Genomic DNA, 57,671 nt, shown 5'->3' with positions numbered 1-57,671 from the left:
CACTGCCAATATGGATGTTTTTATGCCGATTTCAAAAGCTCACAGGCGGAAAATCGCCTGAAATTGGACTATGAGGCTCCACGTTAGGCAATGCGCTCCGCAACCTCTGCCAATACCCGCCGAAACAAGGATTCAGCTGCAGATAACTGCCCATCCGTACGCGCCATCAACCCAACCGGCCCTTTTGTAAGCGACGTATCAAACGGCAGGCGGACCAGCGCCCCGCTTTCTAGCTCTTTAGCCACCACACCGTTGGAAATGATCCAGACCGCATCATTGGACAGCGCATAATTGCGCCCAAACGCACCGGACACACTTTCTACCTTGGTGTCGACCTCCCCAACGCCCTGAGCCACAAGAGCCCGTTCGACCAAAGGTCGGATAACCGAAGCCTTCGGCGGGAAAATCACTGGCCAGTCGCTCAAGCGATGAATGTCTGGACGCGCTAACAAAGGGTGCCCTTTGCGTACGACAAACTCGACATGCTCATCATAGAGCTGTGTAAAGGCGATGCCCTTCATTATCTCCGGTGCCCCCATGCGCCCAATCACCACGTCCAGCCGCCCCTGACGCAACTCCTCAATCAGATAGCCATATGGCCCGTCGTGAATGTGCAACGTCACGTCCGGTGCCAGATCCGAAAACGCCTGTGCGACCTCAGGCATCAACCGGGCAGCCACGCTGGGCAATGCGCCGACTAAAAGACTGATCTTGCCAGCCTTCTGTAGCTGTGCCACGCCATTCAGCCCCTGTTGCAAGGCTGCCAGGCTCATCTGGGCAAAGTGCAAAAACACCTCACCCTGTTTGGTCAGGCTGACCCCGCCGCGATTGCGCACCAGCAGATCCGACCCGACAACCTCCTCAAGCTCCTTCAGTGTTTTGGAGATCGCCGGTTGTGTCAGATGCAGATGCTGCGCCGCCGATTTTAAGCTGTTGTGCCGCACAATCTCAGAAAAACACTGGATGTGACGGAACTTAATGCGCCGATCGATCATGACTTGATGCTCGCTTTTGACAACTAAATCAAACAAATGCTCATTTTACTTTTCACTTTAGCGAAGTCAAACTGTCAACAGGAGGACTTTTATGCGTACTCAGGTTTGCATCATTGGCGGCGGGCCGTCCGGGCTCCTGCTCTCACAACTGCTGCACCGCAAGGGCATCGACAGCATCGTGTTGGAGCGCAAAACGCGCGACTACGTGCTAGGCCGCATCCGCGCGGGCATTTTGGAAACCGGCTTTGTCGATTTGATGCGCGAAGCAGGCGTTGGTGCGCGTATGGACGCCGAAGGCTTCACACACACCGGCACCGTGATTGCATATGGCGAGGAGGAGTTTGGCATCTCCTTTCATGACCATACCGGCAAAGACGTCATGGTGTACGGTCAGACCGAGCTGACCCGTGATCTTTATGATGCGCGCGCGGCGGAGGGCGGCAATCTGGTGTTCAACGTAGACTACGTGGTGATCCACGACGCCAAGACAGACGCGCCATTTGTGACCTACCATGTGGATGGCACCGAACACCGGATCGACTGCGATTACATTGCCGGCTGTGACGGCTTCCATGGGGTCAGTCGCCAGACCATTCCCACGTCCGTGCGCCGCGAATATGAAAAGGTCTACCCCTTTGGCTGGCTGGGGGTGCTGTCCGAAACGCCCCCCGTGCATGACGAATTGATCTACAGCTGGTCAGAGCGCGGCTTTGCCCTCTGCTCCATGCGCAATGCCAACCTCAGCCGATACTACATCCAATGCTCGCTCAGCGACTCGCCCGACGATTGGAGCGACGGCGCGTTCTGGAGCGAACTCAAACGCCGCATTCCCAGCCGCCACGCAGACGCGCTGGTGACGGGCCCGTCGATTGAGAAGTCTATCGCCCCACTGCGCAGCTTTGTGACCGAGCCGATGTGTTGGGGTCGGCTGTTTCTTTGTGGGGATGCGGCGCACATCGTGCCGCCCACTGGGGCCAAGGGGCTCAACACCGCAGCCTCCGACATCCACTACCTCTACCACGGGTTGGTGCAGGTTTATGAGGACAAGGACACCGCGGGCCTCGATGCCTATTCCGAACGAGCGCTGGCGCGCATCTGGAAAGCCGAGCGGTTCAGCTGGTCCACCACCAACTTGCTGCACCGCTACCCGGATCAATCCGCGTTTGATCTGAAGATGCAGCGCGCCGAGATTGATTTCCTGCGCAGCAACGATGCCGCTCAAAAGGTGTTTGCCCAAAATTACGTGGGCCTACCCTACTAGGGGGCCGGACAAAGGAGACACACCATGTCTGACAAATTTTCCACCGGTATGGAGGTGCGCCGCAAGGTGCTGGGTGACAAACATGTCGACCGGGCGGAGGCCAACAAAACCGCGCTGGACACACCGTTTCAAACCCTGATCACCGAGGGGGCTTGGGGCACAGTTTGGGCCAGTGACGCGATCAGCCTGCGGGAACGCTCCATGCTGACGCTTGCCTTGCTTGCGGCCACCGGCAACTTTGAGGAAATCCCAATGCACATCCGCGCCACCGCCAACACCGGAGCCAGCCAGGAAGACGTGATGGAAGTATTTCAGCACGTCGCGATTTACTGTGGTGTGCCCAAAGCCAACCACGCCATCAAACTGGCAAAACAGACCTTTGCAGAGATGGGCTGATCGCGCATTCTAAGCGCGCAGGGGAGGAGCACCAACATGAGCAAACCCGCCGAGTTTTATCAACGTGATCGGGAGTGGCACCCGCCGGCTTCCTCGCAGGACTACAAAACATCCGTGGCGCGGTCCCCGCAAAACGCGCTGATCAGTCTGGAGCAAACCGTCAGCGAAATCACCGGCCCGCGTTTTGGTCATGGAGACGTGACCGAGATGGACCGCGACCTGATCCACAACTACGCCAAACCGGGCGAAAGCGCGATTGGCGAACGCATCATTGTGCACGGCCGCGTGCTGGATGAAAACGCCCGCCCTGTGCCCAACACCTTGGTGGAGATTTGGCAGGCCAACGCTGGGGGCCGCTATCGCCACAAAAAAGACGCCTATCTGGCCCCTATTGACCCCAACTTCGGCGGCTGCGGGCGCACCATAACGGACGAGAACGGCTACTACTATTTCCGCACCGTGAAACCCGGTGCCTATCCATGGCGCAACTGGGTCAACAACTGGCGGCCGGCGCATATTCACGTGTCTGTCTTTGGCACCGCTTTTGCCCAGCGCCTGATCACACAGCTTTACTTTGAAGGCGACCCGCTGATCGCAAAATGCCCGATTGTGAACACCATCCCGGATCAGGCCGCGCGCGGACAACTGATTGCCGCACTCGACATGAACGCTTCAGTGCCGCTGGATAGCATTGCCTACAAATTTGACATCGTACTGCGCGGTCGGCGCTCCACCCTGTTTGAAAACCGCATGGAGGGGAATTGAGCATGGTACAGAAACTCGACTACCTCAAAGAAACACCCTCCCAAACTGCTGGTCCTTATGTGCACATCGGCCTTGCCCCCGGCGCGGCGGGGTTTGACATCTATGAGCGGGAACTTGGCTGGGACATCGCCGGGCCAAACGCCAAAGGTGAGCGCATTCGCATCGAGGGTCTGGTGATCGACGGCACCGGCAGCCCGGTGAAAGACGTTATGTTGGAGGCGTGGCAGGCCAATGCAGACGGGATTTACCCGCATCCAGAACAGGCGGGCGAGACCGAAGAAGGCTTCAAAGGCTGGGGCCGCGTGATTACCAACTTTGACACCGGCGAGTGGGGCTTTGACACCATCAAACCGGGTCAGGCCATGGGCCGCAACGGGCAACTGATGGCGCCACATATCTCGCTCTGGATTGTGGCCCGGGGCATCAACGTCGGCCTTAACACCCGTCTCTATTTTGACGACGAGGCGGAGGCCAACGCCACGGACCCTGTGCTCAACGTCATCGAATTGGAAAATCGCCGTGCCACATTGATTGCCAAGCGCGAGATGCGCGACGATGTGCCCGTCTACCGTTTTGACATCACGCTTCAGGGCGACAACGAAACCGTCTTCTTTGACATCTGACGACCACCCTTGTCTTTTGGACGGGGCCAATCAAACGAGATCACTATGAGCAAACCCTGCATCCTGTGCTGCGCCATCACCGGTTCTGTACCCACCAAAGCGGACAACCCTGCCGTGCCCACCACGGTCAGCGAACAGATCGAAAGCAGCCACGCCGCTGTCGAGGCAGGCGCCTCAATCATCCACGCCCATGTGCGCAACGGTGATGAAACGCCGTCCAGCGATCCGGAAAAGTTTGCTTTGCTCAAAGAGGGATTGGAAAAACACTGCCCCGGCGTGATCATCCAATTCTCCACCGGCGGACGCTCTGGCGCAGGTCAGGCGCGCGGCGGCATGTTGCCTCTGCGCCCCGATATGGCCTCGCTCTCTGTGGGTTCCAACAACTTCCCCACGCGGGTCTATGAAAACCCACCGGAACTGATCTCGTGGCTGTCGAGTGAGATGCAAGCTCACGAAATCACACCGGAAATCGAAGCCTTTGACCTGAGCCACATCCTGCAAGCCATCCGTCATCATAAGGCTGGCACGCTTTATGGCCAGCTTTACGTGCAGTTTGTCATGGGTGTGAAAAACGCCATGCCGGTGGACCGTGAGGTGTTTGAGTTCTACGTGAAGATCATGCAGGAACGCGCACCCAAAGCCGAATGGTGCGCAGCGGGCATTGGCGCGGCGCAGATCACCGTGAACGAATGGGCCATTGCCGCAGGCGGCCACACACGGGCGGGATTGGAAGACAACGTGCGTTTGGACCGCAACACATTGGCGCCCTCCAATGCGGCCTTGATCACACGCGCCGCAGAGCTGTGTGAGAAATACGAACGCCCCGTCGCCACGCCAGCGCAGGCGCGCGAAATCCTTGGCCTGCGCGCCGCAACCTGATCGGCACCTGTCATGAACCCACTAACCCGTTCCAACCACCTGTTTGGCCCGTTGTTCTCTGATCCTGACTCAGAGGCACTTTGGGGAACGGACCGCTTCATAAAAGGATTTGTGCAATTTGAGCGAGCCCTGGCGCTGGCCTTGGCCGATGCGAATATGGTGCCTCAATCTGTAGCGTCTGAGGCCGTGACAGACATCGACAGTTTTGTGCCAGAACGCCAAAAAATCGCCACCCATATGGTGCAGGACGGCATGCCCGTGCCGGAGTTTGTGCGCCAACTCAAAGCCCACACGCGACCTTCTGCACTGCCCGCCATCCACACCGGTGCCACCAGTCAGGACCTGATCGACACGACAATCTCGCTGATCTTGCAGGACGCCAATGTGCGGTTTGAGGCACAACTCGCGGAGTTGTTGACGGCGCTCGATGCCCTCAACGACACATGGGGCAACGCCACCATGATGGGCCGCACCCGAATGCAGGCCGCTTTGCCAATTTCCGTGTCAGACCGTATTGCCACATGGCGCAATCCGTTGATGGCCTACGCAGACCGCCTGAAAACGCTGCGCCCGCAAGTCGAGACACTGCAATTTGGCGGCCCGGTTGGCAATCGCGCCAGCCTCTCGCCACATGGCGATGCCGTCGCCGCCGCTTTAGCCAAAAACCTCGGCCTGACCAATCCAGTTCGCGCCTGGCACGCCACCCGCGAGAGTCTGGCCGAATGCGCCAACTGGCTCTCTCTGCTCTCCGGCAGCTTAGGCAAGTTGGGACAGGATTTGGCTCTGATGGCACAACAAGGCGTGGACGAAGTGAAATTCACCGGCGGCGGCACCAGCTCTGCGATGCCGCACAAACAGAACCCGGTGCGGGCCGAATTGCTGGTCACCTTGGCGCGCTACAACGCCACACAACTTCCCGCCATGCACCACGCTTTGGTACACGAACAGGAACGCTCCGGCAGCGCGTGGTCACTGGAATGGATGGTCTTGCCCGCAATGGTCACGGCCACGACCACCGCCCTACGCCACGCAGACGACCTCATACAAAGCATTGAGAGCATGGGGCAATCCGCGCCCTAAGACATTATTGCCTCAGAACTCAAACGCCAGTTGCAGGTGTTTGATCTTGCCGGTGATGTCTTCGATGGGACACTTCAACCGTTCCTCAGCCAACAGCACAACTTCCGCTGCCGCCCGCGCGTCTTCGCCTGCGTCGTGGTGATGAAACTCCAGCCCCAGCGCCTTTTTCAAATGGCCAAGCCCGTGCCCGCCGTTACCGCGAAACTCTGGCCAGGCTTTGCGGGCGATTTTCACGCTGTCGGCCCACTCCATTTTTGGCCCGTTCAATCCGGCCGCACGACACGCCGCCGTGATGGCCGTCAAGTCAAAGTTACTGTGCTGTACCATCAAATGACGTGACAACAGCGGCAACATCCGCCGCCAAGCCTGCGCAAAACTTGGCGCTTCCCGCACCGTTCGGGCATCAATGCCAGTTAGCTCGGTGTTGAACGACGCAAAGTCCTGATCCGGGTTGATGTAGGTCGAAAACGTCTCAATCCCGCCATCGCGACGTACGCAAGCCAGACCAATCTGGCTGATCGAAGCCGCATCACGGTTGGCAGTCTCGACATCCAACGCAATGAAACGGAACAGACCATCGGGCAAAGGCGCATCAGGCAGAAACACAGCGTGCCTCCTGCGTGGTCTTTGGAATGAATGTCAAACCGTCGCGATACATGTCTTTGTCTTATGCCTATGCCCACTCGTGGGCGGGGACCGCCCCTATGCCAGCTTAGCGCAAAAAACAAAAGGCCGCCCGATTGGGGCGGCCTCTCTATTTTCGTGACGTTGCGCGTTACGCGGGTGCCGCCGCTTTCTTCTCGCGCCGTTCTTCTTTGCCAAAGAACACCAGATAAAACACCGGCGCAGCGATCAACGTCAAAACAGTGGCAAAGGCCAAACCGCCCATGATGGTGATCGCCATCGACACAAAGAACGCATCGGTCAACAACGGCGCCATGCCAAGGATGGTTGTGACCGCCGCCAGCATCACAGGCCGCAAACGCGACACGCTGGCTTTCACAATCGCTTCCCGCATCGGCAGGCCTTCCTCGCGCACAAAGTCGATCTCTTCGACCAGCACAATGCCGTTTTTGATCAACATGCCGGACAAGCTCAAAAGCCCCAGCAACGCGGTGAAGGTAAACGGCATATCCGTGCCCAGAAGGCCAATCACCACACCATTCACCGACATTGGCACCAACAGCCAGATGATGATCGGTTGGCGGATGGCATTGAACAACAGCACCGAAATCAGCACCATGATCAGCAAGCTCATTGGCAGCTGTTTTCCAAGGCTCTCCTGTGCCTCCGAGCTGTTCTCCAACTCACCGCCCCATTCCATCTTGTACCCAACCGGAATGTGCATGCCCTCAATCGCCGCCGTGACCTCCGTCTGCACCTGCGCGGCTGTCAGGCCAGAGCGGATATCCGCCCCAACTGTGATGGTCGCCACGCGGTCGCGGCGGTGCAGAAGCGTATTTTGCGTCTCATGCACAAAGCCATCCACCATCTGCTCCACCGGCACAAAGCTGTTGGAAGTTGTGGAATACACCACCTGATCAACCAGCCCAAAGGCCCCGTCCGGTTGCCGTCGCAGGATGATGGGAATCAACCGCTCGTTTTCGCGGAACTGGCCGGTTGTCAGACCATCTGTTGAAAACTGGAACATATCGGCGATGTCTTCGCGATCCACACCAGCGGTCTGCGCCCGCTCGGTGGCGTAGATTGGCTTAATCACCAATTCCTGTTCCCGCCAGTTGGTGCGCACGCTGGTGATGTTGTCGGTGGTTTCGGTCAAAACCTGCGCCGCCTGTGTCGCCAATTGGCGCAACACCACCGGATCGCTGCCAGAGAACCGCACCTGAATCGGATCCCCCCCACCGGGGCCAAAGACCAGACGTTTGGTGCGGAACTCACCTTCGGGCAAAGCTTCGGCACCAAAGGCCTCAAGGTCTTTTTGCAGCGGTGGGATCGCTTCCAAGTTCTCCGCCCTCACAATGATATGGCCATAGCTAGGGTTTGCCTTCTCAGACTCATAGGTCAGCATGAACCGCGTCGCACCCTGCCCCACAAAGGTGGCATAGCTCACCACATCGTCGCGCTCATCAAGCCAGTCTTCGAGCAGCTCCATCTGCGCTGAGGTGGTTGCAATTGGCGTGCCCTGCGGCAGCTTATAGTGCACAAAAAACAGCGGCGTGTTGCTGTCCGGGAAGAACTGCTGCTTCATCAGACCAAAACCCGCATAACACACCGCCGTCACGGCGATCAGACCAACAATCACCAACCACCGCATCTTCAGCGCCAAACGCAAACTACTACCGTAAAGCCGAAAAATCAGCCCGCCATACGCATCACCTTCGTCGCCTTTGCCCTGTTTGAACAGGTAGTGGCCCAACATGGGTGTCACGGTCAGTGCCAGCACCCAGCTCAGCAACAGAGAAATCCCAATCACCGCAAACAGCGAGAACAGGAATTCCCCCGTCGCATCGGGGCTGAGACCAATACCAGCAAAGGCCATGATGCCAATAATGGTCGCACCAAGCAGCGGAATCTGCGTTTTTCCAGAAGCTTCATCCGCCGCCTCACGGCTGTTCTTGCCCTGCAACATGGAGATCTGCATGCCCTCGGCCACCACAATCGCGTTGTCCACCAACATACCCATCGCAATGATCAGCGCCCCCAGCGAGATCCGTTCCATCTCGATTGAAAAGAACCCCATGAACAGGAAGGTGCCCACAACCGTCAGGAACAGGGTCACTCCCACCACTACAGCCGCGCGCCAACCCATAAAGATCGCCAGAACCGCCACAACAATGGCCACCGACATGGCGAGGTTCACAAGGAAGTCGTTGGAGGCTTTTTCCACCACCACGTGCTGTTGATAGATCGGATGCAGTTCCACACCGGCAGGAATATCCCCTGCCATCCGCGCCAGCTTTTCGTCCACGCGTTTCCCAACCACCACAATGTTTTCCGTCGCGATGCCAGCCACACCCAGGGTAAAGGCCTCTTCGCCGTTGTAGCGAATGATCTGGCGCGGATTGTCGACCCGGTCGCGGAACACGCGGCTGGTGTCCACAAGGTTCACAACCTTGCCGTCTTGCCCCAATGACAACCCTGCAATTTCCGACACTGTGTCTGAGCCATCTGGCCGCATGATACGTGTCCGCGCGGCGCCTGTGGTCACCGTACCAGCTGCGTTCACCGCATCGGCATTGGCAATAGCACCTGCAATGGCGTTGAGCGAAATATTCTGGTTGACCGACAGCGCCAGATCCGGCTCTACAAAAATCGCCTCTTCCGGCAGACCCTGAATGTCCACATCCGCCACACCATCCACGGTGAGCAACTCGCGTCGCAAGAAGGTCGCCAGCTCGTGTTTTTCCGCATCCGAAAATCCCTCGGCGGTCACGCCAAGGAAGATCCCAAACACATCACCAAAGCTGTCATTCACCAAAGGTGTTTGGACTCCATTGGGCAAATGCCGTCCGGCATCCGCCACCTTGGCCCGCAGACCTGTCCAAACCTCCGGTAGCTCGGTGCCGTCATAAGTCGATTTGATGTGTACATCGATCTGCGACACACCGGGCTGGTTGATCGAGGTGATGTAATCTACCTCTTCCATTTTCTGGATGGCGGACTCCAAAGGTTCGGAAACCTCCACCGCCACTTGCTCTGACGTGGCCCCCGGATACTGGGTGACCACAACCGCCTGTTTGATGGTGAAGGCAGGGTCTTCCAACCGGCCCAAATTCAGAAAGCTTATGCCGCCGCCTATCAGGAAGATCAGCATGATCATCCATGTATAGATCGGCCGATCAATGGATCCGCGTGCAATATTGACCATCACCCCAACCCTCAGTTGCCAAAGCCGACAAAACGGCGCACCGCTTGGCCGTTGGTCAAAGCGCCGCCACCGGTAAGGACAATTTCGTCACCGTCATTCAGGCCCGCGTTGATGCGCACCATGCCAGCAGTGGCCGGTTCGCTCTGAACCGCTACCCATGTCACCTTGCCTTCATCGCCGCCTTTGGGATCAAACCGCATCACGCCGGTGGCACCGCTGTCATCCATCACAATCGCTGTTGGTGGCACAATGATACCGGTTGAAGGGTTTGCTGCGCTCACAGTTACGGTCACCGAAGATCCTGGCAGGATCACTTTGCCCTCTGGTGGCGTCATGCCAAAAGTGATGCGAAAGGTTTGACCAACACTGCTGGTTTCCGCGTCAAATTCACGAATTTGCAGGTCAAACTCTTCATCGCCACTTGGGAAGCGCGCCTTGATAGTGACGTTCTGATCATTGCCCGCCCGTTGGAACAGGATTTCCGGCACATCCACCTCAATGCGCAACTCGCTCAGGTCGTGAATACGCACCACTGGATTGCCGGCACTCACGGTGGTGAACAACTCTACATTGCGGCTGGACACCAACGCATCAAACGGGGAGGTCAGCGTGGCATGTCGCAGTGACCATTCCGCATTTTTCACCGCAATCAAGGCCAGAGAAGCCTGCGTCTCCGCATCGTCAATTGTCACTTGGCTGACAGTGTTTCCGCGCAGTTTTTCAAGACGTTCAACTGTGCGATCCGCCTGTTCTTTCTGCAAAATCGCCTGATTGAGTTGCAGCTCGAAAATCTCCAGATCCAGCCGCGCGATTGTATCACCTTTGGCGATATTCAAACCTTCGGTCACCGGGAAATCAACAATTTGCCCACCCACCTGAAACGCCAGATCCACCGACTGGCGCGCTTTCACTTGGCCAAAAAACTGGCGCACAAACGGCACTGGCGCTTCGCTCACCACCACAAGCTTCACCGGCTTCAACACATCCTGCGCAAACGCCGAGACCGCACCCGTCACTGTGACCAGCGCCGCAGTGGCGCAGATTTTTCCAAACCGTTTCAGCATTCTTTTTCCTCCAAACGACCGGCGGCAACCGCACCGGGCATGGCTTTCACAACCAAATTGGCAAACTGGGAGATTTCATCAACTGTCATGCCTGAAATCTCGCGAAATCGCAGCTTCACGCCATCCATCAAGGATGCACGGGCCTCAAACCCGTCAGGGGTCAACTCCAACACAAGCGCGCGGCGATCTTTGGGATCGCGAACACGCTGCACCAAGCCCCTTGCCTCCAATGCATCGGCCACCGGCGTGATCGCGGACGGAATACAAAACGTATCTTCCGCCAACACCCCCATGCGCTTGGGGCGATCCATAAACACCAATATCCGCCGTTCCATCTTAGACAGTGGCGGGTCGATATTGATGTCCTCCAACTCAGCTTCGATCTGGTTGAACAGGGCAAAGACACCAATGATTGCCAGAAACTCATCTGGCAGATCCGTGTTTGAAAATAAGTTGTCGGGCACGCGCGATTCTTCAAGCTATTTCAGTTTGTGAAATATCCAAATACAGAAGCTTTCTAAACAAACAAGAGGGCACCGCCTAAAATCGCGCTGAAAAAATGCATCGATTTCCTATATTCATCAGCGCTCTGAGATGATTTTCCAACCAATAACCTCACAGAGATTTCCCGATAATTTGATTAGAAGTCAGAGCGTTACCTTGCCTGCCCTGTGATTAAATTAACGATGTCGCGGTACCACTGGCCCACTGAAGACGAAGTGGTGTGTGAACTATGGTGGCAGATCCCGGACAACAATTGCGCCACGCAGCAAAGGTGGCGGCGCGTCAGCGTGGCCTGCTGGGCCAATATGCATCCGAACGCGTGCGCGCGTTCAAACAACGCGCTGTCATTTACTGTCTAGGTGCGCTCATGGCGATTCTGGCCACCGGTCCTGTTATTGGCGGCTGCGCAACCGCCATATTGGTCCTTGGCGAGGCCACGGACATGTGGGTCTTGCGCCGGATTTCTGTGCGGTTGCGTGCAGGCGAAAGCCACACCGCGCTGTTTCGCGCCGCTTTGATCAGCGGGGCTGTTCAAGCCATCAGCGTCTTCCTTGCCACCACCGTTTATGTGGTGATCGTCGGCAAAGAAGCCTCCATCATGGGGGTCGCAGGCGTGCTTGGCATGGCCATCGTCAACGGCGCGCTGATTTTGCCCACCAACCCAAAACTGGCCGTCTTCAAAATGAGTCTGTTTGTGGTCACGCCTTTCTTCCTAATGATTCTTCAGGCGTTTCGCTTTGGTGGAGACATGGCCCTGCCGCACCTGAATGTACCAGAGTTGATGGTGGTTATCAGCATGGGGTACATGTGTTTTTCTTTTGTCAAAGCAGGTGTGGACAATTTCCGCAAAACCGCAGCCCTCCAGAGCAGTCAGAACAAACTGACCGCCGCCAATGATGCGCTGAACAAACACCGCAACGAGCTGCAACGCCTCTCTATGGTGGCCCGCAAAACCAATGACGCGGTGATCCTGTCCAACCCGGATCAGGAAATTGAATGGGTCAACGAAGCCTTTACCAGTCTCACCGGCATTCCAGCCAAAGACATCCTTGGGAAACCAACCAGTGTTCTGGCACAGGTCGCGCATACAGACACGGATGTGCCAAAGAAAGTTGCCGCGGCGATGCGCAGCCAGAGCCCTGGAAAAATCGAAGTGCGCCACAAGCTGGGGGACGGGCGTGAGCGTTGGAGCGAGATGCAGATGTTGCCCGTGAAAAACGCCGATGACGACGTGGATTTCTACGTCACCATCGCGCGCGACATCACGGCCAGCAAGGACCACGCCAACAGCATGCACACGGCCCGACAAGCTGCCGAAGACGCCGCCCGCACAAAGGCCGACTTCCTGGCCAACATGAGCCACGAAATCCGCACGCCGCTGACCGGCATCATCGGCATGGCCGATCTGCTGTCGGAAACCACACAGACAGACGAACAGACCGATTACACCAAAACCATCATTGGCTCGTCACGCAGCCTGCTGACCATCCTCAACGACATCTTGGACCTGTCCAAACTCGACGCGGGCAAGTTACAGATCACCAACAGCACCTTTGAAACGCGCGCCTGTTTCAAAGAGACTTTGCGCCTGCTTGAAACCGCCGCCTATGACAAAGGGCTCGGTCTCAACCTCTATGTCGCTGACGAGGTACCGGACCATCTTTTTGCCGACGACGTGCGCCTGCGCCAGATCGCGACCAATATCATCGGCAACGCCACCAAGTTTACCGAATTTGGCAAAATTGACGTGCAGGTCTGGATGGATGGCCTGGACGAAGATGACACCATGTCGGCACTCACGTTGAATTTTGCGGTCGATGACACGGGCATTGGCATCCCGGACGACAAACTGGCCTCGATTTTTGAGGAGTTTACACAGGCCGAATCCTCCACCACGCGTCGATTTGGCGGTACAGGCTTGGGGCTGACGATCTGTCGGATCCTGACAGAGCGCATGGGCGGGGAGATTTCCGTCGCCTCAGTGTACGGAGAGGGATCGCGTTTTCTCGTCAGTTTACCGGTGGAACTGCCACCAGACGGCGTGCCAGAAGTCTCCAAAACCGAAATAGCGGCTGCAACGGACTATGACGCCGTGGATCTGACCGGCCTTAACGTGTTGATTGCCGAAGACAACAAAACAAACCGCCTGCTGATTTCAAAGTACCTGGAGAAATTGCCGATCACCCTGCGCTTTGCCAAAGACGGGTTTGAGGCAGTTGACGCCACGCTGGAGTCGCCCCCTGACTTGATCTTTATGGATATGTCGATGCCCAATATGAGCGGCATCGAAGCCACCGAAGCCATCCGTGACAGTGGTGTGCAACAGCCCAAAATTGTGGCGCTGACCGCCAATGCATTTGAAAACGAAAAACGCGCCTGCTTGCAGGCCGGCATGGATGATTTCCTCACCAAGCCCGTCCGTCGCGCCGACTTGGTAGAGTGTCTACAACGCCACGTGGGCCACAGCACCAAACCGTCTTCTGCGGTGCAAGCGGCGCTTCGGGCATAACACCGCTGTCACAGGTAACACTTGCGGCAGGCAGCGTCTTGACAGCAGAAATCCCAGAGGGTGCGGCAAAAACAGCCCTGGTTACGTGACCAACCAGAGACAACTGCCGTTCAAAAATCCGTTCGGACCTCCGCCTCTGGTCAAAATCCCTGTGGTTTCGGCAACGCCATTTCGATCCATCCGCAAAGCGCCCCAACCGTTTCGACACAGATCAAACCTGGCGGCCTCGCAACCTCTTGGCCTAACAAAAAGGCGACATGCCCTAACATGCCGCCTTCCGCACCTGTCTGTTTCGTGGCCTTAGCGCACAATGAACTCCGCGTGCAGCGCACCTGCCGCTTTGATGCTCTTGAGGATGTCAATCATATCACGCGGGGCCACACCCAGCGCATTCAGACCTTCGATCACTTCGCTCAGCGATGTGCCCATTGGCACTTCGGCCAGGCCAATGCCTTCATCCTCGTCGATGTCCGCTTCGGTACGTGGCACCACCACGGTTTCGCCATTGGCAAACGGATTTGGCTGCACCACCAGCGGAGTTTCCTGAACCCTCAGGGTCAAGCCACCTTGTGAGACGGCAACACGAGAGATTCGTACATCGTCGCCCATCACAATGGTGCCAGAGCGTTGATCCACCACTACGCGCGCCTTACGTTCTGGTTGAACAGAGATATTTTCGATCTGGCTGAGCGCATGGGCCGGAGAGGCCTGGTTGGTGCGGTCAATATCCACTTGTACGGTGCCCGCATCCAACATCAAGGCCACGCGACGGCCATAGCTGCGATTGATCGCCTCTTCAATGCGGTTGGCTGTTGTGAAATCCGGCTCCCGCAACGCCAAACGCATGTTGGTCAGGGAGGAAAAGTCAAAATCAATCTCGCGTTCCACGCGCGCACCGGACGGGATCGACCCTGAGGTTGGCACGCCCTTGACGACGCCACCGGCCTCACCTTCGGCCGCCACGCCGCCTGCAATCACCGCGCCCTGCGCAACCGCGTAGATCTCACCATCAGCGGCATTCATCGGCGTCATCACCAATGTACCGCCCAACAAGCTTTTGGCATCACCAATCGCCGAAATGGTCACATCCACCGTGCCACCAGCCCGAGCAAAAGGGGGCAGCGTTGCTGTTACAAACACCGCCGCGACATTTTTGGGTCGCATATTCTCGCCGGTGATGTTCACACCAAGCCGTTCCAGAATATTGCCCATAATTTCTTCGGTAAACGGCGCATTCCGCAAGCCGTCTCCGGTTCCGTTCAGGCCAACCACCAAACCGTAGCCAACCAAATCGTTGCCCCGTACACCGTCAAATTCTACCAGATCTTTGATCCGGATCGGCGCTGCTGATGCCATCACCGGCATCAGTACGAGGAGCAGTAGCATTCTTGCTAAGCTCATGAAGTGTGTCATCTTACATAGTTCGCCAATGTCAGTTGGGAGAGACGAGCCGTGATCGTGTAGACCATCTCTAGTTGCACTTGAACGGCCTGTAGTTTGCCCGCCACTTCGGTTTGATCGGCACCGATCAGATCGCTCTGCGTCATCAACATCGAGCTGCGCGACAGCGAGTTTTCCGCCATCACATTCTCAACACGTTCCTGATTGAAACCAACGTCGGCCCGAACGCTTGTCATGTTGTCCTGACCGGTCAAAAGCCGCTCGCCTGCGGTTTCCATCAACTGCTTCTGCTCAATAAGATCAAGGTTCAGCCCCGGGTCCAGCGCCAGCGCGGCCAGTGCAGAATCCCGCATCGCTTCACGCAGCTCCATTGTGTCCGCCCGGACATTGAAGTCCGCCGACTGGTTATCGTTCAGACGCATGGGCGCAAGGTCGTTGGTCGACCCGATGTAAGCCCCGGTTTCGAACCCGCCACCCGGTGTCATGAAATAATCATCCACGGCTGTGACAATATCCGAAATCGTCGGCGACCCAGCCACCGCCGCGGAGATCTGCGTCATCATGGTGCTGGCATCCACCAACGCCGCCCCATCAGTGGCGGTGCCGCCAAAAAGGGATCGGTCCGCCACACGTCCGTTGAGGGCGCTGACAATCGCATCAAAGTCATTACGTGCGCTCTTTGCCACGCTAACCACAGAGGCGGAAAGCCCGGATTCGGACGCAGACAAAAGATCACGTCCCAAGTCACCAGTTACGGTGTGGATCTGCCCCAAAGTCGCCTGCGCAGTTTCCAAAAACAGCTGCGCGTCTTTGGTGGCAATGTCATAGCCGTTCAACACGGTCAGCTGGCGTTCAACACCAGCCAACATGTTGAAGTCGCCCTTAAGCGCCGCAGCCACATCCGCCTTACGCCCAGACCCCAGCTCATAGGCCAGCCTGTTGAGGTCTTGTTTCACCGCTGTGGTGCGGCGCGAGTTCATCATATGGGACGCCATGTCCCCAATCGAAGTAATAGCCATTTTTACAACCTCAGCAGTTCCTGCATCATTTCATCAACGGCCTGAATAAGTTTGGCATTGGCCGCGTAAGACTGTTCGACAAGCATCAGCATTTGCAGCTCCTGATCGGTGTCGACACCGTCAATCAGCTCCATTTCCTCAAGCGAGGTGAGACGGGCGTTGGCAAACGCCACATCCTGATCACTTTGCACACGCGCGCCGGAGATTCTGGATAAGAACTTGCCGCTCATCTCACTCATGGAAACCGCTTTGCTGCCATATCCGCCGGACACAGGAACAACTTGGTCCTGCATCGCGTCCAGCATCCGGTTCAAATGGGTCGCGTCACCCGCGTCCCCTGGTGCTGCGGCCCCAAGACCGTCGCGCAGGCGCCAGGTTTCCCCGGCACCGTCAATATCAACCAGATTGTTCAGCTCCAGCCGGCCAGCCAGGCCAACCTCATTGGCCACATTGAACGCCAGTCCCGCATCCGTGAACAAACCTGCGTCTCCCGGTGCCAAAGTGGGGTCCATGGCCGGGTCTTGAAACCGTTCCACAAGGTTGCGGGCTGCCGCATCCAAGTCGGCCTGCGCTTGGGTGCCAAATTCATCTCGAATGGCAAATTGTGCGCCAATCGCCCCACCGGACAGTGCCCCTTTATCACTGTCGATTCGCATCGGGTAACCATTGATTGAGATGCCGTTCAACAGGCCATTGGCCTCTGTCATATGCGGCTCAACCGTGCCCACTTCGGTAAATTCGATAGTGGCCGCTTTGCCATCCAAAAGCACAGCGCCATTGGTGGTGTAAAGCGCCATGCCACCGCGATCTCGCGGGGTCATTCGCACTGGCACCAGCTCACCAATTTGGTCCACCAACACCTGGCGTTGATCTTCCAACGAGGCCGTTTCCTGGCCTTGGTTGATGGCCAGAGATATCTTGCGGTTCACCTCTTCGGTCTGTTGCAGCAGCCCATTGAGGTTTTCAATCATATTGCCAATGTTGGCGTCTGCCTCGGTGCGCATTTTCTGAATGCCATCGGAGGCATCGTTAAACGCATCTGCAATGCGCTCCGCGTCTTGCGAGACGTTGGCCAAACGAATGTCGCTGTCCGGCGCACCGGTGGCCATGGCCAGAGAGCTTTCAAAGGCTGCCATCACGCCGGACAGGCTGGTTGGGTCTTCCGGAGTTCCCACCACTTTTTCCAGGCGGTTGTAGAACATATTGGTGCCGGTGGCCAAAGCCGTACCTGCATCGGCCAGACGGCGTTCCGCAATAGTCACCGGATTCACATTGCGAGTTGTGCCTTCCAGCTTCACACCAGCGGAGTAGCCGTAGAGAGCGGCAGATTGATCGAGTGTCCGCCGCCCGTATCCCTCGGTCATGGCGTTGGAGATGTTGGAAGACACCACCTCAGCCCGGCGCGCTGAGGCCGTTAGTCCAGTGAGTGCATTGGACAGAGCGCTTGAAATGCTCATGGCTTACCCTTTCCGGCCTACAACGGCCTCGGCGCGATTAGTTATCGTTTGATATTGGTGGTTTCTTGCAGCATCTCATCCACGGTCTGAATAACCTTGGCGTTGGTGCTGTAAGCCCGCTGTGTCTGGATCATGTCGGTCAACTCACCCGCCACATCAGTGGCTGATTCTTCGCGAACATACGACAGAAGTTCACCGGACGGACCGGTACCAGCATCCCACATAAAGTAAGGACCACTTTCGTTGGATGGCACATAAGTTTGGAAATCCAGCGAGATGCCCATGCCATTGGGGTTGGGCACATCTACCAGCGGAATTTGCGCAATTGTCCGCGTGATTCCTGTGTCAAAATAGGCGTGCACATAGCCGTTGTTGTCCACCTCAACAGAGGTCATGGAGCCCACCGGTGCACCGTCTTTGTCGATGTTCAGAGGGGCGTAATCATCGCCGAGCTGGCTCATGCCACCTTCGGTGCCTATCATGCCGATACTGAACTCCAACGGGCCACCAGCCACGTTTAGAATCGCACTTCCGGTCAGCGGATCATAGGCGCCACCAGGCGGGTTAGACACCACAGCCTGAAGCAAACCACCTGTGGTGCGCCCATCATCAAACGTCATCGTGTAGTCACCGATGATCGCGCCACCAGAGGCGGAATCGCGGATCACCATCTGCCATTCGTTGGAGGCACCAGCCGCTGGAACGGTCGGGGTGAACTCGATGCTCAGAGTCTCTGCCTGGCCAAGGTTGCCGTGATACTCGATGCTCAGTGTTTCCATTGTGCCGGCGGCACCGGCAACGGTAGAGGTTGCTGGCAGGTTCACACCCAGATCAACAGACGTGGTTGGAGAGCCAACCAGCTGGGACGTCAAGAGACGGACGGGGCTGAGACCTGTATCAGTGTCACGCGGATAATTCGGAATGCTACCGTCGGCAGAAGCCGGCCAACCCATCAAGGCCAATCCGCCTTCTGTCACCAAATACCCATCCGCATCCGGGCGGAACGAGCCGGTTGTGGCCAACATCATTGGTGGGCTTGTATCGCCAGCCTTAATCGCTGTCGCTGCGGTCACGGGAATAAAACCCCGACCGCGCACCGCCAAATCGGTTGGGTTGGTGGTTGGGGTCAACGAGCCGCCTTCATCAATCAAACGGTAGGAGTTCGCCTGCACGCCCCCGGCGGAATATTTACCACCTTTGGCACCGGTCACCATCGACTGGAAATCAGTCTCAACCCGACGGTAACCGTAGGTCGCAGAGTTCGCGATGTTGTCAGAGATGGTCGCCAAACGGGTGGCATTGGCATTGAGCCCGGCCACTCCGGCATTAAGCGAAGAGGAAATCGACATGGTACGCCTTTCTGCTGTATCAATTCGGTCGTCGTCTGTTTGGTTACGACAATCGGAATTAACAGCGGCCTAACGGCGTACCATATTTCCTTTTTGGCTCAGCGATCCGATCTTAGCAGAATGATCTCGATCCTGTTGTTTCGCAGGTCACGCGGCACATTTGACACCCGCTCGCGATCTGCATGCCCGGTCACCCGTGCCACCCGTTCTGTCTCCAGACCGTAGGTTTCCATCAGCTTGCGCAGCTCATCTGCGCGAATCGATGACAGTTGCCAACTGGTGTTTTCCCGCACTGTAATCAAGTTGCTGCGCACATGCCCTTCGACCGCCACACGGTTGGTCACCATATTGGACACCTCCGCCAGCACCTTGGCCAAATCCACAAGGATCGGCATCGGCACCGCACTTTTGGGCTTGAACAGACGTTCCGCTTCGGAATCAAAGATTTCGATCACCAACCCCTCGTCGGTCAATCGCGTAACCACATGTTTCAGCACGTTATCAGCCAGCAGGCTCTCGCCACCGCCGCCAATCAACATGTCTTCAACCTTTGCGAAGTCGGCATCATCGCTGCCACTGCCAGGTTGTTGAAACTCAACCGGGTCCGGGTTGTCCTTAAGCGCGGTTGGCAAACCGCCAACGCCTGTGTGTGACAGGATATTATGCTCCTGCACACTGTCGCCGCCAAACATGGCGTTGCCACCACCGGACACTTTGTTCAATGGCACCGTTGGGCTGAAGAACTCTGCAATCCCCAACCGTTGTTGTTCCGTTGTCGCGTTGATCAGCCACATCAGCAAAAAGAATGCCATCATGGCGGTCACAAAATCCGCGTATGCAATTTTCCACGCCCCACCGTGGTGTCCGCCGCCTGCGATGACCTTCTTACGTTTTATGATCACCGGAGCGACGTTGGAATTACTAGCCATCGCCATCACCTTTTTCTCACCCTGACACGACACCTAATCGTCAGCTCTTACCCCCGCCTTAACATATGGAATACATGAGAAATTTTAGAGATTTTCCAACTCCACCGGAACGTGATCATCTGCCAAAGATGCGCTCAAAATTTGCATAAAATCGCGCCGGTCCAAACCGGCTTCAATCACCGGTGCAATCTGCACCTCTATTGTGCCTGGAAACTTCAACCATTGGCCGTGTGGCCACATCGTGCCAGAATTCAACCGTACCGGCACCACTTTCACGCCTGCCAGTTGGTACAACACGCCAACCCCTGCCTGAAGTTCAGCCGTGTCTTTGCGGCGTGTGCCACTGGGGAAAATCACCAAACTCCGGCCATCCTTCACCGCCGCCGCGCCCGCGCGAAATGCCGCCCGCATGGCGTCCGCGCTGGCGCCTGCTGCCACCGGAATGTGCCCAAACTTGCGCACCACCGGGCCAAACACCGGATAGGAAAAAATCGGCGTCTTGGCATACATCACCGGGTGATCAAACAGCACTTGAAAGAACAACGTCTCCCAGGTGCTCTCATGTTGGGATGCGATCAACACCGCGCCTTCAGGCAGCCGATCCTGTCCCACAACCCGATATCGAATGCCGCACACCCCGCGCAGCAGCCAAAGCATCACCCTCAAATAGCGATCGGCGATGGCATAAACAGTCCGGCGAGGACCACGCAACGCAGGCCAGCACAACAGAAACGGCACCGCCGCAAGGCCAGCCAGCGCATAAAACAAAAGGCTCCGCACAAAGACAACGGGGAAAGACTGTTGCAGCCTATGCATAAGAATTCTCAAGACAATGTGCCTCTGTCATACGCTGACACCGGCTTTTTGCAAAGCGCGATTTCGCCAATCCTGTGTGAAGTATGTGATTGCCGTATGGCCACGGAGTCACGCTTGGTCTAATCTGCCGCTAAGGGGCAACATACTGCCTGTTGCCCGCGCATTTTGAAGAGTTTTTTGTCGCGCATGGGGGATGCTTTGCAAACAGGCGCATGGTGGGTCCAGTTTTCGGGCAAAACAACGGTTTTGGCGACAGTTCTGAGCGTGGCTATGGCCCTGCCGGCAACGGCTTTTGACATCCAACTGACAACAACCGACGGCGACGAAGACTTACAGGCCAGATTGTTGTCGGCCACGCTGACCCACTCTGCCAAAGAAGAAGGCAGCACCGATCCACAGGACATCATTGCCGCCGCGCAATCTGACTACCGTCGCATGGTCAGCACGCTGTACTCCCTTGGCCATTTCAGCCCGAGTGTCTCAATCCGCGTAGACGGACAAGAAGCCCACAACATTTCCCCATTTGCGAGCAAATCAACGATCCGCCAGGTTGTCTACCAAATCGACCCCGGCCCAAGTTTCCAGTTTGGCAAAACCCAAATTGCCCCAATTGTGCCTGCTACAGAGCTGCCTGAAAGCTTCGCTACACAGCAGCCCGCGAGCCTGCCCGCAATCTCGGACGCGGCCCGAGCCGGGGTGGATGGCTGGCGCGACGAAGGCCACGCCAAAGCCAAAGTTGGTGATCAAAGCATCACCGCTGATCACAAAAAGGCCACGCTGGACGTCGATTTAACAATGGCCCCGGGGCCAAAACTAACCTTTGGCAAGCTGATCTACGAAGACCAATCCAAAGTGCGCCCCGAACGCGTGCATGAAATTGCCGACCTGCCAGAGGGGGAAACATTCAGCCCAAAAACTGTGGCACAAGTCTCCGCCCGCTTGCGTCGCACTGAAACCTTTCGAACTGTGGATCTGCGCGAAGCGGAAGAACCCAACCCGGACGGCACCTTGGATATGGAACTGGCTCTGGTCGACAACCCGCCCCGCCGAATTGGCTTTGGTGCGGAATTAGAAAGCCGCGACGGGTTGAGCCTGTCGGCCTATTGGATGCACCGCAACCTGCGTGGTGGTGCCGAAAACCTGCGCTTTGATTTTGCCATTGAAAACCTCGGCGCGCAAAACAGCGGCGTAAACTACCGGCTAGGCACACTTTACACCCGGCCAGCGACGTTTGGCTCCAACACCGCGCTAACGCTGGGAGCGGAACTCAAGCAAGAAGACGAAGACCTCTACTGGCTGCGCCAACTCTCCGTGGGAGTTGGGTTCAAAACCATCCATTCCGAGCGGTTTGAAACCACAGCTGGGCTAGGTCTCTATTTCTCGGATGTGGATGACAACTACGGAAAGCGTCAATTGCATCTTATTGGTGTGCCGGTCACCACCAAGCTTGACCGGCGAGACAACATCGCCAACCCCACGCGCGGCTTCTACGTCGAAGGCAACGCCTTCCCTTACTTTGGGTTTGCCGAAGCCGACAGCGCCCTGTTTCTGAAAGGCGACTTGCGCGGCTATCGCGGATTTGGCGCGGACAATGGCTTCATCGCCGCCGGACGCTTGCAATTTGGCACCATCCTCGGGCCAGAAATTCGCAACACGCCTCCCGACCTGCTGTTTTACTCCGGCGGTGGCGGGACCGTGCGTGGTCAACCGTATCAGTCCAACTTTGTGACCGTGAATGGCGTGGACAGCGGCGGCCTGTCTTTCCTGGGTCTGTCCGGCGAAATGCGTGTGAAAATCAACAGCCACTTCTCCGCCGTGGCCTTTTATGATGCTGGCTTTGTCGGTGAGAAATCCGACTTTAGCGGCGACGGCAACTGGCACTCAGGTGCCGGTCTGGGTGTGCGCTACAACACCGGTTTTGGCCCGCTGCGGCTTGACCTCGCCACGCCGGTCAACGGCGACACTGGCGACGGACTGCAGCTCTACATCGGGATTGGACACGCGTACTGATGCGGTATCTCGCCCTCCTCCTCTGCCTGATCTGGCCCCTGACACTCGCTGCACAAGAGGCCGAACAGCCCGAGGCCAGCGACGAAGACAAAGGCATGCTGACCAATTTTCTGGAAGATGCCCTGTCAGGCGACGGCCGCACGGTCGAGGTCATTGGCCTCAAGGGCGCAATCAGCTCAAACGCCACGGTCGAAGAAATCCGCATGTCGGACGCGGATGGTGCTTGGCTGACCATGCGGGGCATGACGCTCAATTGGAACCGCCTCGCCGTGTTACGCGGCAACATCAACATCAACGAATTGAGCGCCAGCGAGATCATCCTCACCCGCGCACCTGCGCCCAACCCCAGTGCGCCACCCACCGCTGAAGCCACGCCATTCTCGCTGCCGGAACTGCCGGTCAGCATCAACATTCAATCGCTAAAGGCAGATCGCATCACACTGGGCGAGTCCTTCCTAGGGGAGGAACTCAACCTTTCCCTCACTGCTCGCCTGATCCTCGAAGGTGGCAACGGCGAGGCCTTACTCTCCGCCGCGCGTCTCGACGGTCCTGCTGCGCGTTTTGCGCTGGACGGAGCCTACTCCAATGAAACCCGAAACCTGCGCGTGGACCTGCAAGTGCACGAAGATGCAGGTGGGCTCCTGGTCACCAAAGCCAAAATCCCCGGCGAGCCTCCTATGGCGCTCACGGTGTTGGGCGACGGCTCCCTTGATGATTTCATCGCAGATATTTTGTTGACCAGCGACGGCGAACAGCGTCTCGCAGGCTCCGTCGAACTGGCCACCGAGCCAGGGGCCACACCGGAAAGCGCCGCAACCCAAGTTGTCCGCGCTGACCTTGGCGGCAACATGGCCCCGCTCTTTGCACCGGATTACAAGGGTTTCCTCGGCGAAAACATCGGCTTTAGCACGCTTCTGCGCCGCTTTGGCGATGGCCGCATCACCCTGCAACAACTCCTTCTTAGCTCCCGCTCCCTTAATTTGAATGGCGAGATGGCGATTGACGCAAACGGATTGCCTGACAGCTTTGATCTGGACATCCAGCTGCGAGATGAGACCGGCAAACCGGTTTTGTTGCCACTCAAAGGCCCCAAGAACTATGTGCAAGGCGCCGAGTTAGCGGCACAGTTTGATCACGCGGCTGGCGACCGATGGACGTTGAGCGGCACAGTTGATGACCTCAAAACCGACACGCTTACGTTGGCGCGGGTGGCACTGTTTGGCGAAGGCACATTGCAAGAAACCCCTATCCCGCGCGTAGAAGCCCAACTGCAGATGGGCATGCGTGGTTTGGCACTCTCTGACCCAGACCTTGCCACGGTTGTAGGCTCAAACGGCGGGTTTCAGGGCGACGTGGTCTGGGAAAAAGACGCTGGTCTCACCTTGTCCAATTACAGCCTGCGCACCAACAGCCTTGGCTCAAATGGGACTGTACATGTGAGCGGCAGTGGTCAAGACCTGACCATCGACACCGACGCCACGCTCAAAGTCGACAACATCTCGCTGTTCTCCGCCTTTGCCAAACGCGACCTCAGCGGCGCACTTTCAGCCCAACTCAAAGGCGCAATTCTACCAGTCTCCCAAGGCTTTGACCTAGCGCTCAGCGCCACCGGTCAGGACCTCGCGATCTCAGACCAACGCGCCGACGCGCTGCTGGCTGGGACAAGCACGGTGGCCCTATCCGCCAAACGGGACGAGAATGGCATCACACTGCGCGAAGCAAACGTAAAAACACCACAACTCTCCGCCACTGGAGGCGGCACACTTGCCAGCCAAAACAGCGACCTCACGTTTGAGGCGGCTCTCAACGAAGTGGCTCTGGTGCTCAAAGGCGTAAATGGCCCGGCGACCGCCAAAGGCCGCGCCGTGCAAACCGGTGCAGACTGGGCTTTTGACCTTGCGGCCACAGCCCCAGCGCAAACAACTGCCACCATCCGTGCCACCCTGCCGCAATCTGGCAACGGCGCGGCTGACATTGACCTGGAAGTGGGCCAGGTGCAGGTGTTTGTGCCCGAGTTACCCGGCAAGGCCCGCATTCAAGCCTCCGCAGAGCAGGCCCCAAATGGCTGGCAAGTCGATTTCAAAGGCACCGGCCCATTTGACACCAAGGGTGCTGGCAAAGGCTTGATCGACCCCAGCGGCAGCTCCAATGACTTTTCGGTCTCCGGCACCGTTCCGCTCGCCGCAGCAAACGCCGTTTTGCAACCCAACTCCATTCAGGGCATCGCCAACTATGACCTCCGCCTCAAAGGTGCATTGGGACCGGAAGCGGTCACCGGGTCACTCACCTTGGGTGGCGCTCGGTTTGTCATCCCAGATTTGAGGGTGGCATTTGAGGACATCCGCGGCACGGTTGGCCTCAACGGTCGCGCGGCGGACCTGAACATCACCACACAGTTCTCTGGCGGCGGCCAAATTGGCGTTGCAGGCAGCGTGGCCCTTGCACCTCCCTTCACGGCCAACTTGCCGGTGACTTTGACGGACATTCTCATCCAACAAGGCCAACTGTTAAAAACCGAGCTGGACGGCACCATCACCCTGTCTGGCCCGCTCACCGGCGGTGGCAACATCAGCGGCAATATCCTGCTTGGCAAAACCGACATTCACGTCACGCCCGCTGGGCTTTCCGGGGCTGGCCCAATTCCAGAGATCCGCCACCTCAATGAGCCCGCCAAAGTGCGCCTCACCCGTGATCGCGCCGGGCTAATCGCCAAGAAAAAGAGCGGCTCTTCCGCTCCGCCGTTTGGTCTGGACGTGAACATTCAAACAACCGAACGCATCGCAGTGCGTGGCTTGGGCCTGAACGCCGACTTCCACGGCGGCATGAAAATTGGCGGCACCACCAATGACATCCGTCCCAATGGCGAAATTGATCTGATCCGCGGTCGCCTGTCTTTCCTAGCGAAAAACTTCGAGTTGGACGAGGGCCGCATTTCCATGTTGGGTGATCTGGTCCCGACCATGCGGGTGGTGGCGATTTCCGAGCAACCAGACGCCACCGTCTACGTGATTTTGGACGGCCGTTTGGACGACCCCAAAATTGTTCTGGAAAGTGATCCGGAACTGCCCGAAGACGAGGTGCTCTCCCAATTGCTGTTTGGCCGCGACCTGTCCAGCATCTCCGCTCTGCAGGCGGCGCAACTTGCTGCCGCTCTGGCGCAGCTTTCTGGCGGCGGCCCACAAGGCCCGCGCCTTGGTGAAAACTCAGGGTTGGACGATCTCGGACTGACCTTTGATGAATCCGGCACACCAGGTCTGCGCGCGGGCAAGTACATCAACGAAAACGTCTACACCGAGGTTGGCGTCGACAGCAAAGGCCAAAGCTCGATCAGCTTGAACCTGGATGTGAACGACAACCTGACTGTGAAAGGCAAAGTTGGCTCAGACGACGATACCGGCATCGGCATCTTCTTCCAACGCGATTACTAACGTCTCTTAGGCGCCTTTGCGCAGCCCATGCAGACAGAGGTGGTGTACCTGCGCCCGCATATCCGGCGTCAGCGTCACCCCAAGTGAGCGTTGCCATTTGAGCGTGTTGCGAATGCCGCCGCCAATAAACCCGCCAAAGAGCCCAACATCGCCCGCGATCACCCAACCGTCAGCCTGAAGCTGACGCAACAGTTCCGCAATAAAATCTGACGTTCTCTTGAAGCTGTCGAGCACCTCCTCACGCGGCAACAACGGCACGTTGGACAAATACTCATGCAGGTCCGCATGGTTCTCATTGAACCAAACAAAATCAATCTGCCGATCAATAAAGGCCTTAAGCCGCTCCGGCGCTGGTTGGCTTGGGTCATCTCCTGTCACCAGCGCCTTTTCGACAATTTTGCCAAGCTCTTCATACACAGCACGGATCAGCACATCTTTGTTCTCAAAGTGATTGTACAGCGAGCCGGTCGCAACGCCGGCCTGCTTGGCAATCTTGCTCATCGACGCTTGTGTGCCGTGTGCCACCAGCATCGCAGCGGTGGCCTCCAGTATTTTCTCGCGCATGTGGCTCAGTGTCCCGTTGGCTTGCGTTATTGGCGCGGTGAACCAATGTTCACTCAGCGCCATGCACCCTAGGATGACCGGACAGCGCAAACAAGACCCTCGTCTTGCCCCAACAAATATTGGATCAATGTATATTGGATCCCAACTGTCGATCCATACCGCCGCCCGACTATAGGCGTCCCATCCAAACACTGGTTGCAGAAAACGTGCCATCCGGCTGGCGCAATCGCTCAAAGCCCATGGCCTGCCAAAAAGCAATGCCACCGTCATTTTTTGGGTCAGCCCCAATGTGAACCGGCCCTACACCACGCGCCCGCGCCGCTTGCAACCACGTATCGAACAACCGCCGTCCAAGCCCACCTCCGCGCGCCGCAGGCATCAAATTCATATGCATATGCGCTGGATACGACGCCACTACATAGTCCGGCGTAGGTAGGGCGTTGTGTATCCAATTCGCCCGCCGCTCATCTTCGGTCCACGTATCCCGCCGCGCCTCATCCGGTGCCGGATACCGTTCCCGCAACGCGGGCCACCACTCTGCCTCAAGTTGCGTTTCATACGCGCGGCTGTCTTCAACGCCGCAAACATAACCTTCAACCTGCCCGTTCATCTCAGCCACAAACGCCAATTCCGGCGCCAAAACCACGTAAGGCGCCGTGTAAATATGTCCGAGCATTTTGGGATCTTGATACAGCGGTGTCGCATCGTTCCCGGCTTTGCCGGTTTGCACCACCACCTCATACAATCGTTTTTGATCAGCCTGTGTTGCTTGTCGGATCACAGCCATGTCCTACCTCCTAAAACACAGGACTGCTGTACCACCTTAACGCGCATCTCGCGAGCGCTGTCAGACGCGCTGTGGCGCCCAGCGCTGAAACGCGCCGACCGCGGCACCAATCATCACACCCAATCCATAGGCACCAGGCCCACCCAGATCAAACCGGAAATCCATTATGAGACCTTCCGGAACATACAGCCCATACGCAAGCGCTGGCACAGCCGCCAGCAGCAGCAACATGAACCCGCCAACAGGGTCTTTGCGATTGATATTTTTCATCACCAACTGCGCCCCAATGGCTGCCGGTAGAGCGATGACAAGGATGACATAAAGGGCAATGAGCATTTCAGAAGTCTCCTCAATCGGAGCGGTGACGAGTGCCTTGGCTTTGGCGTCTCGGAGGCGGGACAGTGTCCCCTTTCCTCAATCCGTAAATGGGAACCGTTGCGCCAAATTTCAATAGTTCGCTTGTTAAATTTACCTGAGTCCTCGGTCTTTTCAGAAGCTTGACATTGTTCGATATCGCACTAAATAGTACGACATCGAACAAATGAGGTCCTAAATGAATATTTCACGTAGAAAATCTCTCGCCCTTATTGGCGGTGGCATCATCACCGCAGCGGCAGCTTCCGCCGGATATTCTGTGACACGCTTCCCCAACCAGGCCATCGCGCCCTGGGTTCTGGCTGGCACCTATGAAGATCCGCGTAAAAAAGCGTTGTCTTTTGCGCTGCTTGCGCCAAACCCACACAACCGACAGCCCTGGATTGTTGACCTGTCGGCAGACGGAGAATTCAGCCTCTATGCCGATTTGGACAAACTGCTGCCCGAAACAGATCCTCTGAACCGTCAAATCACCATTGGTCTGGGGTGTTTTCTCGAAGTCATGCGCATGGCCGCAGCGCAAGATGGCTATCGGGTTGATCTGACACTCTTCCCAGAAGGCCAAGATGAGACACATCTGGACACGCGCCCCATTGCCCACGCGACTTTTGCCAAAGACCCAACGCAAACACCCGACCCCTTGTTCCAATACGTGATGTCCCGTCGCTCCAACAAAGAGCCCTTTGATACGTCTCGTTCAGTTGCGCCCAGCGCACTCGAACATGTCTCCGACGTAGTTGACGCGAGTGTGCGGTTTGGCGGATCAGTGGATGCGCAGGACATCGCGGAGTTGCGGGAGCTGACCCACACCGCGCTCCAGATCGAAGTCGAAACACCTAACACCTATCAGGAAAGTGTGGATCTGTTCCGCATCGGCCATCGTGAAGTCAACGCCAACCCCGATGGCATCGACTTCTCCGGCCCTTTGTTTGAATCGCTGCATCTCACCGGCATGTTCACCCGTGAAACCGCAACCGACACTTCCTCGACGGCCTATAAGGCTGGTTTGGATGCGGTCTTTGCCAACACCGACACCGCCATGGGGCATATCTGGCTGGTTACAGAAGCCAACACGCGGGTCGACCAAATCCGCGCGGGTCAAAACTGGGTGCGCGTCAATCTGGCCACGACCGCTCTGGGCCTTGGCCTGCAACCGCTGAGCCAAGTGCTGCAAGAATACCCCGAAATGGACAGCGCCCATCACACCATTCACAACCGGCTTGCACCAACCGGCGGAACGGTTCAAATGCTGGGACGTATCGGATACGGTCCCCAAGTGGCGCCGAGTCCACGCTGGCCTTTGGAGGCAAAAATTGCCCAAACCTGAGCAGACAGTTCGAACTTTGTTTCGCTTCTTCAATGAAGTGGGGATTATCAATCAGCTCTCAAGCCGCCTGTTTGAAACCCGTCTTCCTGACGGGTTTCTGGTGTCCCATTTCACTGTGCTCAATCACCTGACCCGACTGGGCGACGGCCGCACACCGATGGACATCGCCACCGCGCTCCAAGTGCCCAAAACCTCACTGACACATACCCTGTCTGGCCTCAGCAAAGCCGGTCTGATCATACAGGAACCCAATCCCAAAGATGCACGGTCCAAATGTGTCATGCTGACCGATGCCGGGCGTCAGTTCCGCGCGGACGCCATTGCCGCACTTGGCCCCGATATGATGGATGTGGCAGAGCATTTCCCGCCAGAGCGCATTGCCGAAGCGCTGCCACTACTGGAAGAGATCCGCGCCTTCTTGGACAAACGTCGGGACGTTTGAGGCGACCGCGCCGTTACCGCCAATCCAGTACAACTTTGCCCGACTTGCCTGACTTCATCGCCGCAAAGCCCGCCTTAAAATCCCCAACTGGCATCTCATGGGTGATCACCCGGCTGACATCCAACCCGTTTTGCAACATCGCAATCATCTTGTACCAGGTCTCAAACATCTCTCGGCCGTAGACACCTTTGATGGTGATCGCCTTAAACACGATGCGTGACCAATCCACCGGCGATTTCCCTGGCGGAATGCCCAAAAGCGCAATCTTGCCGCCCATCACCAGCGCCTCAACCATCTGATCCAGCGCCATCTGCGAGCCGCTCATCTCCAGCCCCACATCAAAGCCTTCTTTCAGGCCAAGCTCATGCATCACGTCGTTCAGGTCTTCGGAGGCCACATTTACTGCCCGCGCATTGGGCACGACGTGCTCCGCCAGCGCCAGCCGGGCCGGATTGATATCCGTGATCACCACATGCCGTGCGCCCGCATGTTTCACCACCGCCGCCGCCATGATCCCAATTGGCCCCGCGCCGGTGATCAGCACATCCTCGCCCAACAAATCAAAGCTCAGCGCCGTGTGTACCGCATTGCCCAGCGGATCCAAAATGGCGCCAATCTCATCAGGAATGTCATCCGGCAAAGGCACCACATTGAACGCTGGCAGGCGCAAATACTGCGCAAACGCTCCCTGCACATTCACGCCAATCCCCCGCGTGCCGGGATCGAGATGAAACTTCCCCGCCCGCGCCTGTCGGCTCTCATGACCCACCACATGCCCCTCACCGGAACAGCGCTGACCTATACTGAGCCCGTCAACATTGCGGCCCATCTCAACAATCTCACCAGCAAACTCATGGCCGGTGATCAAGGGCACCGGCACCGTGGCGCTGGCCCAGTCATCCCAGTTCCAGATGTGAATGTCCGTGCCGCAAATCCCGGTTTTGTTGACCTTGATCAACACTTCATCCGGCCCAATCTCCGGCACCGGCGCCTGCACCATCCAAAGCCCGTCCTCAGGCTTGGATTTCTCCAATGCCGTCATCGTGTTGGGCTTGCTCATGAGAGGATCCCCAACGCCTTGCCCACCTTACCAAAGGCCGCCAGCGCCCGGTCCAATTCATCCCGCGTCAGCGCCGCGTTCATCTGTGTGCGAATCCGCGCCTGCCCCCTTGGCACCACCGGGAAGAAGAAGCCGGACACATAAACCCCTTCCTCAAACAGCTTTGCCGCCATGTCCTGCGCCAATTGCGCCTCGCCCAGCATCACCGGAATGATCGGATGTTCCCCCGGCAGAATGTCAAAGCCCAGCTTTTCCAAACCCGCCCGCCAATACTGCGCGTTCTCCCGCAACCGCGCCCGGTCCTCCGCACCGTCCTCAACCAACCGGATTGCTTCCAACCCCGCCGCCACAATGCTGGGCGGCAAGGAGTTCGAAAACAGATACGGCCGCGCGCGTTGGCGCAGCAGGTCAATCACCGGCTGCGGCCCGGCAATGTATCCCCCAATCGCCCCGCCCAGCGCCTTACCCAACGTGCCGGTCAGAATATCCACATCCACACCAAAGTGATCCGGCGTCCCGGCGCCATTAGGCCCCATAAACCCGGTTGCGTGACAGTCGTCCACCATCACCACCGCGCCGTATTCTTTGGCCAAGCGTGTGATCTCCGGCAGGTTGGCAAGATAGCCGTCCATGGAAAACACCCCGTCCGTCGCAATCATAATATGCCGCGCGCCTTCATTGCGGGCGTGCTGCAACATCGCTTCCAAATCCGCCATATCGTTGTTGGCATAGCGATAGCGCTTGGCCTTACACAGGCGGATGCCATCAATGATCGACGCGTGGTTCAAACTGTCCGACACAATCGCGTCGTCCTTGGTCAAAAGCGGCTCAAACAAACCGCCATTGGCATCAAAGCAGGCGGCAAACAGGATCGAATCGTCTTTACCCAGAAAGCTGGCGAGCTTCAGTTCCAGCTCGCGGTGTATATCCTGTGTCCCGCAGATAAATCGCACCGAGGCCATGCCAAACCCACGTGGATCCATTGCATCCTTTGCCGCCGCAATCAGAGCCGGATTGTCCGCCAATCCCAGGTAGTTGTTGGCACAGAGGTTGATGACCTCCCGATCACCCACCTTGATTTCCCCGCCCTGTGGCGAGGTGATCATGCGCTCCTTTTTCATCAGCCCCTCGGCCTCGATGATTGTGAGCGTGTCGCGGATATCGTTCAGAAAGGCGTCAGACATGGGGTTCTCCATAATGATGGACAATCATCTATCATAACGGATTTGCGTCCGTGAAGAGGGAAATTCACTATAGCGGACAAAAATCCGCGATTAAAGAAACTGGCTTTGTAGTGAGCCTAGCACACTTCTTTAGCGCGGGCTGCGCTCGTAGAACACACACAACCAAATAGTGCTTTCACCACTTGCCATTCCCCAAAATTGCACCGACTTTCTTGGCATTGGGAGCAAGGAGGCCGAAGTTGCGCACCAAAAATTTGCAAAAGTCGCTTCTGTTTGTTGCGTTCCTTTCGATCTTGATAATCTCCCTTCATCTCTTTCTCAGAAGACCCCAGCACATAGATGGTTCGGCGCTGCCCGTATCAATCGTAGCTGCATTTTTCATGTCAGTTCTGCTGGCAACCGGCATCAGCTTGGTCGTTTGGCTCGTCAGGCACTCCGTCAATAATCCAAGCTTTTCTTTTCGACCAAGCCGGGCACGGATTCTACTCTCACTAGGTTTGGCGGCCATAGTTCCAATAGGAAACTGGGGCTTATCGCCCATCACTTTGGGCGGCCTAACGCTATTCTCGCTCAGTGCAAACCAAACCCAAATCCCTAAATTACTGGGCCTCATTGCATGCGTCGCGATACCTATCTACCCGATTTCAGCAATGATCTGCTACCACACCCAAATCAACCAGCGGCGTCGGCTGGGGATAATCGCAGTACTATTTTTGAGTACCTTTTCAGGCATCGTGCTGTGGGGCGGTTGGCAATCTTTCCCCTAAGCCCTCAAGCGTTCTTCACAATCAAAAACACCCGCGCAGCCTCTGTCGCCTCAATCGCATGCGCCACATCGGCTGCATAACGCGCCGTGTCGCCTTCGCCCAAATCCTGTGTCGCCGTGCCGCTTGTCACCCGCACAGCGCCGGACAATGCCGTCAACTGCTCGGTCGCCCCACGAGTGTGCGGCGCGCTTTTCAAACTGCCCCCGGCCTCAAACGTAATGTCGTAGACCTCATGCCCGCCCACATCCTCAGGCGGCGACAAAATCCGAATGAGACAAAGATGTCCCATATTGTCAAACCGTGGCACATCACCGGCCCGTAACACGTCCACCTTATCGCCCGCATCCGCATCCAGCAGCCCGGCAAAATCCACCTGCAAGGCGCGCGTCAGGTTCCACAAGGTCGCAATCGTGGGGCTGCTTTCGCCGCGCTCGATCTGGCTCACCATAGAGCGGCTTACCCCCGACAGTTTTGCAACCGCATCCAGAGACAGGCCTTGTGCACGCCGCGCCTCCCGCAACCGCGCAGGCAAAAGATCCAAGATCGGCAAGTCGTTATCCATGCCTCACTGATGCGGTGAACCCCGCCCATTTGTCAATCAGCACAAATGTGTCACCCTACGTAGGACTACGGGCGCGCCAACTGTGACGCACCGTTCCACCTGACTCCACTTTGCTGCACCTGCATACTGTGCCCAACACGATTTCATGAGGAGACGACAGATGTCGGACATCGTAATTCTCGGCGGCGCCCGCACCGCCATTGGCACCTTTGGCGGCGCACTGGCCAACACAGCGCCCATCGACCTTGGCGCAACAGTCGCCAAAGCAGCTATGGAAAGCGCCGGCGTAGAAGGTGGTCAAATTGGCCACGTCGTCTTTGGCCATGTGATCAACACCGAACCACGGGACATGTACCTGTCTCGCGTGGCTGCCATGCAGGCGGGTATCCCGGACACCACACCAGCCATGAACGTAAACCGCCTCTGCGGCTCCGGCGCGCAAGCCATTGTCTCCGCCACGCAGTCTCTGATGCTGGGCGACGCAGACTTTGCCGTCGCTGGTGGTGCAGAAAACATGTCTCGCAGCCCCTACATCATGCAGTCGCAGCGCTGGGGCCAGAAAATGGGTGACGTAAAAACCCTCGACATGATGCTGGGCGCGCTGAACTGCCCGTTTGGCACCGGCCACATGGGCATCACTGCCGAAAACGTCGCGGATGAGCACGATGTCTCCCGCGAAGACATGGACGCTTTTGCGCTGGCGTCTCAAGAACGCGCCGCCGCCGCCATCGAGGCCGGATACTTCGACGATCAGATTGTGCCAATCGACGTAAAAGTGCGCCGTGACATGGTGCCCTTTGCCCGTGACGAGCACCCCACCGCCTCCACCATGGAAAGCCTTGGCAAGCTGCGCACCGTGTTCAAGAAAGACGGCCGCGTCACCGCAGGCAATGCTTCGGGCATCAACGACGGCGCTGGCGCGATTGTTTTGGCCCGTGCCGAAGCCGCCGAGAAAGCTGGCCTGACACCCCGGTTCCGGGTCTTGGGCTATGCCCACGCCGGTGTGCGCCCAGAGGTCATGGGTATTGGTCCGGTTCCCGCCGTGAAGAACTTGCTTGCCAAAACCGGTCTGGCGATCACTGATTTTGACGTGATCGAAAGCAACGAGGCTTTCGCTGCACAGGCGATTGCGGTGAACAAAGGTCTCGGTCTTGATCCAGCCAAAGTGAACCCAAATGGCGGTGCCATTGCCCTAGGCCACCCGGTTGGCGCAACCGGCGCGATTATCACTGTGAAAGCCATGTACGAGCTCGACCGCACCGGCGGCTCCAAAGGCCTGATCACCATGTGCATCGGCGGCGGTCAGGGCATCGCCATCGCTATTGAGCGTATCTGATAGCTTTCCCAAAACAGCGTGAGGCCAAAGGTTAACGCCTTTGGCCTTGCCACATTTAGCACTGTCGCAAAACAGCTGCAAAACAGCCGTGATACCGACGCTATACCGACGGGCCAAATAAGGGTTAATTCACCCAGAACGTGACCCGATCTGATGCCCCTTTGGCGTCTATCACCGTCACCGTCGCGCTGCCTTTCCCAGTCAGCGGCACCACCATCTCCCGCATCCGACTTTGCTGCACAACCGGCGCGCCATTGGTGAGCACCGTAAAAGGCAACGCCCCATTTTTGACCTTCAGGATGACCTCGCTGTTGCCCCCTTCAAGCGTTGCTCCGTCAGGTGGAAACGCCACTGCAAGCGCATCTTCTGGTTTCTCAAAAAGCGCATTGCGACCTCGAAATTTCCGAAGCGGTTCAGGCAGTTGACCGGTGCTGACAATCAATGTCTCCGGCGGCGGCGGCCCCAAGGGCGTCAGCTCCGGCGCGATACGCTGAAACACCTCAAACAACACCGGCGCCGCCACTTCTGCGCCAAACGCCCCGGGCACTGGTGTGCCATCAGGCCGTCCAATCCAGACCCCCGCCACATGTTGCCCGTCAAACCCAATCGCCCAAGTGTCGCGATGCCCGTAAGACGTCCCGGTTTTAAAGGCCAAGCCATTGCGTGATGCCCCTTTTGGCGGCGATATCCCTGACAGAATGTCTCCCAAATGCCACGCCGCTGAACGGCTGATAACCCGTTGTCTTTCTTGCGTTATCTCCTCGGGTTGCCAATGCAACTCCTGCGCTAATCCGCCCTGAGGGATCACCGCATAAAGCTGCACCAACTCCTCCAGCGACAGCCCCACGCCACCCAGCGCAACAGCCAATCCAGCCACCCCACCGGGCACCTCTGGCACCGTGCCGGCTTTGCGCATCGTCGCCATCAAATTGGCCGGACCAATCTCATCCGTCAGCAATACAACAGGGAGATTCAACGATTGAGCCAAAGCCTCTCTCACGCGCAGTTCGCCCCGAAACCGCCCGTCAAAATTCTGCGGTGCATAGGTGCCAAACCGCACCGGCGCATCGGCGATCAGCGTCTCCGGATGAACCAGCCCCTGATCAAAAGAAAGACCATAGACCAATGGCTTAAGCGTAGATCCGGGCGAGCGTTTGGCCAGCGTCATGTCGACAAACCCCTGCCGGTGATCGCCACTGGAAAACCCAGCCGACCCCACTGAAGCCAAGATTTCCCCGCTGTGATGATCCGCCACCACCATGGCGATAGACACGCGATCCTCTAACCCACGCAAGGCCTTTGCGGCCAGCTGTTCCAGAGACAGTTGCAAGTCCCGTTCCAAAGTTACGTGATGCTCCACTGCCTCCGGACGTGCCGCCACCACCCGATCAGCCATATGGGGCGCGATGCTAGGGAACTCCCGCCGTTGATTTGGAACTGGTGTCATCAACGCAGCAGTAGCGGCATCGTCAGACAAAACCCCTGCAACAACAGCACGTTGCAACACCCGCTCGCGCGCTTCTGTAGCTTCGTTGGGATGCCTATCAGGGCGCCGGTCATTGGGATTTTGCGGCAAGGCAACCAGGAGAGCCGACTGGGCTGGTGTCAACCGCAGCGGCTCTTTCCCAAACCATGCCAATGTCGCCGCGCGCACCCCTTCAAGGTTCCCACCATACGGCGCGTGTAACAGATAAAGCGTGAGAATTTCCTCTTTGCTCAACTGCCGTTCCAGCGCCAATGCCAACCGAACCTGCCGCAGCTTCCCCTGCCAAGCGCCGGTGCCAGAATCCTCCAATAAACGCGCAACTTGCATTGTCAGTGTTGAGCCACCGGAAACAACTTCGCCGTTCCAAACAGCTTGGTACACCGCTCGCATCACCGCCCAAGGATCGACTCCGCGATGCAACCAAAACCGCCGGTCCTCGTAAGCAACCAACATATCAATATAGCTGTCATCGACCGCGGCAAGCGGGCTGCCCATGCGCCACAGTCCATCCTCAACGGTGTACGCCCGCAGCAGTTTACCTTCCCGATCAACCACTTGCACAGATGTGTCCGTGAGCAGGTTAGGCAAGTCGGTTTCTACAATCCATCGATCCACGCCATCCCGCACGGCGGCTGCCAAAAGCAGCGCAGCAACTAGGACAAATGGCGCAAACCGCATCCTACTCGGTCACAACAAGACTGGCCGCGTCAGTGTTGGCGCGGTATTGTGGACGATACATATCCTCCACGGACGCAGCCGGGTGATGGTACGTACCGGGCGACACTGCACGCACGACATAAGCCAGTCTAAAGGCTTTATCCGACTGCCAATCCACCGCAGCCAGGAAGCGATCCGAGCGGAACTCGCTGTGTTCGGCATAGGTTGGCTGTAACCATTCCAATGCCCGGACATCACCGCTCGCCAGAAGGTTTGGATTGTCGATTTCAAATCCCGCAGGCAGCGGATCATTGACCATCAGACGTGCGCCAACTTTGCTGGACGGCGTGACTGTCAGAACAGTGACAAACCGATCACCAGACACCACCTCTGCACCGGTGGCCTCCGCGCCCTCCATGGTGAAATACTGGCGTGTGATCTGATAGCCGTAGCCGCCACTTTGGATCGGATAGGTCGGAACACCAACAGTGGTGACAGTCACCGCCTGCACGTTATCTCCTTCATTTTTCAGAACAATCTCAGAAGAAAGATCACTGGCAGACAAACGCTCCAACAATGGGCCATTCAGCGCAACCCCATCCAAGCTTAAGGTGTTGGACACCTCATCCTCAATGAGCGCATGTGCCGCCATCAAAGACCAGACAGCCTCCTGTGTGGACATGTCATGCTCCGGTGCTGACACCAAAGTGAGAAGCGTATCGCGATCTATAGCTTCGCTCCCCGCTTCCACTGCCAAGGTCAGCGCCCCGGCAGCATCACGCAAATTGGTGCCATAATCCACACGCCACAGCGGACCCTCTGTCTTTTGCGCCCGCCCTTCAATCAATTGTGCAGAGCGACGGAACATGTAGTCAGCCCGGGTTTGATCTCCATAGGAAGCAAGGGCCGCCCCCAACTGCGCCGCCGCAAGCGGGGTGGCAAAGGCATTCCCTTTGACATCTGCGTAGTAACGCAAATCTCCCATATTTGCGGCGCCCTCGCGTGCCAAAACCATCAATGCGTAGGCGAGGTCTTCACCACCTTTGTCAAAATCTGGCGCGTAGTTCACGCGATTGCGCAAGTTGTTCATTGCTTGAGTGAAAGCAATATCAGGCACTGTGTGGCCCTGGGATTTGGCACGAGACAAGAAATCGCTGACGTAGGCATCCAGCCAGAAGTCTCCAGAAGCAGGCTGCCACAGGCCAAAGGCACCGTTACTGGATTGACGGGTGAGCACCAGCTCAATGGCCTCAGCAATACGGGTGTCTAAGGTCTCGCTTGCCACCAACCCCAGTGCATCCGCCACATCTTCGAAGTACAAAAGTGGCAATGTCTGCGAAGCCACCTGCTCGGTACAGCCGTAGGGGTATCGATCCAAGGCGCGCATCAAACCGGGCGCATCAAACCGGGCCAAGGCGCCAGAGGACAAAACAGCCTCCGCTGTGCCCGCTCGCAGCTCCGCAAAAAGATCGCCTCCTATGGTCAGCGTTTCACCGTTGGCAAGGACAACCTGACGTGTCTCACTGATCTCCGGATTGTTGTCTCGGATAGGCAGCGTCAAAGTTTTGGTGAGCAATTTGCCGTCCGGCGTGGTCAACGCAACGTTGATCACGTGATCCCCGACGGTTTGCGCGACAAGGGGCAAAGACAACCTTGCAGATCCCTTTGTTTCCAAAGCCAACCCTGAAGGAACCTGGCCCGTTTCCAAAACGACGCCTCCGCTTGCCACAACATCCAGTCCCATCCGGCCAGATGGTCCTTCGGCGTGTACAAACTCCAACAACAGACGGCTTTCATCCCCGGGCGCGAGGAACCGCGGCAAACTCGCAGTAACCACAACGGGATCACGCACAAGCACATCTTTCTCTGCTTGCCCGACTCCGGTTGCTGACCAAGCCACAGCCATCAGTCGAACCGCACCATTGAACTGCGGAATGTCAAATTGCACCTGCGCTGTGCCATCGGCACCAACTTCAACCGGGCCGCTAAAGTAAGCGACCAGCTCTTCGGTTGGCGGCGGCGAGTCAAAACTAGAACCAGCATTTGCGTCACCACCGGACCGCAAAGCCCCCATGGATCCGGACATACCGTTGATCAGACGTCCATAAATGTCGCGGATTTCCATACCCAAGCGGCGCTGACCAAAGTAGTGCTCAGACGGATCTGGGCTCGCAAAGCCGGTAAGGTTGAGAATGCCAACGTCAACTGCTGCCAACGTGACATAAGCAGTTTCTCCTGTCGCAATACCCGCAACCTTGAGAGACACATCAAGTGTTCCACGCGGTGAGATTTGCTCTGGCGCATTCACTTCTACAGTCAGCTGCTTCGCACCTGGATCAACTTTTGCATAGCTCAAACCCAACGCCCGCGCTGGGTTCTTTCCGGCCGGCACATCTGCAGGACGAATAACCGACGCGGTCACATAGGCACCTGCGCCCCACTCATCCGTAACTGGAAGCGGAATGACATTTTCGCCTTCACTCACCTCCACCGCATGCATCGAAATCAATCGGTTGGACATTACCGAGACCAGCGCCGTTCCAGCAAAGCGGGGCACAAGACGGAGCTGCGCGGTTTCACCACTTCGGAACATGTCTTTGTCGAGCGACAATTCCAACGTATCCGGTGTTTCCGTGGCATCCACAGGCGCGTACCAACCTGCGTAGAATTCGATTGCGCTGGAAACAAAATCACCACCATCTTGTTCCACAACAATCTCGTAGCGCCCCCAATCGACATCCGCGCTAACCTCAATATCACTGACACCCAGCGTTGCGGCACCACTTGCTACGGCCGTGCGTCGGGTGGTTGGTTCCCACTCCCAGCTGCCGCCAAGCTGATACCATTGGTAGCGTGTTTCAACACGGTTCACGGTCCACTGGATGGGCATCTCGGTCCGTGCCAAATCTGGTGACAAAGCCAGCAGGTCAAACCGTGCGGTGCCGCCCTCAGGCACAACATCGTCCTCGAACTTAGGCTTGATGCCGATCAGAGCTGTTTGCGCGGCCACCGGATGAGACAGCCTGCGTTCCACGGGGCGACCGGAGCCCTCGAGCACACGTACAGAGATCTCAGCCGCCAAGACGCGCCCTGCGGCCTCTTGGGCTGGCAGCGGCAGGAATAGTTCAACCTTACCCTCTGCATCTGTGACATCACCGTAGAAGTATTCCGTTTGGCCATAGAAGGGTGTGTCGTATCGACCAAATCGGTACCCTTCAAAACCTTCGACCTCTGACTGCGCCCGCAGGGTCAGTTGGCCTTCGACGTCCAAATCCGCCGCTGGGGCACCAAACAGATACCGCGCTTCAAGTCTAAGCGCCTCCGGATTGTCGTCAATCAACGGTCCTTCCGGCGGGATCATGTCAAAATCTATGCGTTCTGGCAGAAAATCTTCGACCAAAACGCTCGCCGTCGCAAGAGCAGGCGCATCAAGGTCAGATTTTAGTTCGAGAGTCCAACGACCCCTTGGAACCGTTGTGCCCAATGGCATGTCGAATACGTGTCCGCCAGCCGTGCCTTCCGCGGAAACCTCGCGGCTGTACTCAACGCCATCAGGACGCGAAAGGACCGCCGTGACAGGCAAAGCAGGAAGGGCCTCTGCCAACTGTCCACGCGCCAGCGCGGTCACATGGATGGTTTCGCCGGCACGATAGGCCCCCCGATCAGTCGTGACAAATAGATCAATTGGAGGGGCCGCAGGTCGACCCTCAACACCCCGATCTGACAGATCAAAGGCGGGGTCAGTCAGGGAGAGGAACGAAAAGTCTTCACCGCTTTCCACCATCAAGAGCGCAGGTGCCTGAGCACCCGTTCCCCGTGTGAGGCCCGCGTCAAAACGGATATAACCCTCCACATCACTGGCACCTGCCCCAAGCACGCGATTGGCGCGGGATATCAAGGACACTTTCACGTCTTTCATTGCTGTCGCATCCGAAAGGCGGCGGACAAAGGCGTGCAACCCGTCAGTTCCGCTCAGGCTGGTCAGTCCAATATCGGACAGCAAAAACCACTGCGTCGCCGAGGTCTCATCGTATTTATCAGCCCCCGGAAGATCAGCCGTCAGCGCGTAAACCCCGGCAGGTTGCCCGGCCACAAGCTCCGCCATAGGCAGGCGCGTTGTCACCGTTTGGTTGAGCGTGTTTTGCACGTCACCGGTGCCGGTCCAAATTGTCTCGGCCACATCACGGGCAAAGTCGTCTACCTGCCAATAGCTCAAAGGCTGGCCAAAGTAGCTGTCCTGAATCGCCCGCAGGATGTTGCGGTCATTCACCCGCTGCAGGGTCAACTCAACCTCATCCAAATTGACAGTTTCGATTGGCAATCCCGCCTCCGGACCACGGGGGAGCACATAGGCACGACCGCCAAAACCCACTTTGGGGCTACGGTCGCGGACATAGGCATTTAGGGTGATATCTTTGATCAGTGTTTCGCCGCTTTGCGCCGGTAATCCTTCGCGGAAGGTAACTTCCAAACGTTGGCCATGAGTAAGGCCTTCTACACAAATCCGCTGCTCTTCAATTTGCAATGCCATGCGAGCATCAGGGAGTTTTACAAAAGGCCCATAATCTTGGCCAACTTTGATCAAAGGCTCGTTAAACTCGGCACAGATGCGCGGATCTTTTAGATCACTCTCCACCACATGTTCAGAAACACGGAACCCGTATTTGCCAATCGCAACTTCAAGTCGGCGCTCAATATCAGTGCGGGGTTGAATGGTTTCCGCCAAACGCAGACTGCGTAAAACGGATTTTCCACGTTCTTGGCTTTCAAGCTGGTCCGCCATCACAATCAAAGCGTTAACTTGCTGTGCACGATCCTCCGCTCGCAGAAAGGCGTTGATGCTGCCTAAAAACGCCCGCTCTTGATATGTGCGCATTTCCGACGATTTGTTGCTTTTCAGGTTTGCATTTAGGCGCGCGTATTCGTGCCACAAATCACTTCGGTCCGCTTTGGCCAAAGCCCCCCCAGTCCAGCGCATTGCACTCTGGTTATTCCCTTCAGCACGACGATCCCTTGCGGCATCGAGCATCTCCTGCACAGACCAAGGGCCACCGGCGTGATAGCGGCCAATATTGGCGGCCAAATCCTTGGCGCGCTCAAAATCCGTCTCGCTTAGAAAACTAAGACCCTCGGCACGACCTGCTGCCAACAGATGGATACCGTGTGGTGTGTCCAAGACTTCCGCAGAGAGCGCACCTTCGTATGGCTGACGATCACTTACTGCAGATTTTGGAAAGCAGGCGTTGGACTTTTTGTTAAACGTAAAAGCGACACAGTCTGAATTGGCCAGGCACGTCTGAACGCATGCTTCGTAAGTGGTATCGAAGAGATTCTGCAGGTCCGATCCGTAGAAATCCACATCGCGGCTCACGACAATACGTCGGTCCGGAACAAATGTGTCCTCGGCAAAAGCCGAACCTGAACTCACAGTTAAAAATGCAGCCAATAGAAAACGAAACATGAAGCTTCTCCATCAATCAATGATGCAATGGTGCCATGTGCCCCACAGGCTTGGCAACGGAAAGAAAAGCCTGAGGCAACCCGCCTCTGATTAAGCAGATATTCATGGACATTTGAGAAAACACGAACAACGGAATAGACGATTTAGGGATCGGCGTATGTCGCTCGCGCAAAAACTCGCTGACGAAAGACGGGCACGTTTGGCGGCCGAACGCTTGTTGGAGCTGAAAAAGCGCGAGCTTTATGCAGCCAACCGCAAGCTCGGCAAGCATGCTGCGCAGCTGTCAAACGAGATTGTCGAGACCCGCGCGGAATACCAAACCGTCGTCAATGAAAACAAAAAAGTCCGGCACGATCTGGAAACAGCAAAAGAGCGTGCGGACCAAGCAGAGCGCCGGCTCTGGCATTCGATTGCCACGATCCGCGACGGATTTGCCTTCTTTGACGCACAAGGCAAGATGATCGCAGCAAATCCCGCTTATCTGGCGATTTTTGAAGGCGCGGATCACATCAAGCCAGGCATTAACTATAAAGAAATCATGGCATTTGCCGCCCATGAAGGGTTGTTTATTTTAGAAGACACCTCTCCAGACGACTGGTGTAACATGATGGAACAGCGCTGGCACGACAACGAGCCCGAACCTGTGATTGTTCGATTGTGGAATGAAGAGTTCTTGAAACTCATTGACCAACGCGATCACGGCGAAGACCGTGCCAGTCTCGCGCTCAACATCACCGATTCCGTTCGAAAAGAAGCAGAGTTACAGCATGCTCGGCAAGAAGCCGAAGCAGCCAGTCAAGCAAAGTCCGCCTTCCTGGCGAACATGAGCCACGAACTCCGCACCCCAATGAACGGGGTTGTTGGCATGGCCAGCTTGCTAATGGACACCTCGCTTAGCGAAGAACAAAAGCTGTTTGCGTCAACGATCAAAAACTCAGGTGAGGCACTGCTGTCGATCATCAATGACGTGCTCGACTATTCTAAATTGGGGGCCGAAAACGTCGACCTACGCGCGGAGCCGTTTGATCTGGAACGCTGCATCCACGAAGTTATGACACTCCATCAAGTTTCCGCCCGCGAGAAAGGGTTGGAACTGTTGGTGGATTACGACTTGTTCCTGCCCACGAAATTTGTGGGTGACGTTGGCCGGATGCGCCAAATTCTGACGCATCTGGTTGGCAATGGTGTCAAGTTTTCACACCACGGGCACGTTCAAGTACAAGTTGTTGGCGTCATCACCAATGACGGCTCCGAAGCGGTGATTCATGTCACCATTCAAGACACCGGAATTGGTATTCCGGAAGAAAAGTTGGACCATATCTTCGGTGAGTTTAATCAGGTCGACACCAATCAAAACCGTGAATTTGAGGGAACTGGGCTTGGCCTGGCGCTCACCAAACAATTGGTCAGCTTGATGTCTGGAGAGATCTGGGTCGATTCTGTCGTGGATGAGGGCACGTCTTTTGGATTCCGCCTCTCAATGCCAATCGAAGAGGATTGCGACCAACTCCCGATTCCGCTGCCGGACAATGTTCAGCATGTGTTGGTGGCATCAGATATGGAAGTGAACAGCGACCTGCTTCGCAAGCAACTTGAGCAGATGGGAGCAACCGTCACAATCTGTACAGACCAGACACAGGTGGTTCTTCTGGCACCACATGTAGACTTGATCCTTGCGGATCACACACCGTCCGGCATCAACGCACGTGAATTGGGAACCGAACTGCAGAAGATGGAAATCACCACGCCCATTCTGGCGCTTTCGGGTGATCTGAAAGCTTTTGCCGGCATGGAAAAAGACTCGCTTGTGAAGGCGATTTTGCAGAAACCCGGATCCCGGGCGGAGTTGAACCTGGGAATTGCCAAAGCGGCGAGCGCGGCACGCTCACACCCGTCACTCCAGCACCGGTCTACCAAACGCCGGATGCGAATTTTGTCCGCGGAGGATAACAAAACCAACCGCCTGGTACTTGAGAAGCTCCTTAAGTCATTGGAGATCGATTTGGAGTTTGCACACGACGGCGTCGAAGCTGTCGAGAAGTTCCAGACCTTCGCACCTGACCTCATCTTCATGGACATTTCCATGCCCCGCATGGACGGAACAGAAGCAACGCAAAAGATACGTATATTGGAAGAGGCATCCAACAAACACACACCGATTATCGCGCTAACAGCATTGGCCAATGAAGGCGATGAGGAGCACATTCTTTCACACGGGCTGGACAGGTACCTGACCAAACCGCTGAGAAAGAAGGAAATCTTTAATGTGATTGCAGAAATCTATTCCGGGGAAACGGCGGATCCGTTCCCCAAAACAGAAGAATTGTTGCGTCAGGCCTCAGGATAGTCCCGCAAGAATACCCACCGGTCGCCTTCTGACATGTCTGGTTGATAACGATACCCACCGTAGTCAAAGTCTTTGAGGCCTTCGGCGTCTTGCAACCGATTGTGGATGATATAGCGCGCCATGCTGCCTCGCGCCTTTTTGGCAAAGAAAGAAACGATTTTTGCGGAACCATTGCGGTCTTCCATGAAGACAGGCGTGATTACACGTAACTTCAATGCTCCGGGATCCACCGCGCCGAAGTATTCCTGACTTGCGCAATTGACGAGCGTATCGGTCTTGATCTCGTCCGCTTGGTCCCGCAGAGCTTTTGCCGGAACCTGTCGCCAATAGTCATAAAGGGATTTGCCACGTCGTGTCTTTAGGCGACTGCCCATTTCGAGGCGGTAAGGCTGCATAGCGTCCAGCGGACGCAACACGCCATAAAGACCTGACAAAATGCGCAAATGATCCTGCGCCCAATTCATTTCGTCCTGCTCAAGGCTTGCAGCGTTCAAACCAACATAGGTATCACCCGCAAAAGCGTGGACCGCAGGCCGAGTGACTTCCGCACCTGGCACCGCTTCGAAAGCTTTGAAACGATCCCGGTTTAGCTTTGCAAGGTCCGGACTTAGATCCATCAGCTTGCGCAGCTCGGTCAGGGTGAGGTTGCGCGCGGTTTTGACCAAACGCACTGCATCTTCCTGAAATTCAGGTGAAGTTGTTGGACCTGCGACCGGATCCCAATTCAATCGTTTGGCAGGGGAAATCACAACAAGCATCGAACGCTCCTCATCTCTTGAATTTGTTTAAGTGGCATCGTGCAACACGTCCAGAAACGCATCCCCGAACCGGGCCGCACGGCGGTCGCCCAAAAGGCGTTCCATGGATTGGGCGTCGCGGGGCTTGACGCTTGCGATTTTTGCCAAAAGGCCAGCGGAACAGCTCATCGGTTTGTCGATCCCGTTGGGACCTCGGAGCAACTTGGTTTGAGCTTCCAGGAGCAAATCGTAGAGATCCGCATCCTGTCGGCCCGCTATCTTGCGACGACTCGGGTGCATTTGCTCTGCCTCGCCGTTGATCACTTCAAGAAATGCATCGCCGTAATTGGCCAGTTTTTTGGCCCCGACCCCGTTAACTCGAGCCATTTCGTCCAAGTTTGTGGGCCGCACTTCTGACATTTCGGCCAAGGTTCGGTCCGGAAAAATTACATAAGCTGGAACTTTGGCTGCTTCAGCCAAGGCGCGGCGTTTGGCCTTTAGCGCCGACATCAAAGGCGCGTTTTCCTCACTCACCAGCGTTTTGGCCGCAGGCCTCCGCGAGGTGGCGCGAATGGTGTCTCTGCGCAGCTGCACAGTCTCCTCGTCCCGCAACACTGGCCTTGCACGATCTGTCATAGTCAACGCGCCGTGACGTTCCGGATTGGGGCGCACTAAATCATGGCCCATCATTTGCCGGAAAACCGCTTGCCATTGGCGTTTATCATACTCAGTGCCAACACCGTAAGTTGGCAAAGTATCATGCCCACGTTCACGTATTTTGTCAGTGTCATTGCCAAGCAAAATGTCAATCAGATGACCGGTGCCAAACCATTCCCCTGTACGCAAAATGGCAGACAGAGCTTTGCGCACTGCGACTGTTCCGTCAAACACTTCTGGCGGTGTATCACAAAGATCGCACTTCCCACATGTGACTTCGGTTTCGCCAAAGTATTGCAACAGGTTCACGCGGCGGCACTCCAGAGCTTCCGCCAAACCCAGTAGTGCATTCAGGCGTGCATGATCCGCCGCACGCCTTTCGGGAGGTGCCAAACCCTCATCAATCTGAGAGCGGCGCAACCGAATATCATCTGGACCAAACAATGTCAGCGTTTCGGCCGGAGCCCCATCCCGTCCTGCACGACCGATTTCTTGGTAATAGGCCTCGATCGACTTGGGCAAATCGGCATGCGCAACCCAGCGGATGTCAGGTTTATCAACCCCCATGCCAAACGCGACAGTGGCAACAACAATCAGGCCATCTTCGCGCTGAAATCGAACTTCGGTATCACGGCGTTCCTGTGGGTCCATGCCGCCGTGGTAGTGGAGCGAGAGATGGCCTTCCTCTCGCAACGCTTTGGCTAAGGTTTCGGTTTTGGCGCGAGTACCGCAATAGACGATTCCGGACTGCCCTTTGCGGGCCCCAGCAAACTGCAAGATTTGCTTGCGTGGTGTGTCTTTGGTCGCAAAGGTCAAATGCAAATTGGGCCGGTCAAACCCGTGCAGGAAAGTTTGCGGCGATACGCCACCAAAGAGGCGCTCGACAATTTCGTTGCGGGTTTCAGCGTCAGCTGTGGCTGTAAAAGCCGCAATTGGCACATCTAGCGCCCGCTGTAATTCTCCAATACGCAGGTAGTCGGGCCGAAAATCATGGCCCCATTGGCTGACACAATGCGCCTCATCGACGGCAATGAGGCCAACCCCAATTTGACGCAACATGCCCAGCGCAGCGCCCGAGGCCAAACGTTCGGGCGCAATATAGAGAAGTTTGAGACGGCCAGCATCAAGAGCATCCCAAACCTGTGCGGTTTCTTCTTCGGTATTGCCTGAGGTCAACGCTCCGGCCTCAACGCCTGCCTCGCGCAATGCCCGCACTTGATCCCGCATCAGCGCAATCAAAGGGGAGATCACAACAGTGACGCCACTACGAATAAGGGCAGGAAGTTGAAAACACAGAGATTTGCCACCGCCGGTCGGCATGATAGCAAGCACATTGTCACCACGTGTGACAGCTTCCACGATATCTTCTTGTCCCGGGCGGAAGGCGTCAAAGCCAAAAACATCGCTCAGAACCGTGGCTGCGGCCTGCATTCTTCACCTTTTTGATGGGACAACCTACGTTTCCCGCAACTGTCCCATAGGCAAGCGGGAGCCTCAAGCCCGAAGGCGTATGTTAGCCAAGAAGAACCGCAGGAAGAATGTAATCTCGCAGAGAAATGATGATGACAAACACCACCAAAGGCGCGAGATCCAAAGGACGTGTATCCGGCATCACACGGCGCACCGGTTCATAAACTGGCTCCAACAGCCGATTCAGGCCGGTCCAAATTTGCGACACAATCGGCTGACGCAGGTTCAGCACCTGAAAATTGATCAGCCAGCTCATGATGATATGTGCCAGCATAAAGAAGAAGGCGATATCCAAGATCAGCTTCAGTGGGCCATAAATTGCCATCATGAGAGGTTCCTTTGCTCCGATTGGGGCACAGTTAAGCACCGTTGCGTCAAAGCACAAGTCTGCGCTGGAATCTCGGTTGACGATGTGTTGCACAGCGCAGTGAAGGACGGTCAAAGGAAAGCCTCATGTATCCCATCATGCGCATGGTCAAAGAGCTGATCAAATTCCGCAACGCATCGCATTTGCCGCTAACTGGGACCCATGTGTCCGCACATCGGTGTTGGCCGTCCGACATCGACCTCTGGATGGAACTCAACAACGGGCGCACACTGACCCTGTTTGATCTTGGCCGCATTCCGCTGGCGCAAAGGATCGGTTTGGTTGCGGTGCTGCGCCGTAAAAAGTGGAGCATGACGATGGCAGGCACAACCGTGCGATATCGCCGACGCATCCGAACTTTTGAAAAGGTCGAAATGCGCAGCCGAGCTGTGTTTTGGGACAAGCGCTTCATCTATCTGGAACAATCCATGTGGAAGCAAAACGGCGAATGCGCCAACCATGCGTTGTACCGGGCCGCTGTCACCGACAAGGCCGGCATTGTAACGCCTGACACAGTTTTGGCGGAGATGGGGAACATTACAGAAGCTCCTGAAGCGCCGGAATGGGTGGCCAACTGGATTGCCGCGGAAACCACCAGACCGTGGCCTCCGATGCAGGATTAACTTGCTAAGGTTGTGACATCCCGTCTAAGTGTAAACAAAGTCCGGGGGGATGCGGATGTCAGACGTTTCGGCGCGCAAGCGCATTTGGGGTTGGTTCTTCTTTGATTGGGCGAGCCAGCCGTACCACACGCTTCTTGTGACCTTTATTTTTGGGCCCTTTTTTGCTTCGGTGGCCTCTGAATTTTTCATGAATTCTGGCCAGTCTGAGACTGCGGCGAAAGCGAGCGCGCAGACACTTTGGGCCTGGAATATGGGGTTGGCTGGTCTGGTGATTGGGGTTGGCGCACCTTTCCTTGGCGCGTTGGCAGATACCCGAGGCCGTAAGCGCCCATGGATCATTGGCTTCTCTATCATGTATGTGATTGGCGCAGCTGCACTGTGGTTCACGGCACCAGATGGCTCCAACATGTATTGGATGCTACTTGTGTTTTCGATTGGGTTCATCGGCGCGGAATATGCTCTAATCTTCACCAATTCGCAGTTGCCGGACCTGGGCACCGAAGAAGAGATTGGAAAAATTTCCGGCTCCGGCTTTGCTTTTGGTTACTTCGGCGGCCTGCTTGCCCTCATTCTTGTTTTGATTTTCTTTGCTGAACAGGGCGGAGGCGTAACCATTGTTGGGCTGGCACCTGGGTTTGGCTTGCTCGACCCTGAAGCGCGCGAGGGCACACGTGCCGTTGGGCCATTTACTGCAATTTGGTTTCTTGTCTTTATGGTACCGTATTTCCTGTGGGTGCATGACCCGTTGGTTGCCAAAACACGTGGTACCGTATCGGATGCCCTCAAAACTCTCAAAACCTCTATTGCAAATCTGAAGGCCCGCCGTAGCCTGCTTAACTTCCTTATCGGATCCATGCTGTATCGCGACGCACTAAACGGAATTTATGCGTTTGGTGGCATTTATGCGTTCAACGTCCTGGACTGGACCGTGCCACAAGTTGGCATTTTTGGCATCATCGGTGCAGCCTCAGCCACCCTGTTTTGTTATATCGGCGGCAAAGTCGACAGCCGCATTGGCCCCAAACCTGTGGTGATTTTTGCAATCTGGGTCCTTATTCTGCTGTGCTTCGTCCTGGTTAACATGTCCCGTGACGCTTTGTTTGGGGTTCCATTGGTTGAAGGCAGCAAGCTGCCTGATATCATTATGCTGGCGGCGGGCGCGTTGATTGGCGGTATGGGCGGCATTTTGCAAGCGTCCAGCCGGTCGTTGATGGTGCGCCACACGGACCCTGCAGTACCAACGGAAAGCTTTGGACTGTACGGCCTATCGGGACGTGCCACGGCTTTCATCGCCCCCATCCTTATCGGATTGGCAACCACAATTACCGGATCGGCGCGACTGGGCGTTTCCCCTGTGATCTTGCTTTTCTTGTTGGGGCTGATCCTGCTACGCTGGGTCAATCCACAGGGAGATAGAGAAACATGGGGTACCGCCTCTTAACCATTCTCGCCCTAATCGGGCTCGCGGCATGCAAAAACGAAGCGCCGGAGCGCACGGTTGCTGTTTCCACGCAACAGCAGGTTCCCGTGAGCATGCAAGGTGTTCAGGCCAAGCAACTCTTTGGGGCGAAGCCAGCGGCTTCGCAACAATCAAGCGCACCGTTTGGTGGCTATTCCAAAGGGTGTCTTGCTGGCGGAGATATGCTGCCAGAAACCGGTCCAACATGGCAGGCTATGCGACTGTCACGTAACCGGAACTGGGGCCACCCCGAAACAATTTCTTACATCAAAGACCTGTCTGCCAAAGCTGCAAACCAGCCCGGATGGAACGGGCTTTATATTGGCGATATCAGCCAACCTCGTGGCGGGCCCATGTTGACAGGACACCGTTCACACCAATTGGGACTGGATATTGATATCTGGATGCGACCCACGGACAGGCTTAACCTGACGGCCACCGAGCGGGAGAACATCTCATCGATTTCTATGCGGCGTGACAAAGGCGCTTATGTGAACAGCAGCTGGACCAAACAACATCATGAAATTTTAAAGGCAGCGGCAAGTGATCCGAGGGTTGCTCGGATTTTTGTCTTCCCAGGCGCGAAAGTGCAGATGTGTGACGATGAAAAAGGAAATCGCGCGTGGTTGCATAAAATTCGGCCTTGGTGGGGGCATCACTATCATTTCCATGTGCGTCTTAAGTGCCCAAGCGGCACCGCTGGCTGTGTGAACCAAGATCCGCCCCCCCCTGGTGATGGCTGTGACGACGCAAGACAATGGGTGCAGGACATTCTATTCCCACCTCCTCCTGATCCAAATGCGCCAAAGCGACAGCCACGGCGTGAACTTCAAATGACGGACCTCCCGCAACAATGCGTCACAGTTTTGCAATCGCCGTAGCGGCATGTTTTCTCAGTGCCGGATTGTTGGCGGGGCGCGGTCTTGGTGGCAGCAACTCCGACGATCTTGCTATGCATATTTCAACCTATACATGGCGCCTTCACGAGGGGTGGTTTGGCGGCTTTTCAGGAATTGAGCTGTCCGCTGATGGCCGCCAGATGGTGGCGATTTCTGATCGCGGGATGTTTGTGACGGGAGATTTTCAGCGCGCAGGCGAAGCCGTTACCAGTGTTGAAAATGTGAAAGCTTTTCCGGTTTTGAACACATCCGGCAAGTTTCCCGCCAAAGCTGGCCTCCGCGATAGCGAAGGGCTGGTGTTGCAAAAAGACGGGGCATTGACAGTGTCTTTTGAGGGCAAACACCGCCTGAATAGATTTGCCATGCCAGGTGCCAAGGCCCAAGGCATGCCATGGCGCAAAGAGTTCAACCAAATGAAGTTGAATGGCGGATTTGAAGCCTTGGCAATCAACAATTGGGGCAAGATTTTTGCGATTCCCGAGCAGCCGATCGGCGATGAGACCATCGCGCAGGTCTTCACCTTGAAGAAAGGCCAATGGGAGAAAACCTTTACCTTGCCTCGCGAGAAACAGTTTCAGCCTGTGGGCGCAGATTTCGGACCGGACGGGCGTCTTTATCTGTTGGAGCGTGACTTCAACGGCCTTGGATTTCGTGTTCAGGTGCGCAGTTTTGCCATCGATAGGAGCACCGTGAGTGACGAAAAACTTTTGCTTCGCAAAGGCATAGGGTCTCACGACAATTTGGAAGGGATTGCCGTTTGGCAAGACAAGTTAGGCCGCATTCGTCTTACCATGATCTCTGATGACAACTTTCGTTTGGTTCAACGCACAGAAATCGTGGAATATGCGCTGCCTCAATAAAGCTTGATTTGAGGACCGACCCACGGTAGGAGCGCCTCGTCTCGCGGCGGTCGCGGGGCCAAGTCGCCGCTACCTTGACAAAACGGGCTCAGACAAATGAAAACGACTTATCTTCCTGGCATCATTGCCATGGCTGCCATCGTTGTAGCCTCCAATATTCTTGTGCAATTCCTCTTTGGCCAGTGGCTGACTTGGGGTGCATTCACCTATCCTCTCGCCTTTCTTGTGACCGACGTCATGAACCGTGTTTATGGGGGCCCCGCCGCTCGTAAAGTGGTTTTTGCTGGTTTTATCGTGGGTGTGATCTGCTCCTTCATTGGTACCAAGATCATGCTGCAAGGCGACGGCTTCACCTATCCAGCCGTGACTTTGCGGATCGCTTTTGGCTCCGGGCTCGCCTTCCTGACAGCGCAACTTATTGATGTTGCTATCTTTGATCGGCTGCGCGAGGGCGCTTGGTGGCGGGCACCGTTGGCCTCGACGTTGATCGGCTCCTCTGTGGATACCGCAATCTTCTTCACTGTTGCTTTCAGCGGCGCACTCTCTTTCATCGAACCTGGCAACGATGTGAGCTGGGCCGGAGAAATCCTGCCACTGCTGGGCACGGGTCCGATGGTTCCGCTGTGGGTGAGCCTCGGTATCGCTGACTGGTGCGTAAAACTCTCTCTGGCGCTGCTTGCTCTTGTGCCGTTCCGCATGATCGTGGGGTCTTTGACAGCGCGCACCACATGATTTTGTTTGACATATCTCCAACCTGTGGCAGGCTGGGGATACGCGAAACAAATTGAAGGGAGGTGCCCATTGTCTAGAGAAGCTATGGAGAACGAGGTCGGAACAGTTTGGGGGGAGCGCAGCTGAGGCAGCCCTTGGCTGACGTAAAGTCCGAATTGGTGTGATCCTAACCGATGCACCTCCAATCATCTCGAAGGGCTGCTTCCAACGCGGGAAGCGGCCCTTTTTGCTGCCGAATTAACCTCCCAAAGTCACCCAAAAACCACGTCGGTATGACGTCGGTACTACGACTGTATTGCGGTGGTGCGAATATCCGGCGCATACCAAGGCGTAAATCTTAATGGATAGGCCGCGCAACGCGGAAAGACACATGCTGCGGATCAGCGATGAGATCACAATTGAAGACTGGGAGCTGACTGAGCAGTTCATGCGTGCCAGCGGACCCGGCGGGCAGAATGTGAACAAGGTTGCCACCGCGGTGGAGCTGCGTTTTGAGGCAGCACGCGCACCTGCGCTTACTCCGCAGGTGAAGGCACGCCTCAAGCGGTTGGCCGGACGACGCTGGACCAAAGAAGGCGCGATCATCATTCAATGTGACGAAACCCGCAGCCAGGCCCGCAACCGTGACATCGCGCGGGACCGCTTGGTCGAGTTGATCCGCAAAGCTTTGGTGGCGCCAAAGCGGCGCATAAAAACCAAACCCACCTACGGCAGCCAGCAACGCCGCCTGAAATCCAAAAAGGTCCGAGGGGACGTCAAAGCAATGCGCGGCAAGGTCTCTCGCGACGACTGATATCGGGGTTGCAGCCTCTCTGCTTCGGGCGCAGTAATGGCGCGGGAGCAAATTGAGGGAGCAATCCATGTCGGATGTTTTGGCGCGGCGAAAGCGGCTGTTGGGGCCACATGTCACCACCTTTTACAAAGAACCTGTGCACCTAGCACGAGGCGAAGGGGTTTGGTTGTGGGACACAGATGGTCGCAAGTATCTGGACTGTTACAACAACGTGCCACACGTTGGGCATTGCCACCCACGTGTGGTCAAAGCGATTGCCAAACAGGCCGCCACGCTGAACACCCATACGCGCTATGTGCATGACGGTATTCTGGATTACGGCGAAGCGCTGACTGCGAAATTTGATCATGATCTGACAAGCATGGTGATGGTCTGTTCCGGATCTGAGGCCAACGATGTGGCGCTGCGCATGGCGCAGGCAGTGACCGGCAAGACCGGTGTGATCACCACTGACAACACCTATCACGGCAACACCTCTGCGGTGAGCCAACTCAACAGTTCCAAGACCCCGATTGGTGGGTTCAAAGACCATGTGAAGCGTGTGCCTGCACCGGACAATATGGCTCCGGTTGGCGGCACTCGAGCGGGTCAGGCGGCGGCGTTTGCTGAAGCGGTGAAGTCGGCGATTGCCGAGCTTGCGGCGTCTGAGCATGGGCTGTCTGCGCTGATCATATGTCCATACTTTGCCAACGAGGGTTTCCCCACACTGGAGAAAGGATTCCTCGATGAGGCGGTTGCTGCGGTGAAAGCAGCCGGCGGCATTGTGATTGCCGATGAGGTGCAGCCGGGATTTGGCCGGATTGGCAGCCATTGGTGGGGACATCAAAAGCTGGGCTTTGCGCCGGATATCGTGACGCTGGGCAAGCCGATGGCAAACGGACATCCGGTGGCGGCGACGATCACACGGCCAGAGATCCTGACCGCCTTTCAGGATGGCTTCAAATACTTCAACACCTTTGGCGGCAACCCTGTGAGCGCAGCGGCGGCGCATGCGGTGCTGAATGTGATTGAGGACGAAGGCTTGGTCGCCAATGCGGCAGATGTCGGCACCTATGCGGTGGCCCAGTTAAAAGAGCTGCAGACGCGGTATGACGTGATTGCTGATGTGCGCGGGTCTGGGCTGTTCCTTGGGGTGGAGCTGTGGCGCGACGGAAAGCCTGCCACCGAGATTTGCACGGCGATGATCGACGAAATGCGCAATCGTGGCGTGCTGCTGCACAGCGAAGGTCGGTACGACAACACTTTGAAAATTCGCCCGCCCTGTGCGTTTGATCGCGGCAATGCCGATCTGTTGGTGGAGACCATGAACGCAGCATTTGAGGCGGTGCAATGAACAATCAAGAGGCCATTTTTGCCGCACAGGACGCGCTGAAGGCTTGGGGTGTGGAAATGACACCTCGGTTGATCAAGAACCGAGAGAATATTGTGCTGGAGGCGGCGGGACCGGACGGGCAACGCGCGGCGTTGCGGCTACACCGGCCCGGCTATCAGAGTGATGATGCGATCCGCTCTGAACTCTGGTGGTCCGAGGCTTTGGTTGCCGCCGGTATGGTGGTGCCGCAGCCGATCCGCACTTTGGCGGGGGATGTGTTGGCCACTGGCGGCGCACGTGTTGCCTCGTTGGTGACGTGGCTCGAAGGTGAGCCTCTGGGCGAAGGGGGCGTGCCGCTAGAGATGGAGGCCGCGGAGCAGGAACGATTGCACCAGTCCTTGGGGGCGGAACTGGCGCGGTTGCATGTGGCAAGTGATGCCATGACACGACCGGAGGCGTTTGAGCGTGAAGTTTTGGATCTGGAGGCTTTGCTCGGAGAGGCCCCATCTTGGGGGCGGTTCTGGGAGAATGCCAGCCTGTCTGAGACTGAGGCCGCGCTGTTGTTGGCCTGTCGTGAAAAATTGCAGTCTGAGATTGGCGCGCATGCGGACGCGGGGGGTGATTTTGGGCTGATCCATGCGGATGCGTTGCGGGAGAATGTGTTGGTACAAGACGGGCAAACGCGGCTGATCGATTTTGACGACGGTGTGTTTGGCTTTCGCATGTACGAGTTGGGCGTGGCCATGTCGCAGAATTGGGATCAGGCCAATGAGGCGGCCTTGGGCGCAGCTTTGTTGCGAGGCTATGCCTCTGTGCGGGCTTTGCCGGAGGGCGCGGCGCAACTGTTGGAGGCCTTTACCGTGATGCGGGCGATGGCGTCTTGCGGCTGGGTGATCGGCCGCTATGCCGATGACCATCCGGCGGTGCGGGACTATGCCGTACGCGCAATTGCCATGGCAGAGCGCTATTTGGCTTAATCGCGGTTGGTCTCAACCCAGATTGAGTTTGCGGTGATTTCGGTGCCCGTATTGGTGTCGATCACCTTGGGCGCTGTGGGTTGGCGGGTTTTTCGGTCGAGAAAGCGGTAGGGTTCCGGCTTGTCCGTGGGCAAGTGGGCTTGTGCCCAACCTGTCATGGCTTGCATCACCGGCACAAAATCTTTGGCGGATTGGGTTGGGTGATACTCATGTCGCGGCGGGCGCTCCTGATATGGTTTGCGCTCCAAAAGGCCGTGGGTCTCCAATCGCTTCAAGCGGTCGGAGAGCACATGGCGTGTGATTCCCAACCGTTTCTGAATGTCATCAAAGCGGCGGATGCCAAACAGCGTGTCGCGCAGGATCAATAGCGTCCAGCGGTCACCAAGCACTGACATGGTACGGGCCACAGAGCAGCCTTCGTTGGGGAGATCAGTCCATTTCATGTCTGACATCTAGCACTTCTGATTGGTTTTCCCAATAGGTTCCAAAAACAGACCTTGACTCAGTTCTATTTTGGAACCTATTAAGATAGTGCGTTCTATTTTGGAACTCAGTGCGAATTTAGTTCAGGAGGCTACCATGATCGACAGCAGTGTCCCCTCAGTTGTGCGGCGGCGGCGTAAGTTGCCTCAGATCAGGAAGCTGACGCTGTTGGCCGCTCTGCGGAGCCAAATATGGCTGATGTCACGCACATCACCGGACACGGCTGCGGCGCGACTGGCAGACCTGTTCACCACCCCTCCCCGCCCCTCTGTCCGCCACTGGGAACATCGCGCTATGACGCAGGCGCAGTACTCACGGCGACGGTTTGGAAATTTTGGTTTCTTGTCCGTGTACCGATGGCGACCTGACAACGCCGCGCCCAAAGGTAAGGTGCTTGTAATGCACGGGTTTGGCGGGCGTGCCAGCCAGCTCAGCGGATTTGCAGAGGCTTTGGTCGCGGTGGGCTATGAGGTTGTTGGATTTGATGCACCAGGACATGGGAAATCGCCCAAAGGTCATGCCGCCCTACCTGATTTTGTCGATGCTCTGGAGATGTTTGCCGCGCAGGAAGGGCCGTTTGACACGGTGATCGGACATTCTATGGGGGGCGCGGCATTGGCCACGGCGTTGCGGCTTGGCATGGCCGCGCAGAGGGCGGTGTTGATTGCGCCGCCGGTGTATCCGGGCACCTATTTGGCGCAGGCCGGGCGCATGTTGGGTGCCACAGAGAAAGTCACGGGGCGTGCACAAGCATTGATAGAAGCGCAGTATGGGCGGGCGTTTGATGAATTTCGCACGCCGCTCAATGCGTCGGTCCTGTCACAGAAGGCACTGATCCTGCATGATCGCAGCGACCGGCAAGTGCCTTTGGCGGAAGGACAATTGGTGGCTGCAGCGTGGCGGGATGCGGATCTTGAGGTCACCGAAGGCCTGGGTCACACACGTATTTTGCGCGATCCCGGTACGGTGGCCTTGGTTCAGAAGTTCCTGATGCAGACCGCTTAGACGATCACGTCCATTTCTTCCTGCTGGCCAACGCCAAACACGCGCTTGTAACGTTCAATTTCGCTGGCAGGACCCATGGCTTTGTTCGGGTTGTCCGACAATTTGACCGTGGGCTTGCCGTTGGCTTTGATGGCTTTGCAGACCATCGAGAACGGCGCGAGGCCGTCGTCTTGGGTCAAGCCACGGAAATCGTTTGTGAGCAATGTGCCCCAGCCAAAGGACACGCGCACGCGGCCGGCAAATTGCATATGCAGTTCGGCTATTTTGGCGGTGTCCAGACCATCTGAAAAAATCACCAGTTTTTTGGTTGGATCTTCGCCGCGCGCTTTCCACCACCGAATGGCGGTTTCCGCGCCCGTGGCGGGATCGCCACTGTCGATGCGAATGCCGGTCCAGCCTGCAAGCCAATCCGGTGCGCCCTTCAAAAAGCCTTCGGTGCCATAGGTGTCCGGCAGAATGATGCGCAGGTTTCCCTCGTGTTCGTCATGCCAATCCGCGAGCACTTTGTAAGGCGCCTGCCGCAGCGCCGTGTCGTTTTCGGCGAGAGCTGAAAACACCATCGGCAGTTCATGCGCGTTGGTGCCAATCGCCTCAAGGTCACGCTTCATGGCGATGTGGCAGTTGGAGG

General features: G+C 56.7%; 47 protein-coding genes (1 of these 47 running past the window's edge). 23 read left to right on the top strand and 24 right to left on the bottom strand.

Annotation, left to right across the window (positions count from 1 at the left end):
• Positions 1-83 precede the first annotated feature (83 nt).
• Complete coding sequence (gene pcaQ / locus QOL67_RS04245) at positions 84-995, bottom strand: pca operon transcription factor PcaQ (protein ID WP_283424692.1); 912 nt, start codon at positions 993-995, stop codon at positions 84-86.
• A 91-nt stretch (positions 996-1,086) separates the two neighbouring features.
• Here pcaQ and pobA point away from each other — a divergent pair, with 91 nt between their 5' ends.
• Genes pobA through QOL67_RS04215 form a run of 6 tightly spaced genes read left to right on the top strand, consistent with a single transcriptional unit; the run spans position 1,087 to position 5,999 of the window.
• The gene (gene pobA, locus QOL67_RS04240; protein WP_283424691.1) at positions 1,087-2,256 is read left to right on the top strand and encodes a 4-hydroxybenzoate 3-monooxygenase; all 1,170 of its coding nucleotides are present in this window, start codon (positions 1,087-1,089) and stop codon (positions 2,254-2,256) included.
• Positions 2,257-2,280: 24 nt separating this feature from the next.
• The gene (gene pcaC, locus QOL67_RS04235) at positions 2,281-2,652 is read left to right on the top strand and encodes a 4-carboxymuconolactone decarboxylase (protein ID WP_283424690.1); all 372 of its coding nucleotides are present in this window, start codon (positions 2,281-2,283) and stop codon (positions 2,650-2,652) included.
• A gap of 36 nt (positions 2,653-2,688) precedes the next feature.
• Positions 2,689-3,417, top strand: a complete 729-nt coding sequence (pcaH, locus tag QOL67_RS04230) for a protocatechuate 3,4-dioxygenase subunit beta (RefSeq protein ID WP_283424689.1) — start codon at positions 2,689-2,691, stop codon at positions 3,415-3,417.
• A 2-nt stretch (positions 3,418-3,419) separates the two neighbouring features.
• The gene (pcaG, locus tag QOL67_RS04225) at positions 3,420-4,040 is read left to right on the top strand and encodes a protocatechuate 3,4-dioxygenase subunit alpha (protein WP_283424688.1); all 621 of its coding nucleotides are present in this window, start codon (positions 3,420-3,422) and stop codon (positions 4,038-4,040) included.
• A 45-nt stretch (positions 4,041-4,085) separates the two neighbouring features.
• Positions 4,086-4,919: a 3-oxoadipate:acetyl-CoA acetyltransferase gene (locus QOL67_RS04220; protein WP_283424687.1), complete on the top strand. Its 834-nt coding sequence runs from the start codon at positions 4,086-4,088 to the stop codon at positions 4,917-4,919.
• A 12-nt stretch (positions 4,920-4,931) separates the two neighbouring features.
• The gene (locus tag QOL67_RS04215) at positions 4,932-5,999 is read left to right on the top strand and encodes a 3-carboxy-cis,cis-muconate cycloisomerase (protein WP_283424686.1); all 1,068 of its coding nucleotides are present in this window, start codon (positions 4,932-4,934) and stop codon (positions 5,997-5,999) included.
• 12 nt (positions 6,000-6,011) lie between these two features.
• Here QOL67_RS04215 and QOL67_RS04210 read toward each other — a convergent pair whose 3' ends face one another.
• The 4 genes from QOL67_RS04210 to QOL67_RS04195 form a co-directional block, all read right to left on the bottom strand.
• Positions 6,012-6,605 carry an exonuclease domain-containing protein gene (locus QOL67_RS04210; RefSeq protein ID WP_283424685.1) on the bottom strand — a complete coding sequence of 198 codons (594 nt, stop codon included), beginning with the start codon at positions 6,603-6,605 and terminating at the stop codon, positions 6,012-6,014.
• Positions 6,606-6,774: 169 nt separating this feature from the next.
• A complete protein-coding gene (locus QOL67_RS04205; RefSeq protein WP_283424684.1) occupies positions 6,775-9,828 on the bottom strand; it encodes an efflux RND transporter permease subunit in 3,054 nt (1,017 codons plus the stop codon).
• 11 nt (positions 9,829-9,839) lie between these two features.
• Complete coding sequence (locus QOL67_RS04200; RefSeq protein ID WP_283424683.1) at positions 9,840-10,892, bottom strand: efflux RND transporter periplasmic adaptor subunit; 1,053 nt, start codon at positions 10,890-10,892, stop codon at positions 9,840-9,842.
• Positions 10,886-11,356, bottom strand: coding sequence for a MarR family winged helix-turn-helix transcriptional regulator (locus QOL67_RS04195; protein ID WP_283424682.1), 471 nt, complete (start codon positions 11,354-11,356; stop codon positions 10,886-10,888). Before QOL67_RS04195 ends, QOL67_RS04200 begins: the two co-directional genes overlap by 7 nt.
• Before the next feature lie 269 nt (positions 11,357-11,625).
• On the opposite strand from QOL67_RS04195, the gene QOL67_RS04190 reads away from it, so the two are divergent.
• Positions 11,626-13,905 (top strand): PAS domain-containing hybrid sensor histidine kinase/response regulator, encoded by a 2,280-nt coding sequence (locus QOL67_RS04190; RefSeq protein WP_283424681.1) that lies wholly within the window; start codon positions 11,626-11,628, stop codon positions 13,903-13,905.
• Positions 13,906-14,205: 300 nt separating this feature from the next.
• Here QOL67_RS04190 and QOL67_RS04185 read toward each other — a convergent pair whose 3' ends face one another.
• From QOL67_RS04185 to QOL67_RS04160, 6 genes are all read right to left on the bottom strand, one after another.
• Entirely contained in the window at positions 14,206-15,306 is a 1,101-nt protein-coding gene (locus tag QOL67_RS04185; protein ID WP_283424680.1) for a flagellar basal body P-ring protein FlgI, read from the bottom strand.
• 8 nt (positions 15,307-15,314) lie between these two features.
• On the bottom strand, positions 15,315-16,325 hold the full coding sequence (locus tag QOL67_RS04180; RefSeq protein ID WP_283424679.1) for a flagellin family protein: 1,011 nt from the start codon (positions 16,323-16,325) through the stop codon (positions 15,315-15,317).
• Positions 16,326-16,327: 2 nt separating this feature from the next.
• Positions 16,328-17,782: a flagellar hook-associated protein FlgK gene (flgK, locus tag QOL67_RS04175; RefSeq protein ID WP_283424678.1), complete on the bottom strand. Its 1,455-nt coding sequence runs from the start codon at positions 17,780-17,782 to the stop codon at positions 16,328-16,330.
• A gap of 41 nt (positions 17,783-17,823) precedes the next feature.
• Positions 17,824-19,131 (bottom strand): flagellar hook protein FlgE, encoded by a 1,308-nt coding sequence (locus QOL67_RS04170; RefSeq protein WP_283424677.1) that lies wholly within the window; start codon positions 19,129-19,131, stop codon positions 17,824-17,826.
• A 98-nt stretch (positions 19,132-19,229) separates the two neighbouring features.
• Positions 19,230-20,060, bottom strand: coding sequence for a flagellar motor protein MotB (locus tag QOL67_RS04165; protein WP_283424676.1), 831 nt, complete (start codon positions 20,058-20,060; stop codon positions 19,230-19,232).
• Between the two features lie 84 nt (positions 20,061-20,144).
• A complete protein-coding gene (locus tag QOL67_RS04160) occupies positions 20,145-20,876 on the bottom strand; it encodes a lysophospholipid acyltransferase family protein (RefSeq protein WP_283424675.1) in 732 nt (243 codons plus the stop codon).
• A gap of 270 nt (positions 20,877-21,146) precedes the next feature.
• Here QOL67_RS04160 and QOL67_RS04155 point away from each other — a divergent pair, with 270 nt between their 5' ends.
• A complete protein-coding gene (locus QOL67_RS04155; protein ID WP_283424674.1) occupies positions 21,147-22,886 on the top strand; it encodes an autotransporter assembly complex protein TamA in 1,740 nt (579 codons plus the stop codon).
• Positions 22,886-26,314 carry a translocation/assembly module TamB domain-containing protein gene (locus QOL67_RS04150; protein ID WP_283424673.1) on the top strand — a complete coding sequence of 1,143 codons (3,429 nt, stop codon included), beginning with the start codon at positions 22,886-22,888 and terminating at the stop codon, positions 26,312-26,314. The genes QOL67_RS04155 and QOL67_RS04150 overlap by 1 nt, the downstream gene beginning before the upstream one ends.
• A gap of 6 nt (positions 26,315-26,320) precedes the next feature.
• Here QOL67_RS04150 and QOL67_RS04145 read toward each other — a convergent pair whose 3' ends face one another.
• From QOL67_RS04145 to QOL67_RS04135, 3 genes are all read right to left on the bottom strand, one after another.
• Complete coding sequence (locus QOL67_RS04145; RefSeq protein WP_283424672.1) at positions 26,321-26,878, bottom strand: TetR/AcrR family transcriptional regulator; 558 nt, start codon at positions 26,876-26,878, stop codon at positions 26,321-26,323.
• 169 nt (positions 26,879-27,047) lie between these two features.
• Positions 27,048-27,665 (bottom strand): GNAT family N-acetyltransferase, encoded by a 618-nt coding sequence (locus QOL67_RS04140; protein ID WP_283424671.1) that lies wholly within the window; start codon positions 27,663-27,665, stop codon positions 27,048-27,050.
• Between the two features lie 60 nt (positions 27,666-27,725).
• The gene (locus tag QOL67_RS04135; RefSeq protein WP_283424670.1) at positions 27,726-28,001 is read right to left on the bottom strand and encodes a hypothetical protein; all 276 of its coding nucleotides are present in this window, start codon (positions 27,999-28,001) and stop codon (positions 27,726-27,728) included.
• Positions 28,002-28,218: 217 nt separating this feature from the next.
• Between QOL67_RS04135 and QOL67_RS04130 the strand changes: the two genes are divergently transcribed.
• The gene (locus QOL67_RS04130; protein ID WP_283424669.1) at positions 28,219-29,367 is read left to right on the top strand and encodes an Acg family FMN-binding oxidoreductase; all 1,149 of its coding nucleotides are present in this window, start codon (positions 28,219-28,221) and stop codon (positions 29,365-29,367) included.
• Positions 29,354-29,809 carry a MarR family winged helix-turn-helix transcriptional regulator gene (locus tag QOL67_RS04125; RefSeq protein ID WP_283424668.1) on the top strand — a complete coding sequence of 152 codons (456 nt, stop codon included), beginning with the start codon at positions 29,354-29,356 and terminating at the stop codon, positions 29,807-29,809. The genes QOL67_RS04130 and QOL67_RS04125 overlap by 14 nt, the downstream gene beginning before the upstream one ends.
• 13 nt (positions 29,810-29,822) lie before the next feature.
• Here the strand turns inward: QOL67_RS04125 and tdh are convergent, their stop codons facing one another.
• Both tdh and QOL67_RS04115 read right to left on the bottom strand, forming a co-directional pair.
• Entirely contained in the window at positions 29,823-30,851 is a 1,029-nt protein-coding gene (gene tdh, locus QOL67_RS04120; RefSeq protein WP_283424771.1) for an L-threonine 3-dehydrogenase, read from the bottom strand.
• Between the two features lie 14 nt (positions 30,852-30,865).
• The gene (locus tag QOL67_RS04115) at positions 30,866-32,053 is read right to left on the bottom strand and encodes a glycine C-acetyltransferase (protein WP_283424667.1); all 1,188 of its coding nucleotides are present in this window, start codon (positions 32,051-32,053) and stop codon (positions 30,866-30,868) included.
• Positions 32,054-32,292: 239 nt separating this feature from the next.
• Here QOL67_RS04115 and QOL67_RS04110 point away from each other — a divergent pair, with 239 nt between their 5' ends.
• Positions 32,293-32,820 (top strand): hypothetical protein, encoded by a 528-nt coding sequence (locus QOL67_RS04110; RefSeq protein WP_283424666.1) that lies wholly within the window; start codon positions 32,293-32,295, stop codon positions 32,818-32,820.
• A gap of 4 nt (positions 32,821-32,824) precedes the next feature.
• Here QOL67_RS04110 and QOL67_RS04105 read toward each other — a convergent pair whose 3' ends face one another.
• Positions 32,825-33,382, bottom strand: a complete 558-nt coding sequence (locus QOL67_RS04105; RefSeq protein WP_283424665.1) for a helix-turn-helix domain-containing protein — start codon at positions 33,380-33,382, stop codon at positions 32,825-32,827.
• A gap of 160 nt (positions 33,383-33,542) precedes the next feature.
• Here QOL67_RS04105 and QOL67_RS04100 point away from each other — a divergent pair, with 160 nt between their 5' ends.
• On the top strand, positions 33,543-34,718 hold the full coding sequence (locus tag QOL67_RS04100; RefSeq protein ID WP_283424664.1) for an acetyl-CoA C-acyltransferase family protein: 1,176 nt from the start codon (positions 33,543-33,545) through the stop codon (positions 34,716-34,718).
• Positions 34,719-34,842: 124 nt separating this feature from the next.
• Here QOL67_RS04100 and pbpC read toward each other — a convergent pair whose 3' ends face one another.
• Both pbpC and QOL67_RS04090 read right to left on the bottom strand, forming a co-directional pair.
• Positions 34,843-36,882, bottom strand: coding sequence for a penicillin-binding protein 1C (gene pbpC / locus QOL67_RS04095; protein ID WP_283424663.1), 2,040 nt, complete (start codon positions 36,880-36,882; stop codon positions 34,843-34,845).
• Between the two features lies 1 nt (position 36,883).
• A complete protein-coding gene (locus QOL67_RS04090) occupies positions 36,884-42,322 on the bottom strand; it encodes an alpha-2-macroglobulin family protein (protein WP_283424662.1) in 5,439 nt (1,812 codons plus the stop codon).
• Between the two features lie 157 nt (positions 42,323-42,479).
• Between QOL67_RS04090 and QOL67_RS04085 the strand changes: the two genes are divergently transcribed.
• Positions 42,480-44,669, top strand: a complete 2,190-nt coding sequence (locus tag QOL67_RS04085; RefSeq protein ID WP_283424661.1) for a response regulator — start codon at positions 42,480-42,482, stop codon at positions 44,667-44,669.
• Here QOL67_RS04085 and yaaA read toward each other — a convergent pair.
• The 3 genes from yaaA to QOL67_RS04070 all read right to left on the bottom strand — a co-directional run bounded on the left by yaaA (position 44,654) and on the right by QOL67_RS04070 (position 47,861).
• Positions 44,654-45,427 carry a peroxide stress protein YaaA gene (gene yaaA, locus QOL67_RS04080; RefSeq protein WP_283424660.1) on the bottom strand — a complete coding sequence of 258 codons (774 nt, stop codon included), beginning with the start codon at positions 45,425-45,427 and terminating at the stop codon, positions 44,654-44,656. The genes QOL67_RS04085 and yaaA overlap by 16 nt on opposite strands.
• A 27-nt stretch (positions 45,428-45,454) precedes the next feature.
• Positions 45,455-47,494, bottom strand: coding sequence for a DNA helicase RecQ (gene recQ / locus QOL67_RS04075; RefSeq protein ID WP_283424659.1), 2,040 nt, complete (start codon positions 47,492-47,494; stop codon positions 45,455-45,457).
• An 82-nt stretch (positions 47,495-47,576) separates the two neighbouring features.
• Positions 47,577-47,861, bottom strand: coding sequence for a YggT family protein (locus QOL67_RS04070; RefSeq protein WP_283424658.1), 285 nt, complete (start codon positions 47,859-47,861; stop codon positions 47,577-47,579).
• Positions 47,862-47,986: 125 nt separating this feature from the next.
• Between QOL67_RS04070 and QOL67_RS04065 the strand changes: the two genes are divergently transcribed.
• The 8 genes from QOL67_RS04065 (at position 47,987) to QOL67_RS04030 (ending at position 55,555) form a co-directional block, all read left to right on the top strand.
• On the top strand, positions 47,987-48,523 hold the full coding sequence (locus tag QOL67_RS04065; protein WP_283424657.1) for an acyl-CoA thioesterase: 537 nt from the start codon (positions 47,987-47,989) through the stop codon (positions 48,521-48,523).
• Between the two features lie 55 nt (positions 48,524-48,578).
• Positions 48,579-49,964, top strand: a complete 1,386-nt coding sequence (locus tag QOL67_RS04060; RefSeq protein ID WP_283424656.1) for an MFS transporter — start codon at positions 48,579-48,581, stop codon at positions 49,962-49,964.
• 92 nt (positions 49,965-50,056) lie between these two features.
• Entirely contained in the window at positions 50,057-50,863 is an 807-nt protein-coding gene (gene mepA / locus QOL67_RS04055; protein WP_430458936.1) for a penicillin-insensitive murein endopeptidase, read from the top strand.
• Positions 50,836-51,741, top strand: coding sequence for an esterase-like activity of phytase family protein (locus QOL67_RS04050; RefSeq protein WP_283424654.1), 906 nt, complete (start codon positions 50,836-50,838; stop codon positions 51,739-51,741). Before mepA ends, QOL67_RS04050 begins: the two co-directional genes overlap by 28 nt.
• A gap of 96 nt (positions 51,742-51,837) precedes the next feature.
• Positions 51,838-52,473, top strand: a complete 636-nt coding sequence (locus tag QOL67_RS04045) for a queuosine precursor transporter (protein ID WP_283424653.1) — start codon at positions 51,838-51,840, stop codon at positions 52,471-52,473.
• A gap of 370 nt (positions 52,474-52,843) precedes the next feature.
• Positions 52,844-53,266 (top strand): alternative ribosome rescue aminoacyl-tRNA hydrolase ArfB, encoded by a 423-nt coding sequence (gene arfB, locus QOL67_RS04040; RefSeq protein ID WP_283424652.1) that lies wholly within the window; start codon positions 52,844-52,846, stop codon positions 53,264-53,266.
• A gap of 67 nt (positions 53,267-53,333) precedes the next feature.
• Positions 53,334-54,599 carry an aminotransferase class III-fold pyridoxal phosphate-dependent enzyme gene (locus QOL67_RS04035; protein ID WP_283424651.1) on the top strand — a complete coding sequence of 422 codons (1,266 nt, stop codon included), beginning with the start codon at positions 53,334-53,336 and terminating at the stop codon, positions 54,597-54,599.
• Positions 54,596-55,555 carry a phosphotransferase enzyme family protein gene (locus tag QOL67_RS04030; RefSeq protein ID WP_283424650.1) on the top strand — a complete coding sequence of 320 codons (960 nt, stop codon included), beginning with the start codon at positions 54,596-54,598 and terminating at the stop codon, positions 55,553-55,555. Before QOL67_RS04035 ends, QOL67_RS04030 begins: the two co-directional genes overlap by 4 nt.
• On the opposite strand, the gene QOL67_RS04025 is transcribed toward QOL67_RS04030, so the two are convergent.
• Positions 55,552-56,007 (bottom strand): winged helix-turn-helix transcriptional regulator, encoded by a 456-nt coding sequence (locus tag QOL67_RS04025; RefSeq protein WP_283424649.1) that lies wholly within the window; start codon positions 56,005-56,007, stop codon positions 55,552-55,554. The two genes, QOL67_RS04030 and QOL67_RS04025, sit on opposite strands and share 4 nt — an antisense overlap.
• Before the next feature lie 127 nt (positions 56,008-56,134).
• Here QOL67_RS04025 and QOL67_RS04020 point away from each other — a divergent pair, with 127 nt between their 5' ends.
• A complete protein-coding gene (locus QOL67_RS04020; protein ID WP_283424648.1) occupies positions 56,135-57,043 on the top strand; it encodes an alpha/beta hydrolase in 909 nt (302 codons plus the stop codon).
• On the opposite strand, the gene pncB is transcribed toward QOL67_RS04020, so the two are convergent.
• Positions 57,040-57,671, bottom strand: the final stretch of a protein-coding gene (gene pncB / locus QOL67_RS04015) for a nicotinate phosphoribosyltransferase (RefSeq protein ID WP_283424647.1). 661 nt of this gene lie beyond the right edge of the window; 632 of the gene's 1,293 nt are visible here — the last part of the coding sequence; the start codon falls outside the window, past its right edge; its stop codon occupies positions 57,040-57,042. The two genes, QOL67_RS04020 and pncB, sit on opposite strands and share 4 nt — an antisense overlap.

It is taken from the genome of Shimia sagamensis, assembly GCF_900182745.1.
Lineage (GTDB): Bacteria > Pseudomonadota > Alphaproteobacteria > Rhodobacterales > Rhodobacteraceae > Shimia > Shimia sagamensis.
This window is presented reverse-complemented; position numbering and strand designations above follow the sequence as displayed.

What these genes read in the sequence shown, in the direction of transcription:
- pcaQ (WP_283424692.1), bottom strand. Translation starts at nt 995, where the DNA reads ATGATCGATCGGCGCATTAAGTTCCGTCACATCCAGTGTTTTTCTGAG.
- pobA (WP_283424691.1), top strand. Translation starts at nt 1,087, where the DNA reads ATGCGTACTCAGGTTTGCATCATTGGCGGCGGGCCGTCCGGGCTCCTG.
- pcaC (WP_283424690.1), top strand. Translation starts at nt 2,281, where the DNA reads ATGTCTGACAAATTTTCCACCGGTATGGAGGTGCGCCGCAAGGTGCTG.
- pcaH (WP_283424689.1), top strand. Translation starts at nt 2,689, where the DNA reads ATGAGCAAACCCGCCGAGTTTTATCAACGTGATCGGGAGTGGCACCCG.
- pcaG (WP_283424688.1), top strand. Translation starts at nt 3,420, where the DNA reads ATGGTACAGAAACTCGACTACCTCAAAGAAACACCCTCCCAAACTGCT.
- QOL67_RS04220 (WP_283424687.1), top strand. Translation starts at nt 4,086, where the DNA reads ATGAGCAAACCCTGCATCCTGTGCTGCGCCATCACCGGTTCTGTACCC.
- QOL67_RS04215 (WP_283424686.1), top strand. Translation starts at nt 4,932, where the DNA reads ATGAACCCACTAACCCGTTCCAACCACCTGTTTGGCCCGTTGTTCTCT.
- QOL67_RS04205 (WP_283424684.1), bottom strand. Translation starts at nt 9,828, where the DNA reads ATGGTCAATATTGCACGCGGATCCATTGATCGGCCGATCTATACATGG.
- QOL67_RS04200 (WP_283424683.1), bottom strand. Translation starts at nt 10,892, where the DNA reads ATGCTGAAACGGTTTGGAAAAATCTGCGCCACTGCGGCGCTGGTCACA.
- QOL67_RS04190 (WP_283424681.1), top strand. Translation starts at nt 11,626, where the DNA reads ATGGTGGCAGATCCCGGACAACAATTGCGCCACGCAGCAAAGGTGGCG.
- QOL67_RS04185 (WP_283424680.1), bottom strand. Translation starts at nt 15,306, where the DNA reads ATGAGCTTAGCAAGAATGCTACTGCTCCTCGTACTGATGCCGGTGATG.
- QOL67_RS04180 (WP_283424679.1), bottom strand. Translation starts at nt 16,325, where the DNA reads ATGGCTATTACTTCGATTGGGGACATGGCGTCCCATATGATGAACTCG.
- flgK (WP_283424678.1), bottom strand. Translation starts at nt 17,782, where the DNA reads ATGAGCATTTCAAGCGCTCTGTCCAATGCACTCACTGGACTAACGGCC.
- QOL67_RS04170 (WP_283424677.1), bottom strand. Translation starts at nt 19,131, where the DNA reads ATGTCGATTTCCTCTTCGCTTAATGCCGGAGTGGCCGGGCTCAATGCC.
- QOL67_RS04165 (WP_283424676.1), bottom strand. Translation starts at nt 20,060, where the DNA reads ATGGCTAGTAATTCCAACGTCGCTCCGGTGATCATAAAACGTAAGAAG.
- QOL67_RS04160 (WP_283424675.1), bottom strand. Translation starts at nt 20,876, where the DNA reads ATGCATAGGCTGCAACAGTCTTTCCCCGTTGTCTTTGTGCGGAGCCTT.
- QOL67_RS04155 (WP_283424674.1), top strand. Translation starts at nt 21,147, where the DNA reads ATGGCCCTGCCGGCAACGGCTTTTGACATCCAACTGACAACAACCGAC.
- QOL67_RS04150 (WP_283424673.1), top strand. Translation starts at nt 22,886, where the DNA reads ATGCGGTATCTCGCCCTCCTCCTCTGCCTGATCTGGCCCCTGACACTC.
- QOL67_RS04145 (WP_283424672.1), bottom strand. Translation starts at nt 26,878, where the DNA reads ATGCGCGAGAAAATACTGGAGGCCACCGCTGCGATGCTGGTGGCACAC.
- QOL67_RS04140 (WP_283424671.1), bottom strand. Translation starts at nt 27,665, where the DNA reads ATGGCTGTGATCCGACAAGCAACACAGGCTGATCAAAAACGATTGTAT.
- QOL67_RS04135 (WP_283424670.1), bottom strand. Translation starts at nt 28,001, where the DNA reads ATGCTCATTGCCCTTTATGTCATCCTTGTCATCGCTCTACCGGCAGCC.
- QOL67_RS04130 (WP_283424669.1), top strand. Translation starts at nt 28,219, where the DNA reads ATGAATATTTCACGTAGAAAATCTCTCGCCCTTATTGGCGGTGGCATC.
- tdh (WP_283424771.1), bottom strand. Translation starts at nt 30,851, where the DNA reads ATGACGGCATTGGAGAAATCCAAGCCTGAGGACGGGCTTTGGATGGTG.
- QOL67_RS04115 (WP_283424667.1), bottom strand. Translation starts at nt 32,053, where the DNA reads ATGTCTGACGCCTTTCTGAACGATATCCGCGACACGCTCACAATCATC.
- QOL67_RS04105 (WP_283424665.1), bottom strand. Translation starts at nt 33,382, where the DNA reads ATGGATAACGACTTGCCGATCTTGGATCTTTTGCCTGCGCGGTTGCGG.
- QOL67_RS04100 (WP_283424664.1), top strand. Translation starts at nt 33,543, where the DNA reads ATGTCGGACATCGTAATTCTCGGCGGCGCCCGCACCGCCATTGGCACC.
- pbpC (WP_283424663.1), bottom strand. Translation starts at nt 36,882, where the DNA reads ATGCGGTTTGCGCCATTTGTCCTAGTTGCTGCGCTGCTTTTGGCAGCC.
- QOL67_RS04090 (WP_283424662.1), bottom strand. Translation starts at nt 42,322, where the DNA reads ATGTTTCGTTTTCTATTGGCTGCATTTTTAACTGTGAGTTCAGGTTCG.
- QOL67_RS04085 (WP_283424661.1), top strand. Translation starts at nt 42,480, where the DNA reads ATGTCGCTCGCGCAAAAACTCGCTGACGAAAGACGGGCACGTTTGGCG.
- yaaA (WP_283424660.1), bottom strand. Translation starts at nt 45,427, where the DNA reads ATGCTTGTTGTGATTTCCCCTGCCAAACGATTGAATTGGGATCCGGTC.
- recQ (WP_283424659.1), bottom strand. Translation starts at nt 47,494, where the DNA reads ATGCAGGCCGCAGCCACGGTTCTGAGCGATGTTTTTGGCTTTGACGCC.
- QOL67_RS04070 (WP_283424658.1), bottom strand. Translation starts at nt 47,861, where the DNA reads ATGATGGCAATTTATGGCCCACTGAAGCTGATCTTGGATATCGCCTTC.
- QOL67_RS04065 (WP_283424657.1), top strand. Translation starts at nt 47,987, where the DNA reads ATGTATCCCATCATGCGCATGGTCAAAGAGCTGATCAAATTCCGCAAC.
- QOL67_RS04060 (WP_283424656.1), top strand. Translation starts at nt 48,579, where the DNA reads ATGTCAGACGTTTCGGCGCGCAAGCGCATTTGGGGTTGGTTCTTCTTT.
- mepA (WP_430458936.1), top strand. Translation starts at nt 50,057, where the DNA reads ATGCAAGGTGTTCAGGCCAAGCAACTCTTTGGGGCGAAGCCAGCGGCT.
- QOL67_RS04050 (WP_283424654.1), top strand. Translation starts at nt 50,836, where the DNA reads ATGCGTCACAGTTTTGCAATCGCCGTAGCGGCATGTTTTCTCAGTGCC.
- QOL67_RS04045 (WP_283424653.1), top strand. Translation starts at nt 51,838, where the DNA reads ATGAAAACGACTTATCTTCCTGGCATCATTGCCATGGCTGCCATCGTT.
- arfB (WP_283424652.1), top strand. Translation starts at nt 52,844, where the DNA reads ATGCTGCGGATCAGCGATGAGATCACAATTGAAGACTGGGAGCTGACT.
- QOL67_RS04035 (WP_283424651.1), top strand. Translation starts at nt 53,334, where the DNA reads ATGTCGGATGTTTTGGCGCGGCGAAAGCGGCTGTTGGGGCCACATGTC.
- QOL67_RS04030 (WP_283424650.1), top strand. Translation starts at nt 54,596, where the DNA reads ATGAACAATCAAGAGGCCATTTTTGCCGCACAGGACGCGCTGAAGGCT.
- QOL67_RS04025 (WP_283424649.1), bottom strand. Translation starts at nt 56,007, where the DNA reads ATGTCAGACATGAAATGGACTGATCTCCCCAACGAAGGCTGCTCTGTG.
- QOL67_RS04020 (WP_283424648.1), top strand. Translation starts at nt 56,135, where the DNA reads ATGATCGACAGCAGTGTCCCCTCAGTTGTGCGGCGGCGGCGTAAGTTG.